The following is a 57,033-nucleotide window of genomic DNA, read 5'->3' on the forward strand; positions in this document are numbered from 1 at the left end:
ACGCTGAAAGCCGCTGTTGATGATGAGGTGGCGGCGATCATGCTTGAGGTCATCCAAGGAGAAGGCGGCGTCAACCCGGTCAGTCCTGAGTTTGCGCAAGCCATTTCGGATATTTGCCAAGAGAAAGGCATTCTCCTCATTGTGGATGAAGTGCAGACTGGAATCGGGCGGACTGGTACACGCTATGCGTATGAGCAGACTGTTTTGAAACCGGATATCATGTCACTTGCAAAAGGATTGGGCGGAGGATTCCCAATCGGGGCGATGCTCGGAACCCCGGCTTTATTCGACGCGTTCGGTCCCGGCTCGCATGCGACGACGTTCGGCGGCAATCCACTTGGCGTGGCGGTGGCTCAGACGGTGATCGACCATGTATTCCAAGACGATTTCTTGAAGCAGGTAAATGAACTCTCTTCGTATTTGGTCGAGCAATTGAAGTCCGTTCTGCCGGAAGATCGCTTTACGGTCAGAGGCTCCGGTCTTCTTGTCGGTGTCGCTTGTCAAGAAGAAGTCGCATCGTATATTTCAAAAGCGGAAGAAGCCGGCCTGTTAGTCGTGCAGGCAGGGCCGCATGTCATTCGTCTCCTGCCGCCGCTCACCGTGACGAAAGAGGAGATCGACAAAGCTGTGGAACTGTTGGCATCTGTCCTCGGTATCCCGGTATCTTAAAAAAAGGAAAGGTTTGAATTAAGGCGTTCAGTGAAGCGCTATTCAAAATTGACCTACATCTGATTAGTAAAAGGCTCGCTTTCCTCAGCGGGCCTTTTAAGTATTTCGTTTTTGGCAACGAAATTAATTCAACTTTGGTAAGATTATCCGTAACTTTTATCGACCTACCCCGTCAAATGGGGTGACAATGTATGCAAAGGAGAGGACAACATGAAGAAAATGGGTACGATTGCGATGGCGGCCTTATTGACAGGTAGCTTGATGGGAGGGTACTCTGCCATGGCGCAAGATGTAACGTTGCAAGCTGTTGAAGAACAGCAGGAGGATGCGACAAATTATATCCAGTATGCAGGAGTCATTACGGATATTGAAAAAGGGAAAAGTGAAATTCGGGCGACAGTGGAAAATGAAGAGGGAATGATCATGATTTTCCGGGTCAATGACAATTCTTTAGTGTTCAACAGCGGAACGACGAAGCCGCTGACCAAAGCGGAATTGGCGGTAGGGGATGCTGTGGAAGGGTATTACGACAAGAATAAACCGATGATCCTGATCTACCCGGCGACTGTGACACCTGAAATCCTGATTGTAAAAGATGAGGAAGTTTTTGGCGAAGTGAAGATCGGCAAGTTTGACAAGGAATTCCTCAGCCTAGATGGAGAATTGAAATTGAATATCGGCGAGAAGACGGAATTGGTCAATCAAAAAGGGGAACCCATCGAGAAAAAGGATCTGCACGGCAAAAACTTGGAACTGGTCGTCTTTTATGACGCCACCACCCGGAGCATCCCACCTCAAACTACACCGAAAAAAATCATGACGTTGAACTATGTCACAGAAGAGCTGGCAAAAGTTGAGCAACTGATTGCAGAGGATCACTACATGAAAGACGGGGTCAAAATGATACCGTTGCGGAAAATCGCCGAACAGCTCGGCTACCATGTCCAATCCCTTCCGCAAGAGAATGGGGCATTGGTGACGAAACAGAATCTTTCCTTCAAAATCATCCGGGGCGAAGAATCCTACGGCCTGAACAAAAGCATTGTGAAATTCCAGCAGGCCCCTGAACTAAAAGGTATGAAAACATTCGTATCCGAAGACTTTTTGGAACAATTGCTGCAAAACTGACGTGGTTGAAGAAAGAGCGTGAAACAATGGGAACGCCTCGGCACGGGGCGGATGTTTCATGCTCTTTTTGTTTTGGAGTAACGTCTAACAGCCCCTTTGGATTGACGGTGGTTGCACATCGAGAGCGAATGGTGGCTAGTTTCGTCGTTTCATTGGAAATGACTGGTGGTTCCCTAACTCCCTGAAGTTGGTTGGACAACATGGAGTAGTTCGCTTACATAAATAGTTTTCAATGGATTAAAAGTTATATACAATCAATAAATTTTTATACAAGAATTTCTTTCAAAGAAAAAGGTATTGATGGTAATATGGAAATAATTGATATTCAACAAACGGGTTATCTTGTTTTAGGAATTATAATAAACTCAACTAAAGATAGAGGGTAGAAAAATGGATAATGAAACAGCCAAAAATATTAGAGAAAGTTTAACGGCTGATTGTACGAAGTGCTTTGGACTTTGCTGCACAGCGCTTACTATTATAGCGTCGAGTGACTTTCCAATTAACAAGCCAGCAGGTACACCTTGTATTCATTTACAATCCGATTATGGTTGTCAGATTCACGGTAACTTGCGGGAGAAAGGTTTTAAGGGCTGTACAGTGTTTGACTGTTTAGGTGCTGGACAAGTCGTTTCTCAAGTTACTTTTAAAGGTCAAAATTGGCGAGACATTCCTGAAATCGGAGATAAAATGTTCCAAGTGTTTCCAATCATGGAGCAAATACATGAAATGATCGCATACACGTCAGAAGCCTTGTCGTATGATATTCCCCATGTTTTGTTCAATAAATTGAGTTTGCAGTTAAAAGAATTGCAGAACTTAACCAAACTCGATGCCGAACAATTATTATCTCTTGATCTAGTAATCTACAGATTTCCATTAAATGAATTGCTTTCGGAAACCAGTAAGTATATCCGAGAAAGCTTAATTGCAAAGTTACCTGGCACTAAAAATGCCAAGAATTATAATCATGAAAGAGCGGATTGGATTGGAAAAAAATTAAAAGGTAAAGATTTAAGGGCAATAGATTTAAGAGGAGCCTATTTGATTGCTACAGATATGAGGAATGCGGATTTGAGAGGTGTTGATTTTATTGGTGCAGATTTGCGTGATGTCGATTTAAGGGGAGCGAACTTATCTACGGGCATGTTTTTAACTCAAATGCAAATCAATTCGGCTAAAGGTGATGCAAAGACAACATTACCCTCTCATATACAGCGCCCCTCTCATTGGATTAACTGATTTTGTTCATGGCTGTATATTGAAAGAGTTTTTGAAGATTATTTCCATCCGATTCAATTATCTGAAATTTTTGAAATAAAGAAAACTACTTATAACATTAAAAGCACAGATTTAATATGTGCCTTTTTTCTTAATGTTTATATTGCCTATGTCTCAAAACGATTAGGATATATAAAATGAACTTAAGAAACGTGCACAACCAAACCGTTGCTTTCCGTACCAAATTTCGTTTGCGACTTATTATTAATTTGAACCAACTTAACTTAAAAATCCTTGGTATATCAACAAACATATTGACGTTTAGAGAATTATTATGACAGTTTCTCACGGCCAGGTCTCCGCTCCCGACTGTCTAACCAATTCCCCCATCTTTTCCGTTCCACCTCACTTGCTTCCACCCTTTTAATCTACCAAAATTTTTAGTAGAAAGTACTATACATCTCCCATTCTATCCTGTACGTTATAGAAAGATCATCATAGAACAAAACAATGAGGGAGATATTGCAATGAAAAAACTGTTGTTGCCGCTTTTGGCGATATTCTTCACGTTTGCTAGCTTCGTTCCCGTGTCGGCAGCTCCGCTCTTCCAGGACGTCCCTGACCATTATGCTTCAAAAGCAGAGCTTGAATTTCTTGCCGGACTTGGAATCATCGAGTTAAATCCATCGAAAGCTTTCGGAGTCAATCAAGCAATTACCCGATTAGAAGCTTCAGAAATGTTAGTGCGCGCCTTACAGTTGGACACAGCTGATCGGCCTGATCCGAGTATGAAAGATGTCCAATCGGGAGATCGAGGATATGCTGTTATCGCAACTGTCGTCGATGAACGGATCATGGCGGGGAATATGGAAGGCGAATTCCGCCCGAATGATAAGTTGACTCGCGCTCAAATGGCGGCTATTCTCGTCAAAGCATTCGACTTGAAAGGGACGACTGCCTATACGTTCCGTGACGTAGATCCGACCCATTGGGCTGCCGATTCTATCAAGACGCTGTTTGTCAATCAAGTGACAACGGGTTATCCGGATAATACGTATAAACCGGGCGCTTCCATTACGCGCGGCCATTTTGCGACGTTCCTGGCGCGAATTCTGAATCCGGCATTCAAGCAGACAATCTCCTGCTATAAACCGGATAATACGAAAACGTATACAGTGAATGTCGCCGTTACAACGCTTTGGAAAGAGCCGAACAAAACCCGTGCAGTGGACAAGTCATCCATCGCCGCGCCCGTCGATGTGACCAAGTGGACAAAAACAATGTCTATTCCTCAAAAACAGTGGCTCGTCGGTAAAATTGAGACGCAAGCTCTTTATGGACAAGAAGTCGCTATTCTCAAGAGCAGCGGTGACTGGTACCAGGTGGCCGTGAAAGACCAGTATTCACCGAAAAACAAAACGGGGTATCCAGGCTGGGTGCCGAAATCGCATATTACCGAAATGTATCCGAATTACAAAGATTGTCAAATTGCAATGGTCAGCGTCCCAAAAGCAGGGCTTTATGAAACAGCAGGCACTTCGAAAAAGTTCATGGATATCAGTTTCAACACCATTTTACCTGTATTGAAAGAGGAAGGCGCATGGCTCCAGGTGCAGACCCCGGCCAATGGTGTGAAATTTATCCGTAAGCAAGACGCGAAACTATTGAAAAACGCGACAGCCATTGCTAAACCAACCCAAAAGGACATTGTCAATACAGCGAAACTTTTCACTGGCTTGCCGTATCTATGGGCGGGGACATCCGGATTCGGCTTGGATTGCTCCGGTTTCACGTACACTGTGTATCGACAGCATGGCATCTCGATTCCACGAGATTCTTCCGTCCAAGCGACAAATGGAACTGCTGTGGCGAAGAACAAGATGCAGCCTGGTGATTTGATGTTCTTTTCGCATAATAAAGGAAAAGGCCAAGTGCACCATGTGAGCATGTACATCGGAAATGGACAAATGATCCACTCTCCTAATCCCAAAAAAAGTGTGGAAATCATTTCGATCAACACGGAGCCCTATAAGTCGGAATTTTCCGGGGCACGACGATATTTAAAATGAAAAAGAGGTCCGGACGGAAAACTGTTCGGGCCGTTTTCTTCATTATACGAAATAAGATAATTAGCATATACATAGGAAAAAGTCGGTTAGGAGCGATTGATTTGGAGAATATCGAAAATTATAGTGCGGGGAAATTCATCAATATCATTATTTTACTCGTTTTTCTACTCATGCTCGTTTTCGGATCAAATCATACAATAACCGAGAAAGAGGTGCAGACTTCAGGTTGAATGCAAGCCGAGCCGTTTGAGCTTGGCAATAATTAAAACCTACTAATCAAATAAGCATTGACTAATTTAAATTGTCTGATACAATCGAAATTAGTAATCGGAAAGAGAGGCGAGTGGATGCTTACATTCGAGTCATGGGAAAAGAACAGTCAACCAGCTTTTCCTGCAGATTCAGAAACCAAGGGAGCCCTGGAAGTCCTGAAATGGGCCTATCAGACGTATGGAGAGCGATTGGTCTATGCCTGCAGCTTCGGAATAGAAGGAATTGTGCTGATTGAACTGATTTCCAGAATTAAACCCGATGCGCAAATTGTGTTTCTTGACACAGACTATCATTTCAAAGAGACATTGGAAACGATTGAAAAAGTGAAAAAACGTTATCCTTTCCTCCGAACCCAATTGCAAAAACCAGAAATTACGGTGGAAGAACAAACCCGATTATATGGCGAGGATTTATTCAAAACAAATCCGAATAAGTGTTGCGAACTGCGGAAGATCATCCCACTTCAAAAAGCGATTGCCCCTTCCATTGCGTGGATTTCGGGTCTGCGAAGGGAACAATCCGACACTCGGAAAAACACAGAGTATTTGAATCTGGACAACCGATTTCAAAAAGTGAAGGTCTGTCCGCTGATCCACTGGACTTGGAAAGATGTGTGGCGATTCGTTTCCAAACATGATCTTGATTATAATGTGCTTCATGACCAAGGGTATCCGAGTATCGGATGTGCGCCGTGCACGAACCGTGCCTTTTCAGAGGAAGATTTGCGATCTGGACGATGGAGCGGCTCTGGTAAAACCGAGTGTGGCCTTCATACGAGTTAATTTTTTAGCTTTAAACCAAGTAATTTTATGTGTATTATAAACTATTATTGGAGGATGATGTTATGACTACGATTTCAGCCCATGGGGGACAGTTGATCAACCGGTACCAACCTGCGCAGGATATTAGCGCTGTTGAAAAGAGCCTTGAAATTGACGCGATGGCGTTAAGCGATTTGGAACTGATCGCTATCGGTGCATACAGCCCGCTGACGGGATTTTTGTCCGAGGCGAATTATAACAAGGTCGTCCACAATATGAGACTGGCCGATGGTACGGTGTGGAGCTTGCCGATCACTCTTCCTGTACAGGATGCATCTGCATTTTCTGTAGGGGATACGGTTTTATTGACCCACGGTGGATCGACGTATGGCACTTTGACGATTACGGATATCTTCGAACCGGATCAGGAAACCGAGGCGCAAAACGTCTACAAGACAACGGACCGGGCTCATCCGGGCGTTGCGAAAGTGGTAGAGCGGGGTTCCATTTACTTGGGGGGACCGATTACGTTGATCAAGCGGATTGAGCAAACTCGTTTCACGGACTTCTATTTTGATCCCGCGGACACGAGACAGCTTTTTGCGGAAAAAGGCTGGAAGCGGATTGTCGGTTTCCAAACGCGCAATCCGGTCCATCGTGCTCATGAATACATCCAGAAAACGGCGTTAGAGATTGTCGACGCGTTATTGTTGAACCCGCTCGTCGGTGAGACGAAATCGGATGATATTCCGGCAGACGTGCGTATGGAAAGTTATCAAGTATTGCTGCGCGATTATTATCCAAAAGATCGTGTCCAACTCGCCGTATTCCCGGCTGCCATGCGCTATGCGGGGCCAAGGGAAGCCATTTTCCACGCTATCGTCCGGAAAAATTATGGCTGCACGCACTTCATTGTAGGGCGCGATCATGCCGGAGTAGGAAATTATTATGGCACATATGAAGCGCAGGAAATCTTTTCGAATTTCACGGCAGAGGAAATTGGCATTGCGCTATTATTCTTCGAACATAGTTTTTATTGCAAGGCGTGCGGCAATATGGCGACGCCGAAGACTTGCCCGCATTCAAGTGAGGAGCATGTCATCCTGTCCGGAACGAAAGTGCGGGAGATGCTGAAGAATGGGCAAGTGCCGCCTCCAGAGTTCAGTAGAAAAGAAGTGGTGGAAGTATTAATCAATGGATTGCGGGAAAAAGAACCTGTCAGCTAAGGAGGAACAGAGATGTCCAACAATATCGTATGGCATGAACAATCATTGTCGAAAGAGGAAAGACGACATAAGAATCAGCATCATAGCGCGGTGTTCTACTTCACTGGCTTATCGGGTTCCGGCAAATCGACCATTGCTAATGCAGCTGCCCGACGCCTCTTTGACCTGGGCGTCAAAGTGTATGTCCTTGACGGAGACAATGTACGGCATGGGTTGAATAAAGACCTCGGTTTTTCGGATGAAGCGCGGAAAGAGAATATCCGCCGGATCGGGGAAGTGTCAAAGTTGTTCATCGACAGCGGGCAAGTCGTGTTCACGGCGTTCATTTCCCCGTTCCAGGAAGACCGGGATACGGTGCGGGCTTTGTTGGAGGAAGATGAATTCGTCGAAGTGTATATCAGTTCTCCGTTAGAAGTATGTGAAGAACGAGATCCAAAAGGATTGTATAAAAAAGCGCGGGCGGGTGAAATTCCTGGGTTCACCGGGATTTCCTCTCCGTACGAAGCGCCTGTCAATCCGGAAATCACGCTTCATACAGATAGCCATTCCGTGGAAGAGTGCGTCGATCAGCTCGTGGCTTATATAAAAGATCGAAACTGGCTGTAACGAAAGGAGGGACCCCGGATGGGCAAAATATGGCTTGTCGGAGCAGGACCTGGTGATCCGGATTTATTGACAATCAAAGGGATGAAAGCCATTCAGCAAGCGGATGTCATTTTGTATGACCGTTTGGTGAATGAAGAGCTGTTGAATTACGCGAAACGGGAAGCGGAACTCATATTTTGCGGGAAGCTTCCCGATCACCACTACGTCCAACAGGACTCCATCAATTTCCTGTTAGTCAAATACGCCAAAGAAGGGAAAAATGTCGTCCGTCTGAAAGGCGGGGATCCCTTTGTGTTCGGGCGGGGTGGCGAAGAAGCGTCATTTGCGGTCCGGCATCAAGTCGAATTTGAAGTGGTTCCGGGCATTACGTCCGGGATCGCTGCCCCTGCGTATGCAGGCATTCCTGTTACGCACCGGGAATACAGTGCCTCTTTTGCGATCGTGACCGGCCACCGGAAAGCAGGTGCAGAGGAAGAGGAGAAGTGGGCTGCGCTTGCGAAAGGAATCGATACGCTGGCCATTTATATGGGGGTGAAAAACTTGCCGTATATCCAAGAACAATTATTGAAACATGGCAAGCCACCCACAACCCCCGTCGCCCTCATACATTGGGGAACGACTTCTAACCAGCGGACGGTGACGGGCGACTTGGCAGAGATTGTAGAAGTTGCCCTACGGGAAGGTGTGACCAATCCGAGCATGATTGTCATCGGGGAAGTCGTCCGGCTGCGAGATGAACTACAATGGTTTGCGGAACAGGCGGATTCACAGGGTGCTTTACAAGGAGCGGCACAATGAAGGCCGTATTATATATTTGCCATGGCAGTCGGGTGAAGGCCGGTCAGACGGCTGCTTTGGATTTTATTGAAAAAACGATGTTGACCGTCGATGCGCCGATCCAGGAAGCCTGTTTCCTGGAGCTGGCGGAACCATCGATTGGGCAAGGGATTGCCCGTTGTATCGAGCAAGGGGCTACGGAAATCATTGCAGTACCTGTGCTTTTATTGCATGCGGGTCATGCCAAATATGATATTCCGCAAGCGTTGGAGCAAGCGATCGCTCCATACCCGGGCATCCCTCTTTATTACGGGGAGCCGTTCGGGGTCCATCCGCAGCTCGTGGAGGTATTGGTGGATCGGATGGTGGAAACCGCCGGGGGCATCCCGGATGATGCTTCTGTTCTCATCGTCGGTCGGGGAAGCAGTGATCCGATCGTCCAGGATTATTTTACGGAGATCCTACGTCTATTCAAGAAAAGGACCGGGTTGTCTGAAGTAGAAATCGGTTTTTTAGCCGCTTGCGGACCTTCTTTTGAAGATGCGTTGGATGGCATCCTCCAGAGGGGAACGAAACAAGTTTTCATTTTGCCTTATTTGCTGTTTACTGGTATTTTAATGAAGAGTATGGAGCGGACTGTGAAGCAGCTAGCTACTGATTCCACCGTCTCGCTTTGCTCTCCGCTCGGCTACGATCCGCTCATTAGCGGGATACTTCGGCAGCGGGTGGAAGAGGCAACTTGGAAAGGAGTCGGTTTGAATGTTTCCAATCATGGTCGACGTGTCGTCTGAAAAAGTAGTCATCGTCGGTGGGGGAGTCATCGCGTACCATAAGGTTGAAAATCTATTGCGTTTCCATATTACGCCGCATGTGGTGAGCCCGGAGTTTCATCCTTCCTTTGACAAGCTGGTCAAGGAAGGAAAGGTCATTCTACATAAAAAAGAAGCCGAGTGGTCCGATGTACAAGACGCGTTTCTGCTGATCCTTGTAACGAATGACGAAGCGGTGAACGACCGGCTGGCAGCTCAAGCGAAAGCAGCAGGTAAGCTCGTCGTCCATGCCTCCAACCCAGCGCTTGGGAATGCACAAGTCCCGGCAGTCGCCTTGCGGGGGAAGCTGGTCTTGAGCGTGTCCACAAGTGGAGCAAGCCCGACATTGGCCAAGCAGATCCGGAATGAGTTAGCTGACGTCTATGATGAACGCTACGAAGCTTATCTTGATTTTTTGCATGACATCCGCCAATTTGTTAAAGAGCATGCGGAGAGCCGTGCGGATCGGCAGAAGTGGCTGAAGAGAGCGGTTGAACCGATTTACCTGGAGCAGCCTGAGGAAAGGGAACGCTTTCGTCGGGAGCTTGCCGAAGAGTTTCAAGCTGTAAAATAAATAGAAATCCCCTCCAAATCGCTGATGGCGATGGAGGGGATTTTATTTTGCTCGATATGAAGCATAACGTTAGATCGTTAGGTCATTCATTACATTCGACTTATTAATCACGAAAAGATGAATCTTATGTAAAAATCTAAATTATTGACTGAATTATTAGTATACTGGAGAGGGAGAGAGGGGGATGGAATGAAGGTAAATATCGATCTGAATCCAAAATATGATGAAACCTCTGTGACGATCCATGCGAAGGAGTGGACGAGAGAGCTTGAAGAACTGGTAAAGAAATTGGATTATCAAGCACCCAAACGGATTATTGGTGTGGAAGGGGATAAGTCAATTTTGCTTTCACCCAGTGACATTGAATATATATTTGCTGAAAATCGTAAAGTGTTTGCTTCGACCAACAAGCAATCCATTGAGCTGACGATGAAACTATATGAAGCTGAAGAGTTATTAGAGAGTCATGGATTTTGTCGTTTATCTAAATCGGCACTTGGAAATCTGGACAAAATTGCCTATTTTGAATTAGCTTTCAATGGCAACCTCTGTGTGTATTTTCATTCTGGCAGTAAAGAGTATGTCTCCCGAAAGTATGTTCATGAGGTAAAAAGAAAACTAATTTTAGGAGTTGAAGATCATGATCGTTGAAGTGGCCAGAAGAAGTTTGATTGGCTTGGGATATACGGCTATTATCACGTTTTCTATACTAACAGCCATGATGTTTCAGGATGTTCAAGTCCCGATTTCCGAAATATGGAGAAATACGCTAGGCGGTATGGCAATGGGGATTTACTTTGGCGGTGCTTCTCTTATTTTTGAAATTGAAGAATGGAGCCCTTTGAAAAAGACTGCTTTTCACTATCTCATATCCATTATCATTTGGTTACCTCTCGGCATCTGGATGGGCTGGTTACCGCTTCAATTGGTCCCGATACTGATTGGAATTGGAACTTTCAGCGTTGTTTATCTACTATTTTGGTATGGATCCTATTTGTATTTTAAACGGATGGAAAATGAAATGAATCATTCAGTAAAAAAATAAAAAGGTAGATCTGGAAAATAACGATACGGTAAAATGCAAATTACTTCATCGTTACAGAAGAAAGGTCCCAAATTCCATTTAGAGCCTATGAATGTTTCCAAAGTAAAAAAGTGACTAGCGTTTATACATCTGTATAAGTGCCAGTCACTATTTCACATCTTATCTAAATCGGAAAATGAAAAATCAGGACATAATTTAAAAACATACTATTCTTCATTTGTCTTTTCTTCCGGCCTTTCATTCCTAACCTGGTCCATTAAATAATTAACGAAGGCATCGTCCCGTACAAGCCAGGCTTCATAGTTTCTTTTCAGGAAACTTTCTCCTTTCTCAAAACTTGTAAAGGTCTGTTCTAAATTTTTATTATTTTGTTCAATCGCCCAGTTTTGATCGTTTACAGGATAGAGAAAAAAGAGTTCTTCCATCCGATTTTTGTACAGCGTGCCGAAAGAAGAACGTTTCAAGTTATACCGGTTCCGTCTCGCATCTTCCCGTAAGGGCTCCAAGTGAAACGTGTTGACCACAAACTGTTGATAGGCCTCATTAGTTAAAGAGCAACCAGACGCTTTGGCGTGCCCCCCTCCACCAAATTGTCCTGCCACTTCAGATACATCAACATGATCATGGATCGTTCGAAAGCTTACTCGTTTTCCGCCCATATTTAGGATCGCGATATAATCGAGATGCGGATACTCTTTTCCAAGTTCATTGCCCAGCTCTGAATGGTAAGATTCTGCATACACGATGCCGGCAAACTGGTCGCCCGTTTGCGTCTGGACGAGTTCTCTTCTTTTCCGGCGAATATAGCGTTCGATTTTATTCTCTTCCATATCGAGTATTTTCTTTTCAAATTCATCAAAGTGAAAATGTTCGTTGAAATGAAGCCGACTAATCATTTTTTCTTCAAATTCTTCAATGGTAAGGAGGAAAAAGAGGGCATTGAGCCGCTGCGCATGGTGATTGTCATTTTTCTCCCATTCCCATGTATCATACTGCCTTACGAGCTCGACAAATTCATCAAAGGCCTCGGATCGTTCCAAGAATGAATGTGTAACTAGATAATCATAGAACAAGGAAGTCGCTGAAGTTAATCTTCCTTCCTCATCCTCGACCACGACATGTCCCCACTCGTACTCATTGAAGTGCAGAGCCGTTTTATGGTGATCCAGCAGTTGCACCTTTCCACCAGCTTGAAAAAACGCCTCCAGTCGTTTCTCATTTGCCTCACTTACCGACAAATCCGTAATGAATAAAAAAGTATCCCGATCTTCATTCTCTAAAAACCATTCCACTTCCCGATCCAGACCGGAAACGGAATTGTAGCGCACTTTGACTTCCTTTCCAAAGGCCAGCTTCGCTAAAATACCGCACCCAACCCCATCCAAATCATTATGGGACAACAATTTGTACATATCCTTCACTCCTCGAAAAACAGTATAGTCCAATTGCGTAGGTGACAGTCCTCATACGAGCAAAAAACCAACACGTTAGCGGAATCAACCGCCTGCATTGTTGGTTTTATGACATATATAATGTAAACGAATGATTTGCACTCGGTGAGTCCAGTTGCTTGGAGTGGAAGGCGGCGACTCCAGCGAAGGCCGTCACGAAGAACGGCCTTTGTGCCAAAAAGCGCAGCGTTTGGCAACAGGAAGATGCCTTAATTTCTGCAAAATGCGCAGAAATACGGCCAATCGAACCCTACGCTGTTCGATTGGCTGAAGCCGTGCCCGCGGAAAGCGTCCGCCTGCTCCTGTCGCTGCGCTTTCGTCGCAAACGAAATTTGGAACGGAAAGCAACGGTTTGTTTGTGATGTCCCTTTGTTTAGTTCATTTTATATAGATGGATTTACAAGATCTTCTCCAAGAAGTCTTTTGCGCGTTTACTTTTCGGAGATGAAAAGAAGTCGGCAGGGGGAGCATCTTCCACTAATTGACCGTCGTCCAAAAAGAGGACGCGATCCGCGGCTTCCCGTGCAAAGCCCATTTCATGGGTGACGATAGCCATCGTCATACCGGATTGTGCGAGTGATTTGATGACTTCCAGTACTTCCTTTACCATTTCAGGGTCTAGGGCAGATGTCGGTTCGTCGAATAACATCATCTCAGGTGACATCGCCAACGCTCTTGCAATGGCTACCCGTTGCTTCTGGCCGCCGGATAACCGTCCGGGGGAAGCTTGTTCTTTTTCCGCCAATCCTACTTTTAGAAGCAGTTCACGTCCGATGTCTTCGGCTTCTTTTTTCGATATGCCTTTTACAGTTATCGGTGCGTACGTAATATTATCCAAAACCGTTTTATGGGGAAAGAGATTGAACTGCTGAAAAACCATGCCAACCCGTTCCCGTACTTTTGAAATATTCGTTTTTGGATTTGTAACTTCATCGTCACCAATCCAAATTTGTCCGCTTGTCGGCGTTTCCAGTAAGTTGATGCAGCGTAAAAACGTCGACTTTCCGGATCCGGAAGGGCCGATAATGGCAATCGTTTCCCCTTTTTTCATCGTCGTTGAAATGCCTTTCAATACTTCGGTTTTTCCGAAAGATTTATGGAGGTCTTGAATTTTAATCACTTCTACTCATCCTCTTTTCAATCAGTTTTCCGAGCATCGTCAGCACAACGACCATAATATAATAAACGAATCCCGCAAATAACAATGATTCAAAATAACGATAGGTGTTACCGCCGACGATATAGGATCGGCGCATAATATCCATGATTCCGATCACTGTGACAATTGCCGATTCTTTCGTCAAGGTAATAAACTCATTGACCAAAGCCGGCAATATATTTTTCACGGCTTGCGGTAAAATGATATCTTTCATCATTTTGCTATAAGGGATGCCAAGGGCCATGGATGCTTCTTGTTGTCCTCGATCAACGGCCAAAATCCCGGCACGGATAATTTCCGAAATATAGGCCCCGGAATTAAGGCCGAATGCTAAAATGGCCGCAATATATGCTTCGACTTGAATACCGAGTAATTGGGGGACCCCATAATAGATGATTAATAGCTGTAAAATTAACGGGGTTCCACGGAAAATCGATGTATAGATATCTGCCAACCAGGTGAGTACTTTCACTTTTCCAATCTTACAGATTGCTAATAAAGTCCCCAGGAAAAAACCGATTAAGGCAGCGACACCGACGATTTTTAAGGTAACCCCGATTCCTTGTAAAATATAAGGAATCGAGGACGTAATTTGGGTAAAGTCCAAGCTCATAAGTCTTTATCCCTCTCTCTACGGATTGAAATTATTGGTCAAACCACTTACTGATCAAATCGTCCACTTTACCCGACTCTTTTAGTTCTTTTAAGGCTTCGTTGAATTCAGGTGTCAGCTCGCTATCTTTTTGGAAAGCGATGGATAATTGCAATTTATGTTCTTCTGGCAGTTCGAAACTGGTAAGGTCCTCATTTGCACCTAAGTAGCCACTTGAAACGACATTTTGGAGAACGATTGCATCCAAATGTCCAGATTTGATTTCCTGAACGAGGTCTGGAACACGATCCCGTGTTTCAACTGAGTAGCCGTACTGATCTTGCAGTGCTAGTGCACCCTTTTCTTGGATTGTTGCAGTTTGTGCTCCGACTTTCTTGCCTTTTAAATCTTCGGCAGTTTTAAATCCGCTGTCCTTTTTAAAAATGACTAAGTTTGTCGCTGTAAAATAAGGTTCTGTAAAATCAACAACTTGTTGCCGTTTTTCGTCGTTGCCATCCATCCCTGCAATGACAAAATCGATGCTTTTCGCTTGTAGAGCCGGAATGAGTCCGTTGAAATCCATGTCTTGGATATCCAACTCATAGCCAAGTTCATCTGCAAGCATTTTCGCCAAATCAATGTCAAAACCGATAATTTCATCACTTTTCGCAGTGTCAACATATTCGAAAGGAGGGTAGTCCGCGGACGTTGCGACTTTGAGCACTTTTTTCGCTTCTGTTCCTGAACTGTCATCGCCATTCGAATTTTCACCATTTGTTTCGTTATTCGTGCCGCAAGCTGCTAGCACACTCATCACAAGGACAAGCAGTAGGGTAATACCTGACCATTTTTTCATATTCATTCGCTCCCAATCTTTTTTGATTTTTATTGTCAGTCGTGATGTGCAAAAGCATTCATCGATTTCCAAACTCTTGTAAGGCTTCATCCAAAAACGCTAACCCTTTGTCAATCTGCTCTTTTGTGACCGTGAGAGGCGGAATCATCCGAATTACTTCGCCGGAATTCCCACAAAGGTAGAAGAGTACGCCTTTTTCCAAGCATAGATCGAGGACTTCCATGACAGCATTCCCGTCCGGTTCCCCTGTTTCGGGATCACAGAGTTCAATGCCAAGCATCAGTCCGACACCTCGGATATCCTTGATGACCGGATATTTAGCTTTTATCTCAAGCAGGCGTTCCTTCGCATAAGCACCCATCTTCGTGGCATTATCCAATAAGTTTTCCTCTTTCATCACTTCGAGTGAAGCGAGGGCGGCGGAGCAGGCGATCGGATTTCCTCCAAATGTTGTCCCGTGAGAGCCAAGCGGCCATTGGTCCATCAGTTCTTTCGAAGCGACAGTCGCACTCAGTGGAAGTCCGGCGGCAATCCCTTTCGCAATCGCCATGATGTCCGGTTTCACATCGAATGTCTGCGCAGCAAACCAATTGCCCGTGCGGCCGAATCCGGTTTGGACTTCATCAAAAATAAGAAGGATACCGTGTCGATCGCAAATTTCTCGGATTTTTTTCAGCCATGTTTTAGGCGGAATGATATAGCCGCCTTCACCGAGGACCGGCTCGATAATCATACAGGCGACTTCTTCTGGATCCACTTGATGGTTGAACAGTTTTTTGACGTCCTGTTCCAGTTTCTCCGGGAAGAAAATATCCGGATCCGCACCCTCCGGAAGATATTCCGGCATCGCGTAAGGTAGCTGATAAGCGAGCCACGAAGGTTGTAAATGTTTACGATATTTACTTTTGGACGTCGTCACACTCAATGCGCCGATGGAACGTCCATGGAAACAACCGGTAAACGAAACGACATAAGGACGCTTTGTTGTGTACTTCGCCAGTTTTAAGGCACCCTCAATGGCTTCGGTCCCGCTATTCGCGAAAAAGAAATTATCAAGCCCGGACGGTAAAACGTTTTGCAGCTCAGCTGCCAGCTTTAAAATGGATTCGTAAATGATGACACCCGATGGACCGTGAATTAGATGGTCTGCACTGTCCTTGATCGCTTGGACGACTTTCGGATGGCGATGACCGACATTTTCGACTGCAATGCCTGATGTAAAATCCAAATATCGCTTGCCGTCCACGCCGTAGTAGTAACAGCCTTCTGCCTTGACGACGGGGAGGTTCGGGTGGTCTTTCGCCATGCTCGGGGCAAGGAAATTGCCGATATGGTCCACCATATGATGCCAATCTTGTTGTGAATCTACTTTTTGTTGCATCCTGCATTCTCCTATTCAATATGGAAATATTTTTTTAATTTACGAACGACAGAAGGTTGACTGATGCCGAGAGCTTTTGCAATCTCCGTTGTCGTTCGATAGCGCAGCTGCGCCTCCCGTAGCACTTTCATTTCCACAGATTCTAACAGATGGGGCAACGATTGGCCCTCGAGTTGAAACCGCGATAAGTCTTTCTCGGTTTCCTTGCGATACTCCGGTGGCAAGTCTTGGACGGTGATGACCGTGGATGGGCTTTGGACCACAAGCCGTTCCATGACATTGATCAGTTCTCCGTGATTCCCGGGCCAATCGAGATGACATAAGTGAAAATAGACATCGTCTGATAGTTTTTTCACCGTTCGATAGGCTGTTGAAAATTTCTCAAGATACGTGGTGATCAACACACGGACATCTTCTTCTCGTTCCCGAAGCGGCTGTAACTGAATCGGAACAATGTTGAGCAAATAGTACAAATCTTGATGAAATGCCTTCTCGGAAACAGCTTCTGCCAATATGGTTTCGGAAGAGCTGATCAGTCGCACATCGAGTGGAAGGGACATCTTCGCTCCCACAGGTGTATATTTCCGCTCTTTCAAGATTTGCGACAACTTTGATTGTAGATGGAGGGGAAGTTTGTCTACACCTTTTAAAAAGAGCGTCCCTCCATAGGCAAGCGTCAACAATCCTGTTTCCGTTTGTTCGAATTCGCTGCCGAATAGTTCCCGTTCAAACATCGCTTCAGGCATCGTTTCAAAGTCAATTTCGATGAAAGGACCATTTTTTCGGCCGCTTTCCTTATGGATGACTTTTGCCATCGTTGACTTTCCCGTTCCTTGTTCGCCGCAAATGACGATCGACACATCGAGAGGGGCCGCATTCCGGGCCGTTTCGTAAGCGACCCGCGTCGACCTGCTTTCAATCGTCAGCCCGTCAATTGACAGTTTTTCTTTTCGGAGCAAAGAAAGTTCCCCTTTTGCCAGCAACATTTCCTGTTCCAGTTCCTTCATATAATCATGGATGACAAGGAGTTCGGATAGTTCATACGAATAGCTAAGGACAAACTCGACTTCTCCCGCTTCATTATAGAAAGGCATGCCTGTAATCAGCACTTTTTGACCGGTTGTCGTCGTTTGGATAACGACCACCTTCTTTTTCTGCTGAAGAACGAGTGGTGTGATGGCCGGAGAAAAGATCCCTCTTTTCTCCAGGTCATATACGGACTTCCCAAGCAGTTCCTCGGCGTTGATGTCATAATGCCGACCACTAATATGCGACGCCTTTACGATATAACCTGCGGCATTCGTCACGATGATATCCTCTTCGTATGTATCAATAATTTCTTCTTTTGAATTTGGATGTAAGAAAAAGCCTGTCATTGAATCACCTCCCAAACGCTTTTATTCAAAATTGAATTATTATTTGAAGTTAAATAAAGGATACTAGGTTTTCTGAAGATTTATGATTCTCGAAGGGATAATTTGCTGAATCAATGATATGAATGAGTATAACATGTATATTCATACATGTATAGGTATTTATATGTGAATAATGACGAATCTTGAAAAACCTGAAAAGGGGAATTCCTCGGGAAGGAAGTGGGGAAGCCATTACCCGGTAAATCAAGTCCTGGCAATGAAAATTCCAGTGAGCAAAAGATACACTGAAACAGTAGTATTGAAAGAAATCAAAGAGTACCTGCAAACAAGTGGTTTGCAGGTACCCATTTTTTAATCAATTTGAGTTGAGGCAAGTTATAAACTCAATGACTGCATTGGTCTGACTTAATCATGGAAATTTGTTCCTGATGTCACTTCTTTCACATAACCGGTTCGGATGACGAAGTCGCCGAAATGCTCCTTTTCCTCCCGCTCTTTTGCATAGTGGGTGAGGATCGGCTGCAACTCTTTCAGTATTTCTTCTTCTCCGATGTTTTCCCGATATATTTTGCTGAGTCGATTACCGGAAAATCCGCCGCCTAAATACAGATTATATTTTCCCGGACCTTTTCCAATGAAACCGATCTCCGCCAACGCAGGACGTGCGCAGCTATTCGGGCAACCGGTCATCCGGATGGTAATCTCTTCATCCCGCAGGCCGGTTTCATCCAGTAACACTTCCAGCTTATCGATCAGGGAAGGGAGATAGCGTTCCGCTTCTGCCATGGCTAATCCGCAAGTCGGGAAAGCTACGCAGGCCAGTGAATTCCGTCTGAGCGCAGAATGCTGCTTGCCATCCGTCAAATTATATTGCTCGATCAGCTTCGAGATGGCTGCTTTCTTTTGACTTGTCACGCCCGCGATCACTAAGTTCTGATTCGGGCTTAACCGGAAATCACCGGTATGGATCTTCGCGATTTCACGTAACCCCGTCATGAGCGGATAGCCATCAAAATCCTTCACCCGTCCATTCTGGATGAAAAGGGTGTACTGCCATCTGCCATTTGATCCCTTCACCCAGCCATACCGGTCGCCGTTATGGTCGAAGTGATACGCACGCGCTTCCTCCAAGGCCCAGCCCAGTCGCTCCGTCAGCTCGCCAACGAGCCAATCTAGCCCGCGTGCATCAATCGTATATTTAAACCGGGCATATTTCCGGACGGAACGGTTTCCGTAATCCCGCTGGATCGTTATCAGTTTCTCGGCCACTTCCACAACTTGTTCACTGCGGCAAAATCCGATAACTCTAGCCAATTGAGGGTACGTATCCGTATCACCATGGGTCATTCCCATCCCTCCGCCGACCGCGACGTTGAATCCTTGTAGCTTCCCATCTTCTACAACGGCGATCAACCCGATATCTTGGGAAAATACATCCACATCATTCGCGGGGGGTACGGCAATACCGATCTTGAATTTCCGGGGTAAGTAAAGCGCCCCGTACATCGGTTCCACGACTTCGGCTTCTTCTGTACTATCCACGACTTTCTCATCATCCAGCCAAATTTCATGATACGCATTCGTTTTCGGCAGCAGATCATCGCTTAATCGCTGCGCCCATTGATAAACTTCTGTGTGCACATCAGACAAGTCGGGATTTGGACTGCACATAACATTACGGTTGACATCTCCGCACGCTGCCATCGTATCGAGGAGGATTGCATTGATTTCCTGTATATTTTTTTTCATATTCCATTTTAAAATGCCGTGCATTTGAAATGCTTGACGCGTCGTTAATTTCAAAGTTCCATTGCCGTATTTATGAGCCAATTCATCCAATACGAGCCATTGTTTTGCCGTTGCCACACCGGCGGGGGTCCGTACACGTACCATGAATTGGTATGCTGGCTCCAGTTTCTGCCGTTGCCGTTCATTCCGCAAGTCGCGATCGTCTTGCAAATAGCTGCCATGGAATTTCATTAACCGGTTATCGTCATCGGGGATACCCGCACTGATATCATTCTTCATCGTGTCGGCAAGAGTCCCTCGTAAGAAATTGCTTTTTTCTTTAATGGTTTCCACATCACTCGGTGGTCCATCTTGTATATGAATAGGTATCGTTTTAGTCATGGTTTTACATTTTCCCCTTTCAAGTTGGACTTAGTACACATCGCGTTGATAACGTTTTTGCTGTTGTAACTTGGTCAGATAGGCTTCGGCCATTTCCGTGCTCATGCTGCCTTCTTGCTCCAGAATCGAGATCAACGCTGCATGGACGTCCTTCGCCATATGCTGTTCGTCTCCGCAAATATAGAGGACCGCACCTTCTTCTATCCATTGATAGAGCTCATGGCTATGGGCCTGCATCCGATGTTGGACATAGACTTTCTCATCCGTATCCCGGGAGAACGCCACATCCAGATTTGTTAAGACGCCTTCTTTCAACCACCGTTGCCATTCGGTTTGATACAGGAAGTCTGTCACGTAATGTTGATCGCCGAAAAACAGCCATGACTTTCCGGCAGCGCCGGTTTCCTCCCGTTCTTCCATGAACGACCGGAATGGGGCGACTCCTGTACCTGGGCCAATCATGATGATCGGTGTATCCGGGTTTTCAGGAAGCTTGAAATTCGGGTTTTTATGGATATAGACGGGCAATGTACTTCCCGGTTCCGCCCGTTCCGCCAACTGAACCGAGCATACTCCGTTCCGATTGCGTCCGTGAGACTCATAGCGGACAACGCCAACTGTCACATGCACTTCTTCCGGATTGGCTTGCAGACTACTGGCAATCGAATACAGTCGGGGTGGCAGTTTGCGTAAAAGTTGGGTGAATTCGTTGGCCGAAGCATTCCAAGGCCCGAAATCACGTAAGACATCGAGCAGGTCCCGTCCTTCCAGATAATTTCTCAACTCTCTGACGTTTTCCGGTTTCAATAAATTTTGCAAACTGTCCGAAGCGGTAAATTGTGCTGCCTGTTCCAAAAGCGGCTTGGTCAGAACGGTAATTTCATAGTGGTTAAGCAGTGCTTCCCGTAGAGAGCGGCGTTCACCTTGCTTATTGATTGGGATGGATTCGTTCGGATTCCATCCGGCTTCTTGGATCATGGCTTCGACCAATTGCACATCGTTTTCCGGATAAATGCCTAAACTGTCGCCTGGTTCATATTCTAATCCCGATCCTTCCAGGGATATTTCCAAATGACGTGTCTCTTTATTGGAACCGCGGCCGTTCAAATTGATGTTTTCGTAAACTTCCGCTTGGAAAGGACGGGTCCGTGAATAGGTGGATTGGCCAGAATCGGCAGAAATGGCAATGGATAAATCTTGTGGTGAACGGACAGAGGTCCCTGTGATTTCGTTTAAAGCGCCTATTACATTTTCAAACCATTCGGCGGCCGGTTCATCATAGTCCAAATCGCAATCCACACGGGGGGCCAGTCGGGTAGCACCCAATTCCTCCAGCCGGCTATCAAACTCCTTGCCAGTTTGGCAGAAAAATTCATACGAGCTGTCTCCCAATGAAAGGACGGAATAGCGCAACTGCTCCAGTTTTGGAGCCCGTTTGCCATGCAGAAATTCATGGAATTGAATGGCGGTGTCCGGTGGATCGCCTTCCCCTTGTGTACTGACGACAAGGAGCAAATGTTCCAGTTTTTTCAGCGCATTTGGTTTGAAGTCGTTCATGGAAGTGAGTGTCACATTAAACTCTTGCTCTTTTAGTTTGTGTGATAGTTCCTCGGCAATCCCTTGGCTATTGCCAGTCTGGGATCCGAAGAGGACTGTAACTTCCTTCACAGCGACAATCTGTTCCACCTTGGCTTCCGGCTGCTCCAATACCGCAGTGCCAGTGGATGCCGCAGAACTGTTCAAAGCGGTCAGATACCCGCTTAACCAGAATTGTTGCGCTTCCGTGATGTTTGGGAGAAGACGGTTGAGGAGCTCTACCTGTTCTTCATCGAAAGGACTGTTTTTCACTTGTAATACCAACGGAATCAACCTCACAAATTGTATTTTGATTGCCTGTATGCAAGCGGCCAAATCACCAGTTTCGGGATTGGGAGATGCATAGAGTTAATTGAATTTTATTATTATTAATCCTATTAGTCAAGTAGGTTTTATAAGAATCATAATTTTGTTCTATTTATTGGGTCGTATTCCTACAGTGTAAGAGGCATAGAAAAAGAGGGAGGGAAGATATGATCATCGATGGGGTATTTTCGGGAGGAGGATTGAAGGGCTTTGCATTGGTAGGGGCCGTCCAGGAATTAGAAGAGAAAGGCTACCGTTTTCAGCGCCTTGCTGGAACGAGTGCCGGGGCTATCCTGGCGAGTTTTCTGGCAGCGGGGTATACCGGAAAGGAAATTGAATCGATGCTGACAGAGATGGACTTCCAATCATTGCTGGATCCGCGAAAAACGGTCATTCCTTTGCCGTTTATGAAGTGGATTGCGCTCTATTGGCGGATGGGACTGTATCAGGGCAGAGAATTGGAAATGTGGTTCCTTGAACAGCTTGCCCGAAAAGGGGTTTATACGTTTGCTGACTTGCCGCCCGGTACCTTGAAGTTGGTCGCTTCAGATTTGACGAATGGCAAGCTCCTCGTCTTGCCCGATGATTTGGAGCAGTACGGGATTGACAGCGGAAATTTCTCCATTGCCCGCGCCTTGCGGATGAGTTGCGGAATACCGTATTTTTTTGAACCGATTCGCTTGCAGGCGGAAGGTGAGACGATTGTCGTCGATGGGGGGGTCCTGAGCAATTTTCCGATGTGGATTTTTGATGATGAGGAAGGGGGCAGGGAACGGCCGCTGCTCGGCATTAAGCTGAGCCGGCGGAAAGAGGAGATGCAAGGGAGGACGATCGACAACGCCTTGCATCTATTCGAAGCCCTCTTTTCAGCCATGAAAAATGCCCATGATGAAAAATATATTGACCGTGAGTTGGAAAAAGACGTTGTTTTCATTCCAGTAGATGATATCAGTTCCACGCAATTCGACTTGGATGAAGGGCAGAAGGACAGTCTGCTGGAAACCGGCCGCCTACGCACCCGGCAATTCCTGAATACATGGAACGCCGGCAGCCCGATCCGTGTCATTCGCGGTGGCAAGATCGGATAAGGTGCCAGGCACGGAAACATTCACGTTAGTTCAAACAAACGTGAATGTTTGAACTTTCACGTTTGTTTGGGTGCCTGGCACCAATTTCAAGCGGCGGGCTGGTTTGCTATGGGCTGCCGCTTGAGTGCTTTTTGCAAGCGTGGAATCAAGACCAAGGATAGGATCGTCACGCCGATATCTAACGGTAAATATGCTCCCATCCAAGACCACGCCATGAGATAGCTGAATCCTTCGGGTGCCGCCACCCAGTATTTGAATGCGAAATACATATAATTCGTTCCGATTACGTAGTTGACAAGGATGGCCAACGAGCCGGCACCGATGTAAGTAAACCAATTCATTCTTTCCCGTTCGAAAAACTTTCCGACGATATACGCGACGAAGATAAAGGAGATGACATAGCCGAATGTCGGACTGAAAATGCTCCCAGGTCCTCCTTTGAACTGCGCGAAAATCGGCGCGCCCGCCAAGCCGATGAATAAATAGGCGGCCATCGAAAACGCCCCCAATCTGCTTCCAATCAAGCCGCCTGCCACAATGGCAAACAACAATTGCAGTGTGATCGGCACGCCGCCGATTGTCAATAAAGGTGCCACATTCGCCCCCACTCCCATCAATGCTGCAAATAATGCGCATATGACGATGTCTTTCGTTTTCATTTCTTCCCCTCCCAATTGGTAATTGTAGTTGTACAAAATATATGTTAACATAAATTTTAAATAAGTTAACACATATTTTATAGGAGGTTTTGCGATGGCTGTTTTATTTGTAACAGGAACCGACACCGATGTAGGGAAAACAGTGGTGACTACATTATTGACAAGCTTTCTGGACAAGCATGGGTATTCCAATTTCCCTTTCAAGCCGATTCAATCGGGAGCGGTGGAGCAGGACGGCAGTTGGGTGGCGCCTGATCCGGAAATGTACCGATTGGTCAGGGGGGATATACAGGCCGGTGATGCTTGTCTTTATTTATTGAAAAAGGCATGCTCCCCTCATCTGGCGGCAGATCTGGAAGGGGTGAATATTGATTTTTCATTGATTCGGACAAGAATTGAGGAGTTGGAAACGGCCAATGGCACGGTCATCGTGGAAGGGGCGGGCGGGTTGTTCGTGCCGCTTACGACAGGCGGTTATTGTGTGGTCGATTGGATGGAAGAGCTGGCGGTTCCGGCCATCATTGTGGCAAAAGCCGGAGTCGGAACGATCAATCATACCGTTTTGACGATTGAAGCGTTGCGCAAGCGAAACCTCCCGATTGCAGGGGTTATTTTTAACTTTTTACATAATGAAGAAGAAACAGTTGTGAAAGACAATATGAAAATGGTGCGGCGGTTGGCCGGCGTGCCAATCATCGGCTCTGTGCCATATTGCGAGAATATCCGGGAGGCGCTGGCCGACGTGGAAGAGCGGAAACAGTTCCATGCGGATTGGGATATTGAATTGATTAGGAGGGCGATGAAGAGTGAATCCACAACAACTGCTTGAGAAGAGTAAGAAATATATGTGGCTGCCGTTTACGCAAATGTCGGATTACGAACGAGATCCGTTGATCATTGAAAGCGGCGAGGGGGTCGTTGTGAAAGATATTTTCGGGAATGAATATTTGGACGGTTATTCGTCTCTATGGTTGAATGTCCATGGTCATCGCAAGACAGAAATCGATGAAGCAATTCGGAAGCAACTTGACTCGATCGCCCATTCGACTTTACTTGGCGCGGCTAATGTACCATCCGTTTTGCTTGCTGAACGATTGATCGGCATTGCGCCGGAAGGGTTGACGCGGGTATTTTATTCAGATAGCGGCGCGACGGCGGTAGAAATTGCGGTGAAGATGGCTTATCAATATTGGCAAAACAGAGGGCGGACGGAGAAGACGAAATTTGTGACGTTAAGCAACGGCTACCACGGCGATACGGTCGGGACGATGAGTGTCGGATCTATCGAACTGTATCATAAAGTGTATACATCTTTGCTGTTTGACGCGCTAGTCGTACCATTCCCTGCCGTTAATCGCCATCCTTCGGGCGACGAGCAGACGGTCTGCGAGGAGAGTTTGCGGTCGCTCCGGGATTTATTTGAGAAGCGGCACGGTGAAATTGCGGGAATGACGGTGGAGCCAATTGTACAAGGGGCCGGTGGGATGAACATCATGCCGCGGGGGTATTTAAAAGGGGTCGAAGCCCTCTGTCGTGAATTTGATATTTTATTCATCGTCGACGAAGTGGCGACAGGGTTCGGGCGCACGGGGAAAATGTTCGCTGTCGAACATGAGGGTGTGCGGCCGGATTTGATGACAGTGGCTAAAGGGTTGACTGGCGGGTATTTGCCCGTGGCGGCCACACTTGCGACCGAACGAGTGTATGATGCGTTTTACGGGAAATATGAAGATATGAAAACGTTCTTCCACGGCCATTCCTTTACGGGCAATCAACTCGGCTGCGCTGCGGCACTCGCGAATTTGGATATTTTTGAACGGGAACAGTTGGTGCAGCAAGCGAGTGATAAAGCGAAACTGCTCGCTGAATTGTTGAAAGATCTGCGGGGGCTCGCCCATATCGGCGACATCCGACAGTTCGGCCTCATGTGTGGGATTGAATTGGTACGGGATTGGAAGACGAAAGAGCCGTTTCCGTTCGAATGGCGGGTCGGCTACCGCTCGACATTGAAAATGCGGGAACTCGGCATGCTCACCCGACCGCTCGGTGACGTCGTCGTGTTCATGCCCCCGCTTGCCACAACGGAAGCGCAATTGAGGGAAATGGTACGGATTTTAAAAGAAGGCATCGCCTGGGCAACCACGACATACGCGGAAGGGAGAGTGGGGGTGTAAAGAAGTAGTGAGCGCTGATAACTAGGCGCAAGTGCTGATAAGTTTCTCCAAGCGCTGATAACTAAGTCCAAGTGCTGATAAGTTTCTCCAAGTGCTGATAACTAAGTACAAGCGCTGATAAGTTTCCGCGAGTGCTGATAACTAGGTACAAGCGCTGATAAGTTTCCGCAAGTGCTGATAACTTTGTGAAACCGCTGATATCTCCGCCCAACCGCCGATACCTTTTCCAATCAAAAACAGGCTGTCCCGTTGCATGCGGGACAGCCTGTTTCATTTGGTGGTGATCATATACTCTTTCATCAACGCGTATAAGGGCAGTTCGTATAATTGTTTTCCATGGATTTTAAAGACTCCGTTATCCACTAGCTTTTGAATGATCTCTTCTCGTTTCATATCCATTTTTGTTTCTTCGACATTCATCATGTTGCATATTTCCTCCTTGATGTGCAGGGGAGAGCGGGGTGGGGGGACCCCGATTCATACTTTACCCGAAATGGAGGGGTGCTAAACATGTGAAAAGAAACTTATCTTTATTCAGCGTAAGACTCTTCTGTTCAGCTGGTATTCAAACTGCCGCTGAATAAAGATAAAGCCTCCGACGCACAGGACGTGCTAGTGCCGACAATGCCACAGGACGTGGCGTTTTTGTCGGCCGGCGGATGTCACGGATTTTTAAGGGGAGCTTTTCGAGCGAGCTCGAAAAAATCCGGACGCAATCACGCCAAGGCGTGATTGATAGCACTCTATTTCACCCGGATAATAAACCGGCTTTTCGGCAAAGTCGGCATGCGAACGTGGCTGACGGTTAAATCCTGGCCGTCGATGACTTCGTAATCAAGTTCCTCCACCAGGAAGCGGAAGCTCGCTTTCATAATTTCCACGGTCGCTTTTTCGCCGGGGCATCGATGGCCGGTTTTCGGATCTCCGCCGCCCTGTGGCACGAAATCATATAAATCTTCCTTCCTGTCCGCAAACCGCTCCGGCAGGAAAGTATCCGGGTCTTCCCAGAGTTCCGGATCATGATTCGTCCCGTATAGATCGAGCAGCACCGTCTCTCCTTTGGCGAATCGGTAGCCGTTCCATTTAAAGTCATAGCGGGTTTTGGCTCCAAGCATCGGGGCGAATGGATAGTATCGGCGCACTTCTTGCGCGAACATTTCGAGGAAATCCTCCTCGCGTTCCTTCAGTCTGTCCTTGTATACCGGAAAATCATGCAACGCCAAGGCACCAAAGATGATGAAGCGGGCGACTGCCACAACTGGGCGAAGGACGTTGATCAATTCGACCGCTGCACTCTGCGCATCCAGCAGGCGGCCGTCCGCGTCCCGGTGAGTCGCGACCGCTTGGATCGCTTTTCCCTCCTCGCTCTCGATGGCTCCGGCACGGTATTTCTCGATTATCTGCTTAATCCATTGCTCGGCCCGTTTCCTCGCTTTCTTTCCTTCCTGGTAGCGTGGACCGACCCCTCCAAACGCATCGACCATCGCGCCGAACTCGTAGGCGCGCATTCCGACATCGGCATCCTTTAGCGGTACGCCCGCCCATAAGCAAGCGACTCGACAGAGGATCTCCTCCGTTTCGTCGAATAACACGACTTCGCGGCCTTTCTGCTCCTCCGCCCACACCCGCCATTGTGCCATTGTCAGCGAACGGAGTTCTGCAAGTTTCTCCTCCGTCATGAGGGACAGGAATAATTCCTTGCGAATAGCGTGAAGTTCCCCGTCCATTGTTTGGACACCACCCACGCCGAATAGTGATTTCTGAATCCGTTTCGGAATGGCGCCATGGCGTTGAAAGCGATTTTCATCATAAAACAACTGAACCGCTTCTTTTCCTGTCATGCAAATCATCGGCTTTCCCATTAGACGTGTTTCGAATAGCGGTGCTCCGAAGGATTCTGTGCGGTTGCGGATGAACGAATAGCCTTCCGTCAATAAATCCAAAGAGTGGTCCAGCCCAGGTTCAATCGGTCTTTGCATAGTCGGTTCTACCTTCTTTCTTCAAATTTTTATCCATTTCTGCTTTTTTCACTCTTCCCTGTTTCCACTGCTCTCACACGTTCCGACAGGATCTCTCAAACTAGTGGAACGTTTACCTAAATCTTTGTTGGGTAAATAGAGTGAGTAGAACAATAGCAATAACTTGCTATTTTTATCGAAAGACTTAGGCGGAAAGGGGATTCGTATTTTGCAGAAGAAAATCTTATTTATCTCAGATCATGGCGATCCACTCGCTCCCCTGGGTAGTGAACAAGCAGGCGGGCAGAACAACTACGTCAAACAATTGGCGGAAGCGCTTTGTGAACATGGGAACCAGGTAGATGTCATCACCCATTGGGCAAACCCTGACGACCCGCAAATCGAATATTTTGGCGGCAATTGCCGGGTGATCCGGATTGCTGCCGGCAATCGGAACTACGTCTCCAAGAATAAGATGTTCGGCATGTTGCCGCAATTTTATAATGAAATGAAACGACTCATTCCAGTCGATTCTTATGATTTGATTCATACCCATTATTGGCTTTCGGGTGTACTGGGCCTTTATATGAAAAAAGAGTTCAATCTTCCATGGATCCATACCAATCATTCATTAGGAAAAGCGAAGGAGTTGGCGACCGGCGTGGCGGAGAAGACCCGCCTATCCGCAGAAAAGCTCATTCTTGGGTCGGTGGATCGCATTGTGGCGACTACGGAATCCGAGAAGGAATTGATCCATGGCTTTGTCCCGGAACCAGCGCCGATCGATGTCATATCCATTGGAGTGGATCCCGTCTTTTATCCGGATGAAACGGCGGCTTTGGAATCGGCACCCTATTTTGCTTTCGCCGGAAGATTGGAGAAGACCAAAGGAATTTACGTATTGGTCGATGCGTTCCGAAGATTGGTAGATTCCCATGGCGTCCCTTCTTCGACTAAACTGATCATAGCAGGGGGGGACCCGACCAATGTCGACGCCTCCGCGAAATTGCCGAAGAAGAAAACGTTGCGAAAAGCGATCGCCGGGTTGGAGCATCGTATCGATTTCATCGGCTCCCAGACACAGAGGCAATTGGCGAATTTGTTCAATGGGGCGATTAGCACCATTGTGCCTTCATATTATGAATCGTTCGGCATGGTAGCAGCGGAGTCGCAAGCATGCGGATGTCCGGTCATCGCTTCGAAAGTCGGCGGATTACGGGATGTGGTGAAAGACCGGGTGACCGGCATCCATGTGAAGAAGGAGGATGTAGCCCAATTGGCAGAGTCGATGGAAAGTCTGCTTGTCAATCAGGAGTACGCAGAGGAGCTTGGAGAAAAAGCGTTCCTTCATGCGAATCAAGCATTCCGATGGTCAACATTGTCTGAAAAAATGGATAATTTGTATGAGGTGATCCTAGATGAAAAGCAAAACGCATATGTTGGCGACCGATCTCGATGGTACGTTAGTGGGTGACGAAGAGGCGCTCCGATCCTTGCTGAAATATTACGAGGAACAGCCCTATGAAATTTCATTCACCTATGTGACTGGCCGCCATCTGGCATCTGCCTTATCTTTAATAGAAACGGAGGGGTTGCCGGCACCAGATATTCTAATTGCCGATGTGGGGACGTCGATCTATGTAGGCGAGCATTTCATCGAAGATGCCGAGTGGGCCGCACGCATGAAGGCGAATTGGCATCCGGTCCAAATTGCAGAAGTCGCCGCCCGATTCCCACAATTGCAAAGGCAATCCTTGCCGAATGAAAAACGGGTCTCCTACACGATGCAATCGGGGGGAGAATCGATGATTTACGAACTGGAAGAAGCGCTCATCGAAGAGAGGCTGCCGCATAAATTAATCGTCAGCTCCAACCGGGATGTCGACATCCTGCCGCTCAACAGCGGGAAAGGGGAAGCGCTCCAATATATCATTCGCACGTACGCCCATGACGATGTGCAAGTCCTCATCGCCGGCGACTCTGGGAACGATCTCGACATGCTCAGCCTCGAGTATCCATCCGTCATTGTCGGGAATGCCCAAGAAGAGCTCGCCATCCTTCAACCCGACCCACTACTCTTCCGCGCCAACGCCCACTGCGCCGGCGGCATTCAAGAGGCCTGGATCCACTTCTATGAAAACTAGTTCAGGTTTCGAAACACAAAAAACAGCCCGTGGGCTGTTTTTTGTATTATGGCACACCTCCAGACAAGTTATCTTATGAAGGCAGTTTTCTGTCATCTCGACAGCCCGAATATTAACTGGATAGGTTCGTCACATGATGCCTCCCCTTCGGAATCGTAAAAGGGGAACCTGAAACCGGATCCTGAATCACTTCGCAATCCAGATTAAAGATGTCTTTCATCGCAATGTCCGTAATGACTTCCGTCGGTTTGCCTTCGTACATAAGCTTTCCTTGGTGGAGAGCGAAAATATAATCTGCATAACGTGCGGACAAGTTGATGTCATGAAGAACCATGACAATTGTAGTTCCATGCTTTCGATTCAGATCTGTGAGCAGGTCCAAAATTTCAACTTGATAGGTAATGTCCAAATAAGTTGTAGGTTCATCAAGAAATAAGATATCTGTTTGTTGGGCCAACGCCATTGCAATCCAAACGCGTTGTCTTTGGCCTCCCGACAGCTCATCAATGTTCCGATTGGCCAGTTCAGTGATATTCATTATTTCCATCGCTTCCCCAACGGCTTCATAATCGTGCTTTGTCCAACCACTAAATAAGGCTTGGTGCGGAAATCTTCCGCGTCCAACGAGATCCGCTACAGAAATGCCTTCCGGGACAATGGGGGATTGGGGGAGCAGACCTAAAATACGCGCCAATTGTTTGGGGGGAATTTTCCCGATTGGCTTTCCGTCCAATGTCACGCTACCTGATGTCGGTTTAATCAGTCTTGCTAAAGTCTTTAGAAGCGTAGACTTTCCACAGGCGTTGGCTCCAATGATAACGCTGATTTCGTTGCTGGGAATGGCGAGACTGATTCCTTGAAGTATTGTTTTATGATCATATCCTGCTACTAGTTGTTCGGCCTGTAAGCTATGTACGGGTTTCATTATAATTCCCCCTTTCGGTTCATTCGGATTAGCAAGAAAATCAGGTAGGGCGCTCCGATGATTCCCGTAATGATGCCTACAGGATATCGAACGTCGAAAGCGAATTGCCCGATCAGATCGGCTGCCAATACTAAGTTAATTCCAACGAGACCTGCGGGGAAGATACTGGAGAAACCGGTTCCGACAAGTCGTTTTGCGATTGGTCCAGACAGGAAGGAAACAAATGCGATAGGTCCCGTGGTAGCAGTCGCAAGGGAAAGCATGCATACGGAACTGAAAATAAGCACAATTCTTGTCTTGTCCGTTGCAACGCCTAGAGAAGTGGCCGACTGTTCACCTAGCTCCAGGATGCTTAGGTGTTTTCCTAGAACCATAATGATCGGGGCAAAAATGACAACCGACAAAATGAGCGGCGGAAGCTGGTGCAATTGGGCGCCGTTCAGACTTCCGCTGAGCCATCGGAATGCTGCGGGAAGGTCTTGTTCAGCCCCGATCAGCAAGAGATAAGAAATCAAGGCATTCAGCATAGCTTGTATCCCTATTCCGACTAGAATTAATCTCCCGATAGAAAACGATTTACCTCTGGATAAAATGTAAATGAACAGAACAGTTGCCAACCCAGCAATGACAGAGACAAGGGAAACGACAGCTCCGCTTGTATGCAGTATGACGATGCAGAACACAGCCGCGGCACTCGAACCCGTAGTAATGCCGATGACATTTGGATTTGCGAGCGGGTTACGCAACATTGTCTGAAAAATATGCCCGGCGATGCCGAAAGCGAATCCCGCAAATAACCCCGCTAACATTCTCGGCAGGCGTATTGTAGTCACTGCAAAAGAGACTCCTTGGAGTTGCTCCCCGCGAAGAACACGAATGATATCCGCCACAGGATAAATCGTATTCCCAAGTAGCAGCATGGCACCGCATAAAACGCATGCAAGGACCGCAAGGAGGCTAGTCACGACTATCCAGCGCAGCCGTCTTTTCCGTCTACCTGTTTGAATAAATTCTAAAGAATCCATGTTCATAATGACCGCACTTTCGATTTCATTGCTAATAGTATGAGTAATGGAGCTCCTATGAACGCCGTAACAACACCGACTTCAAGCTCGCCAGGACTGCCGAGCAATCTGCCGGCAACATCGGATACTGTCAAAATGATGGCTCCCGCAATGGCAGACATCGGGATGACAAAACGCAAGTCAGGCCCAAGAAGTAAGCGCATGACGTGTGTAGATAAGAGACCTACAAAGCCGATGGGGCCAGCCAGTGCCGTAACGGCACCGCATAAAAGAACAGCTCCCAAAGCGGCGATAAGCCGCAGAACGCCCGTCCGTACACCGAGCCCTGTCGCAACATCATCTCCAAGGGCCAGCGCATTCAATGCCGGAGCGGTAAGAATAGCGATCATCAGTCCAATTAGTAGAAAAGGGGAAAATGTCGTGATCGCATTCCAAGAGGCTGAGCCGATGCTTCCTACCTGCCAAAAGCGAAATTGATCCATTACATCAGAACGTGGAATCATGATGGCAAGGACAAGGGAGGAGAGTGCGGCACTTGTAGCAGCTCCCGCTAATACAAGCTTAATGGGGGTCGCCCCGCTGCGCCCTATAGAGCCGATGCCATAGACGAATAATGCAGTAATAATAGCTCCGGCTAACGCCAACCAGATGTATTGACTTGCTGTACTGATATTTAAAAAGGCAATTCCACAAACAACAAATAAGGCAGCTCCAGTGTTAACCCCCAGAATGCTTGGATCGGCAATCGGATTGCGGGTGACCGCCTGCATAAGCGCTCCCGAAACTCCTAGCGCAGCACCGCTGCATAAACTAAAAACAGTCCGGGAAATTCTTTTTCGAACTACATTCGCCTCATAAGAGTCAGCGTCATAATGAAACAATCCGTTGATGACTTCATCAAATCCCATCATTCGGGAGCCAAAAATGAGAGAAGCGATTACGCATAGGCTGAGTAAAACGATACAAATGAAAAGAATTGTCCCGAAGTGCTTCGGGACATGTATGTGTAGCTGTTTTCTTTTTGAAATGGATGAACTATTCATTGATTTTGTCAATCGCTTCTCCAATGAGGTTCAGATATTGATCCATCGTATAAGCGATGGAAAGCGGATTTGGATTTCCAGAAGCCGCTAAAGGCGTGCCGTTTCCAATGAACACAACGGAACCTCTCTGAATTGCAGGAATTTTGCCGAGTAAGGGATCAGCTTTTACGGCTTCATATAAATTTTCATCCCCATAACCAATAATAATATCGGCATCGTTCAGTATGTCTGCGTTTTCAGCACTCACGTTTAATGAGTAGCTAGAAGGGTCGGTAATTTCGTTTGTAACGCTTTCAGGATAATCCATGCCTAGTTCAATTAGAAATGCACCACGGGGATCCGCAGGAGTATAAAGATGCAGTTTGGACATATCTTTTGCTGAAAAGTTGACCCAGACCACTTTTTTACCCTGCATTTCTGGATGTTTGCTTGCTGCTTCTTGAATGAGTGTTTCTGTGTCTTTGATGAGTTGTTCGCCCTCAGTTTTCATGCCCATCCCTGCGGCATTCAGTAATACTTGCTCTCTCCATGTAGTCGACCAAGGGCTATCTGGATAAGCTACCACGGGAGCGATTTTACTCAGTACATCATAATCCTCCTGTGTAATACCGGAGTAAGCGGCAAGAATAACATCTGGATTTGCATCGGAAATAGCTTCAAAGTCAAGACCGTCAGTATCTTGGAAAATATTTGGTTGGTCTTCGCCAAGTTCCTTAAGCTTTTCAGCTGTCCAAGGCAAAAGCCCACTGTCGTCCTGAACCCCGTAATTCGCTGCCGAAAAACCTACAGGTACAACACCAAGAGCAAGGGCGACATCATGATTCGCCCATTGTACAGTTACAACTCGTTCAGGTTTGCTTTCAATTACAGTTTCGCCAAATGCGTGCTCTATTGTAATTGGATATTCAGAGTTTGAATCCCGGGAAACAGGGGAGTCTGTTTTCGGCGCATCATTCTCATTTGAAGTTGTACCGGGTGTTGAATTTGATTTTTGACCGGAACAGCCTACTACTAGAATCATAATGATGGCTGAAAGTATAAATGCCGGTATGGAGATTTTTCGCTTTGATATCATTTGTTTATCCTTCCTTTTTTATGTATTGAAATGCAATGAGTACCGATATTTTTTACCGGAAAACTTACTTTTTGGGCTGAGTGTAAAGTTTAGCAGTAATAGGGGACTGCTATTAGTAGATCTCCTTTCTAACTGATAATGATTATCATTATCTTCAATATATATTTCAGTTTTAGTGTTGTCAATATAAAATTATGATTCATTCAATCTGAATTTCCATCACGCTCCATAAAAATTCATCCCTACAGTAGGGGGCACGGTTATCTAGAAAAGCTTGTAATCAAATTCAGCATAGCTTATAATATCACTTAATGAGAACGATTATCATTATCGACGATTAAAAAATTGATTAGAGGGCGGTTCAACGATCTGGCCCATAAAGGAGCAAATATGGTTAATTCAGAGCAATTATATGATGTAACAATTATTGGCGGCGGTCCGGCGGGTCTATTTTCAGCATTTTATAGTGGGTTACGGGAAATGAAAACAAAAATTATCGAGTTCCAGCCCTATTTGGGAGGAAAAGTGCATGTGTATCCCGAGAAAATGATTTGGGATGTTGGTGGACTTGTACCGGTCACAGGGGAACAGCTCATTGAACAAATGATCAAGCAAGGCACGACATTCCAACCTGAACTTGTATTAGGTGAAAAAGTGACCGCTATTAATAAAGATGATCAGGGGAATTTTGTTGTGCAAACGTCTGCCAATGAAAAACACTTTTCGAAAACAGTGATCCTTGCAGTAGGAGGGGGGATTTTGAAGCCGTTGAAACTCCCGATTGAAGGAGCGGAGCGTTTCGAAGTTTCCAATTTGCATTATACGGTTAAATCGCTAGGCCGTTTCAAAGGGAAAACGGTGTTAATTTCCGGAGGGGGCAATTCGGCGGTCGACTGGGCAAACGCGCTCGAACCTATTGCTGAAAAAGTGTATTTAACTTACCGGAATGATGTGTTGAAAGGGCATGAGGCCGAAGTCTCCCGATTATTCAATAGTTCTGTGGAATGCTTCTTGAATACTTCCATTGAAAAACTCATCGCGGCGAATAACCACGAAACGATTGAGAAAGTGGAGTTGCTATGTGGTAAGGATGGACAGAAAGTACAACTGGCGGTGGATGAGGTTATTATTAACCATGGCTATGAACGTGACAAAGAGTTGATGAACAACAGTGGGTTCTATATTGAAATGGCAGATGAAAACAGAGTAGCAGGCAGCCCGATGAGTGAAACGTCTGTACCTGGACTTTATGCAGCAGGTGATGTTTTACAGCATGAAGGAAAGCTGCATTTGATTGCCGGAGCATTTCAGGATGCGGCGAATGCGGTGAATAAAGCCAAGCAATATATTTCTCCGGATGCGTATGGTTATGGAATGGTTTCTTCGCATAATGAAATCTTCAAAGAGAAAAACCGTGAATTAATGAAGCAGTTATACGCTGTGAAAAGCTAAGGAAGAAAGAAGAGAGGCTAATCAATGAATGATTAGCCTCCTGCTCAATTATGAAGTTTGTTGCAGGAACTTCCGGGTCCGCGGGTTTTGCGGGTGGTCGAGCACGTCGGAGGCCGTCCCTTGTTCGATGATTTTGCCGTCCGCCATGAAGATGACTTTATCCGCTACATCACGGGCGAATCCCATTTCATGCGTGACGATGATCATTGTCATTTGCCGCTCCGCCAAGTCTTTGATCACCTGTAGCACTTCCGCAACGAGTTCCGGATCGAGCGCGGACGTCGGTTCATCCAAGAGGATGGCATGCGATCGGACGGCGAGCGCCCGGGCAATCCCGATGCGCTGCTGCTGGCCGCCCGATAATGTGACAGGATAATTGTCCGCCTTATGGGAGAGCCCCACTTGCCCTAGCAGGTCGAGTGCGATCTGTTTTGCTTCCTCCGCATTGGCCTGTTTTGAAATGAGCAACGGCTCCATGACATTTTGCAGCGCGTTTTTATTTTTGAATAAATTATAGTTCTGGAACACCATGGCTGTCTGCTTTTGGAGCTTCCGCGCTTCCTCCCGGCTATACTTTTCGGCATTGAGCGTGGCATCTCCGATTTGGATCATACCGCTATCCGGTTTTTCCAGCAGATTCAAACAGCGCAGGAGGGTGGATTTCCCGGAACCGGATGGCCCGATGATCGCGACGGTTTCCCCTCGGTTAACTTCGATATCGATTCCATCCAGGACGACAAGATCCTTGAATTTCTTCTTCAAATTCTGCACATGGATCATAAGCACTTTCCTCCTACACTTCATACGGCTTATTCAACCGACGCTCCAACATCCCTTGCAAGAAGGTGTAAATAATCGTGAGCATCCAATAAATCAAAGCCACAGCCAAATAGGTTTCAAAATAATTCAGGGAGGCGGAAGCCATCATTTTCCCTTGGGCGAAAATTTCGGCGACCCCTAATGTGAAGGCCAAGGAAGTCTCCTTCACCAAGCCGATGAAAATATTCCCGGTTGCCGGCACCGCATTTCGTACCGCTTGGGGCAACACAATCCGAACCATCGCCTGGAACTTTGTCATCCCGATGGAATGACAAGCCTCCAGCTGCCCTTCATCAACCGAATTGATGGCAGCCCGAAAGATTTCAGCCAAATACGCTGCGTTTTTCATACTTAAGCCGATGATGGCGGCTGTCACCGCATTCAAGATGGACAGCGACGGAATGATCTGAGGCAATCCAAAGTAAATAAGGAATAGCAAAGCGAGCATCGGAATGGCCCGGAAAAACGAGAGGATGACGGCCGTCAATTGGTAGAGCACCGGCACCTTGTATTTGGTGATCAATGCCATGATCAATCCGATGAATATTGCAAAAATCATCGATACGACAGCTAGTCCCAATGTCAGCGGGATGTATTTAATTAAAGTCGGGAACACTTGCAACATGTATTGGATATCAAAATTCATAACGCTCGGCACCGCCTGCCTGTTTAATCAATTACTTATCTCGACTGTAATATCTTCTTCGAAATATTTATCAGAAATTTCCTTCAGTGAGCCATCTTCGCGTAATTCGTTGATAGCTTTGTTGATCTCTTCGATGAGTGCGTCATTTTCTTCCTTTTTCACGAATGGGAATGCAACTTGTTCAATCGTGATCGGCTCGCCGACCATTTTCAATGGCAGATCAATTTTCCCGAGTTCCGCAGAAAGGATATTCCGTCCGCTCACATACGCATCGACACGTCCAAATTCGACTTCATGAAGCGTGCCATCATGCGCCTCGTATGTCTTAATGTTCACTTCACCGGAAGTGTCGGCGTTTTCCAAATTTTTTGCATGGTTAGAGCCCAAGACTGCCGCTACCGTTTTCCCTTTCAGGTCTTCGACGGACTGGACGTCGTTATTATCTTCCCGTACTAAAATTTGCGATCCGTCATATGCGTAGGGACCAGTAAAATTGAATTTCTCTTGGCGTTCTGCATTGACAGCGACCTGATTGGCGACTGTATCGATTTTGCCGGTTTCCAGTTGGCCCATCAATCCGCTAAAATCGGAGAGTTGCCATTGGATTTCATATCCTAATTTTTCAGCGACCTTTTCCATAACTTCCACATCGAATCCTTGCAATGTATCGTTTTCTTTAAAAGAGAATGGATAGACTAGTCCAGTAGTTCCGACTTTCAATACTTTTTCTTCGGCTTCTGCTGAAGTGCTCGTTCCTTCGTCTTTCTTTCCACAAGCTGCGACCGCCAGCAGCAGAATGATTGAGAAGAGTGTAAGTAGGACTTTACGATGATGCTTTCTCATTTCCTTTTTCCTCCAATATTTTTATTTCTATAAGCAAAACTATTCAGTTAACTGGATGTAATTATAAACAATCAATGTATACCTGTCAACTAAGGATTTGGTAGAAAACATGAATGAGAGCGCTTTAATTGCATTTTTGGAGAAATTTTAAAAGAAAAAAGAAGAAAATATCCATTCTCCAAATTGTTCCACATTCTTTATTTCTTCGTAATGGTAAAATAGAACAAAATTGGATGTTGTGATAAAATAGAGTTGGGTGATCAAACATTGAGCAAGAGAAATAGAAATGGTTTGTCTGATGAGGAACTAGAGTATATTGATAGCTTACCGAAGCAAAATCCATATGGGTTGGTGGCGATGGTACTTGGCGGCCTTTCCTTCATATTCGGTCCGGTTTATGGGTTTATTCCCATCATATCAATCCTTTTTTGCCTTTTAAGCTATAGGACATTCGACAAAGAAAAAGAGGATAACCCTTGGACATTTTACATAGGTTTGATGTTGTCAATAATTGGCCTTGTTATGTTCATCCGGGGAGAAGTCCATCAATTAATCGTATGAGGGGGGATTCTGGTGGGAAAAAGCATAATCGTGCCGATTGACGGATCGGAAGCTGCATTGAAGGTGATTCCGTACGCTATCGAATTGGCGGAGTTATATGGAGATGAAATCCAACTGTTGAACATTCAACCGGCACTAAAAGAGTTGGGATATCCGGCCATCAAAAAAGCGGGCGAGGTACTGACGAATTCACAAGTGCCCTATTCCGCGAAAATCCGGATTGGTATTGCCGCAATGGAAATCGTGGCGGAGTCGAGGAGTCCGCAAGTCCGTTACGTCGTGATGGCGATCGGGAAGGGGAGGGAAGAAGCGATTGGCAGCGTCAGCAAGCATGTACTGAAACTAGCGACCTGTCCTGTTGTCCTTGTGCCCGAACATGCAGAGTGAGAGAAGAGAATAAAAATCCCGCGTTTCTCATCGGCTCATATGCCACGAAAAACGCGGGGTTTTGCATTACTTCCCAATAGAGTCAGAGAAGCTGACACAATTCCGGCCATTCAATTTCGCTTTATAAAGCGCCCGATCAGCGGCTTCTATGAAATCTGGTGTCATGTCGTCCGCTGTGGGGATTGTGGTGGCGACCCCTAAGCTGATGGTCACAAAATCCGCAATCTTGGAACCGATATGCGGAATCTGTAAACCCTCCACCGTTCTCCGGATTTGTTCCGCAATTTCCCTCGCGCCCGCTTGATCGGTTTCCGGCAAAAGAATGCTGAATTCTTCTCCGCCATACCGGAACACTTTCTGTCCCGTTGTTTTCAATACCTCATCAATCGCCGTTGCCACTTTCCGCAAGCAATCGTCCCCTAGCTGATGGCCGTATGTATCATTGTACGGTTTGAAATAATCAATATCGAGCATGATCAACGAGAGTGGGGTTCCGTGCGATATCGCATGATTCCATTTGTCCGCCAATTGTCCGTCAAACGCCCGTCGGTTCCCTACACCGACCAACCCGTCTTTCATCGACAATTCTTGTAGCAGTTCATTGGCATCCTGCAATTGTTGCTCGACCATTTTCCTTTCGGTAATATTGCGCGAGACGATGATCAATTGGGATTCCTCGTCCTTTTTGCCTTCCAAGGAGCGGATGGCAGATTCAAACCAGATATACTCTCCGTCTTTCCGCCGGATCCGATAGGTGGAAACGACATAGCCCGTTTCCAGCAACGTGGCATGTTTACGTTGGATCATGTTAATATCATCCGGGTGAATGAAATGATAGCCACTCATCCCGATCATCTCGGCATCATCGTAGTGCAAGATTTCTTTACCGGCAGCGGACACATACAAATAGTCCCCGCGCAAATCATGGATAGTGATCATATCGCTCGAATACTCCGTAATCAAGCGGAAACGTTCCTCACTCACAGCGATTGAATCGATATGGCTTTCAATCAAATCGCTCATACTATTGAAGTCCTTGCACAGCTGTTGCAGTTCTGTCGCACTCCTGCTGTAAGAGTCTCGATTTACGCGATAGGCATAATTCCCTTTCCCGATTTCCCTCGTTCCGACGAGTACATCTTGGATCGGCTCTTCAATTTGGCGGGCTACCCAAATCATCAAAGTGTACCCAGCAAAAACGACAAGGAGGATGACCATTGAGAACAACAAGGCCATTCGATAAAAGGGATTATAAATTTTATCCTTGGAAATTTCCCCGATGATCAACCACTGATTTTGCGGTACCCATCGATAATCCCCAAGCACGCTATCGCCATTCTGGTTCGTATAAAAATGCTTGGCCGGGGGCTCATCCTCCAATGCCCTACGAAAGATGGCAGAATCCAATTTTTCGCCAATCTGCCCTTGCCGTGATTCGGTGATCAGTGTCCCATCCCGGTTGACGAGATACGTCTCCTGGTTGTCATCATGGAATTGCGCCATGATCTCATTAATTGTTCGAATAGGCACGGATCCGAATATCAATCCTAGGAAGGTGCCTGAGTAATCATAGACAGGGGCTGAGAAAATGATGATTGGCTCGTTCGATTGACGACCGATGAGCATATCTGAAATGTACGCTTTCCCTTGTTTCGCTTTCAGATAATAATCCCGGTCGGATACATCCACCTCGCCGGCTCCTTTCGTACCAATGACGGTTTTTCCGGCTCGGTTGACATAAACGATACCACTGAATTCGGAGTGATTATCGTGAAACGCGCGCAGCGCTTCCTCCGTTTTATTCGTATCACCATCCCGTATGGATGGCAATTCGGAGATGAATCGGATATCCGCCAACCTATCAACGAACCAATCCCCGACGACGACTTGCTGAAGATCGATCATCTTGCTGATAACCTGGCGGGCATCCTCCCGTTTATGGGTTTTCCCTACCAAGAAAAACGGAATGGACGCAAGAAGGACCAATACCGCAATCATGCAAATGAACCAAAAACGCAGTCTTCCTTTTAAAGTGGAGATATCGAATCGTTGAAATAGACGCTCAATAGACATACTATTCACTTGCCTTCCGTGGAAAAATTGCATAAAAAAACCAACCGCGTGAAGACCGGTTGCAATTACGTAGTGCAGAAGTAGGATTTTTTGATTAATGATACCTACAGGTCGTCAATTTATATAACTTATTCTCTATGTTAAATGATAAGATTAGAAGTTTCAAACATAAATTGGCATTTGGAAAGAGGGAAGAATGATGCTTGGAGAAATAGGAAAGATTGCTAAACCGTTATTCTATTTTTGGACGTGGGGGAGGGGCGTGCCCATCCGGAATGATAAACGCAACCCAGATGTGTTCAAATGAAAAAAACCTGCCCAAGCAGCAAGAATAGCTGCTTGGCAGGTTTGATCACGACAAGCGTTCTTTAAAATCCTCGTATCCGAATTCCTTGATAACTTGAATGCCGTCGTCGACCGTGTTCAAGACGATCGACGGCAAGTTCATGCCGTTGAACGTATTGTTCTTCACCATGGAATAATGGGCCATATCGCAGAACACGAGCTTGTCTCCCGGTTTCAGCGGCTCGTCAAAGGAATAGTCCCCGATGACATCTCCGGCAAGGCAGGTCGTTCCGCCAAGGCGGATTGTATGCGCCTTTTCTCCGGGCTTGCCCGCGCCAATGATTTCCGGACGATACGGCATTTCCAAGACGTCCGGCATATGGCAAGTGGCGGATGTGTCCAGGATGGCGATCGGCATGCCATTATACATCGTGTCCATCACAGTTGCCACAAGGAATCCCGTATTCAGAGCAATCGCTTCACCAGGTTCCAAATACACTTCTAGGCCGTATTTGTCCTGCATGAATTGAATCGAGCGGATGAGCGTCTCCATGTCATAGTCGGATCTCGTAATATGATGCCCTCCGCCGAAATTGATCCACTTCATGTCCTTCAAATACTTGCCGAACTTCTCATCAATGACTTGAATTGTCCTCTCCAGTGTATCCGAGTTTTGCTCGCACATCGTATGGAAATGAAGTCCGCTGATGCCATCCAATTGGTCGGGTTCGAATTGGTCGAGCGTCACCCCGAAACGGGAGTAGGCGAAGCATGGGTTATACAAATCGACTTCGATTTCCGAATATTCCGGGTTGATGCGAATGCCGCAATCGATCTTTTTCGGATAGTTCCGAACCCGCTCTTTGAATTGCTTCCATTGGCGGAAGGAATTAAAGACGATATGATCGGAGTATTTCATGATGTCATGGAATTCGACTTCGGAAAAGGCAGGTGCATACGTATGCACCTCTTTGCCCATTTCCTCATAGCCGAGACGCGCCTCCAACAAACCGCTGGATGTGACGCCGTTTAAATACTTTCCGACGAGTGGATAGACGGAAAACATCGAAAATCCTTTTTGGGCAAGTAAAATCTTGCAGCCGGTTCGGTCTATGACGGATTTCAGTTTCTCCAAGTTCTGGATGAGCAATCCTTCGTCCACCACATAAGAGGGGGAGGGGATTGCGTGTACATCAAAATTCAATTCGATTATGCCCCCTTAGTCAATCAATACAGGATTGAAATCTTCTTGCCATGGCAGGCCGTATTCATTCAACGCTTCCATGAATGGATCCGGATCGAATTCCTCTACATTGTAAACGCCGGGTTTCTTCCATTTGCCCGTCAAGATCATCATCGCACCGATCATGGCCGGTACGCCAGTTGTATAGGAAATCGCTTGGGAGCCGACTTCGCGGTAACATTCTTGGTGGTCGCAAATGTTATAGACATAATACGTTTTCTCTTCGCCGTCTTTCACGCCTTGGAAAATACAGCCGATGTTCGTTTTTCCTTTTGTGCGCGGTCCGAGGGACGCAGGATCCGGCAGCACTGCTTTCAGAAACTGCAGCGGCACGATTTGCTGGCCTTCGAATTCGATCGGTTCGATGGACGTCATGCCGACATTTTCAAGAACGCGCAGATGCGTCAAATATTTTTCGGAGAACGTCATCCAGAAGCGGATCTTCTTGATGCCTTTGATGTTTTTTGCCAAGGACTCCAATTCTTCATGATACAGCAAGTACACATCTTTCGGACCGATTTCAGGCAGATCGTAGACGCGTTTCAATTCCAGCGGTTCCGTTTCGATGAACTCGCCATCTTCCCAGTAACGTCCGTTTGCCGTAATTTCACGGATGTTGATTTCCGGGTTGAAGTTTGTGGCGAATGGATAGCCGTGGTCTCCTGCATTGGCGTCGACGATATCGATTTGATGGATTTCATCGAAATAGTGTTTTTGCGCATAGGCGGAGAAGACGCCTGTTACGCCAGGGTCGAAGCCGCTGCCGAGTAATGCGGTGAGGCCTGCTTTCTCGAACTTCTCTTTATAAGCCCACTGCCATTTGTATTCGAATTTCGCCGTATCGAGCGGCTCGTAGTTGGCTGTATCCAAATAATGCACGCCTGTTTCAAGACAAGCGTCCATAATTGTCAAGTCTTGGTAAGGAAGCGCGACATTGATGACGATATCCGGCTTGAAATCATTGATCAGCGCCACTAATTCGGGCACGTTATCCGCATCGACTTGCGCCGTCTGGATTTTCGTCCGGCCGCCGTCCAATTTCTCTTTCAATGCATCACATTTGGATTTCGTCCGGCTCGCGATGCAAATTTCCTCGAACACATCCGGCACTTGAACACATTTGTGGACCACAACGCTAGCGACTCCGCCAGCTCCGATAATTAAAGCTTTACCCATTTAAAAACACCACCATTTTCATAATAGTTCTATCTTAGTTTTTTGATCCGATCGCCAACAGCAATTCCCTCAGCACTTTGCATGCAACTGCTGTCGAAACGCCGCTTTGATCATAAAACGGGGATAGTTCATTGACATCGCAACCGACGATATTCAATTCACTTACTTGAAGAATCGCTTGCAATAAATCCATGAAACAGACGCCGCCCGCTTCCGGTGTCCCGGTTCCTGGGAAGACGGACGGATCGAGCACGTCCAAGTCGATTGTCAGGTAGATCGGTTTTCCTTTCAATTTCCCAATGACATCGAGCAGGCCATTAAAATTAAAGCGATTTGTATAGACCCGATCTTTGCCCCATTCGAATTCACTCCGGTCGCCTGAGCGAATGCCGAATTGGTAGATTCGGTCGTCTCCGAGCAAGTCCCAAACTCGGTGGATGACCGTTGCATGCGATAATGTCTCGCCTAAATAGTCATCCCGCAAGTCGGCATGCGCATCGAATTGGATGACATGTACATCCGGATATTGCTTGGCGATGGCTCGCATCGTCCCCAATGTGACGAGATGCTCGCCGCCGATCATGCACGGAATTTTGCCGTCAGATAAGACGTTTGCCGTGAATTCTTCGATTTGGCTGAGTGCCCGTTCCGTATTGCCGAAGCTCAGTTCCAGGTCGCCGCCATCGAATATGGCGATATCCTCCAAATCTTTATCCTGATAGGGGCTGTACGTCTCGATTCCGAACGAATCGCCGCGCATCGCTTTGCTGGCGAAGCGGGTGCCGGGACGGAAGGAGGTCGTCGAGTCGAAGGGGGCGCCGAAAATGACGATGCCCGATTCTTCATATTCATTATCACAGCCGATGAAAGTTTCAATGTTTCGGTTCAACATCTTTCAATTGCTCCTTTACATAGTTTGGGAGAGCAAACGAACCAACGTGGATCTTCGGATTATAATATCGCGTTTTCAGACCCAGGCCGTTCCATGCAGAGGCATCCAGATCCTCGATCGGATCATACTTCTTCGAAGCGAAGCCGAATAGCCAATGGCCGGATGGATAGGTCGGAATATGCACTTGATAGACGTCGGAAATCGGGAAGAATCCCATAATCTTTTGATGGGCACGCTTCATGCCCCGCGCATCTTCCTCATAGAAAGGACTTTCATGCTGATTGACCAGTATCCCTTCATCCGTCAGTGCCTTATAACAATTCCCATAAAATTCTTTCGTAAACAGACCTTCCCCCGGACCGAATGGATCGGTTGAATCGACGATGATCAGGTCGTATTCACTCTCTTTCTTCCGGACGAATTTCAATCCATCTTCGTAATACAAGTTCACTCGGGGATCGGTCAATTTGGAAGCAGTTTGCGGCAAGTATTCCATGCACACCTCGACGACCATTTGATCGATTTCCACCATGTCGATGTTTTCGATGGTTGGGTACTTCACCAATTCCCGCACCGTTCCGCCATCTCCAGCACCGATGACGAGAACATTCTTAATATGCGGGTTTGTCGCCATCGCCACATGTGTGATCATTTCATGGTAGATGAACTCGTCTTTTTCCGTACACATGACGAGCCCGTCCAATGTTAAAACCCGACCGAATTCAGGCGTCTGTAAAATGTCGATCTTCTGGAAATCACTTTGGCCCGAATAGAGGTGTTTATCCACTTTGATGGAAAATTTCACATTGGGCGAGTGGTGTTCCGTGAACCATAAATTCATGCCTCGACCTCCTCTTTCAATACATTGATGAATTCGATACGGCTATCTTCGGTACCGGTGAGGAAACAACCTTTTTCTTTGCAATAATCGATATACGCAACGATTTCTTCGGTGATTCGTTCGCCGGGAGCGAGAATCGGGATGCCGGGCGGGTAGGCCATGACGAATTCGCTTGCAACATGACCGGCGCTTTCCGCAATCGGCAATGTCTTCTTTGACGCATAGAATGCCGTCTGGGGTGTCTCCGCAATAATCGGCTTAATGTATTCATGGTCGAATAAATTGCTTTTGTCCCGCGAGTACCGTCTTTTGATTTCACCCAAGGCGGCTACGAGGCGTTCCAAGTCGAGCTGGCGATCCCCGACCGAAATATAGGCCAGCAGATTGGCAAGATCCCCGAATTCAATCTGGATATCGTACTCGTCGCGTAAAATATCATATACTTCAACGCCGGCGAGTCCGATGTCAATCGTATGTACGGATAATTTGGTCACGTCGTAATCGTACACCGTATCGCCGTCGATCAATTCTTTAGAAAACGCGTAATAGCCGTCGATCTTATTGATTTCATCCCGAGTGTACTGAGCCATCTCTGTCACTTTGCGGAATGTCTCTTTTCCGTGAAGCGCCAGATTCCTCCGTGAAATGTCGAGGGAGGAGAGCAATAGATAAGAACCGCTCGTCGTTTGAGTCAAGTTGATGATTTGCCGGGTGTATCCTTCGCCAATCTCATTATTGATTAATAAAAACGAACTTTGCGTCAATGAACCCCCTGATTTGTGCATGCTAACGGACGCCATGTCCGCACCGACGGACATCGCGGAAGCAGGGAGGTCCTCCCCGAAATAGAAGTGGGTCCCATGGGCTTCATCGACAAGCACGAGCATGTCATGTTCATGCGCCAAATCGGTGATGGCCTGTAAATTGGAACAGATGCCGTAATAGGTAGGGTTGTTGATCAAAATTGCCTTGGCATCCGGATTTTCCAAGATTGCCTGCTTTACGTCATCCACGGACATGCCGAGCGGGATTCCGAGCTTGCTATTCACCCCAGGATTAACGTAGACCGGAACGGCGCCGCTCAATATGAGTGCATTGATGGCGCTGCGATGGACATTGCGCGGCATGATAATCTTTTCCCCCGCTTTGCAGGCGGTCATGACCATCGCTTGGACCGCGGAAGTCGTGCCATTCACCATAAAGAACGCATGCTTTGCCCCGAAAGCCTCGGCAGCCAATTGTTCCGCCTCCCGGATGACCGACACGGGATGGCATAAGTTGTCGAGCGGTTTCATCGAGTTGACATCGAAGGACAATGCTTTTTCGCCCAAAAAGTCGGCCAAGGCAGGATTTCCGCGGCCGCGCTTGTGGCCCGGCACATCGAACGGGACGACCCGCGCTGCTTTGTATTCATTCAAGGCTTCCATAATAGGGGCTCTATGTTGTATAAGAGTTCCCATCGTATCACCCCTTACTCAATTTTCATCATATATATTGGATCCGCTGAAAATCTCAATCATTTCTTTGCGTAAATTATTCGTAATGCGGAGTCTTTCCTTCGGCGGGATTTCATAGACGTCCGTATTGAACAAGTAATTCTGGAGATCAATATCTTTGATCAACAGCTTGGTGTGAAAGATGTTGGATTGATACACATTCACATCGATCGCATCGTATTTCTGTAATGTTTCGCTATCGATATAATCCTGGATCGATGTCATCTTATGATCCATAAATAGCTTTTTCCCTTGATCGTTCCTTGTGAATCCTCGAACCCGATAATCGGTTGTGATAATATCCGAATCGAAGCTCCCAATCAGATAATCGAGTGCTCTCAACGGCGATATTTCACCGCATGTTGAAACTTCGATATCCACCCGGAAGGTAGCGATCGAATTGTCTGGGTGATATTCAGGATACGTGTGGACGGTGACATGGCTTTTATCGAGATGACCGACGACGGAATCCCGGGTTTTCAGAATGTTCATCTCCCCGCGGTTGCATGATTCGTCGATCAGTCCGACTGGAATCGATTCCTCCGTGATCAAGATCGTCACGCTTGCACCTTGCGGATCATAATCCTGCTTGCTCACATTCAACACATGAGCTCCGATAATTTCCGTCACATTATATAGGATTTTCGTCAATCGTTCAGAGTTGTATTGCTCATCGATATAGGCAATATAATCCTTCTGCTCCCGCTCACTTTTTGCATAGCTCACATCATAGATGTTAAAGCTAAGTGTTTTGGTGAGGTTGTTAAAGCCGTACAATTTCAGCTTATTTTCCAACCCGACACTCACGCCTTTCACTTGAAGATAAGTGTTATCACTTCGAATCTAAAGCACAATTATAATCGCTTTATTTGACAATGTCGAACAAAACTTTTCCTCACGGATATATAGCGAATTGACGACTTTCTGCAAGGTTCGAAACTTCAAAAAAAGCAACCGTCCACCGTAGTCAGGTTCGACAGTTGCTCCAGGATTGAAAACCGAAATGGAAATTCTCCGACGCTATGCAGTCTTCCTTTATTATACATTGCATAGCGAACCTGAACAACTTTGAAGTTGCGGCTATGGAGTGAACCGGATCAACCGATCATCCCCCTGCGATGGATTGCCGCGGCCGTCGGTATTATTCGTAATGAAGTAAAGTGAACGGCCGTCCGAGTATACGTCCCGGACTCGGCCAAACCCTTGCATCCGGTCGACGATTTCTGCTTTGTCCGGATCGATGACCAAGATAGCTTGCCCTCGAAGTGCTGCTACATATAGTAGTCCTTTGTGGAAAGCCATGCCGGAAGGGGCCCATGTTTCAGTTGGACCGGAAGTGAGCAGTGGTGCCTCCAGTCCATCCCGCGTCTCGGTCCCTTCAATGAGCGGCCACCCATAATTATGGCCACGAACAATGACATTGATTTCATCATTAGCGGACTGCCCATGTTCAGAGGCGAATAATATCCCGTTTGTATCCCATGCCAGTCCTTGGGGATTCCGATGTCCTAAGCTAAATATATGGAAGGAACCGTCCGCTTGGAGCGCGAGGATTTTCCCGTTCCATTCATTCGGATCTTGTGCAGATTCCGGACGGGCCCCGTCCCCAATGGTCGCAAAAAGCGTTCCATCAGGGGAGAGGGCAAGGCGTCCGCCATGATGGACAGGGCCAGAGCGGATGTTATCAAGCAGTATGTCTTGTTCTCTCCACGAATCCCCGTCATAGGCCAATGTGACAATCCGGTTGATCGGACTGCCATTTGAATCATACGTATAGTAGGCATAAGCCAAACGGGATGAATGGAAATCCGGATGGAGCACAAATCCCAACAATCCGGCCTCTGCTACGTTGGACAGCGGCTGCGATAAATGGACGGAATCTCGTGTGATAGCGCTGCCGGGTTCCACTTTCACGATAGTTCCGGTACGTTCCGAAATGAAAAACTGCCCCTCGTCCGCCGCAATGGACCAAGGCGAATTCAAACCAGTTGCCACTGTTTCGAATGATGGCGGACCGCCAACCGGTTGCGTTTGTTTGGAACAGCCAAGTAGCATGAGAAGGAGGACAAGCGGAAAGAAGCGTTTCATCAGTTTCACTCCTATACAGATGGTATACCCTGAACGGCTAAATTTGAACAATATTTAAAGCAAGCTTAATTAACTGATTGCTATTACTTTTGTTTGAACACATGATTAAATTGATTGCCTACAGAAAACGGAACATCCGATATGTAATAATCCGATTCCATTTAGAAAAGTACATAGAGACACCCCACTCCTATACAAAAAGAATATCATTGGAGGCAATCCGGATGGAACGATTCGACCTTCGTTGAAAAAATAGAAGAAACAGGCAGACGTTCCGACCGGGTGCCTGCCTGTTAGAGATGGTTTTCTGCTAGGTATGCGATTTACCTTGGGGTGTTCCAGTTTTCCGGCAAGGTGTCTGATTTTCAGTGCAAGGTGTCCCGGTTCACTTCAAGGGAGTACGGATTTTCCGGCGAATCCTATCACCGAACCCGATCTTCACTCATCAACTCGGATACCGTTCCGACTACATATCCTTTCTTTTTAATTTCTCCAATCATCCGATCCAATCCTTCTGCCGTCGGCTTGGTCGGATGCATAAGAATCATTGTGCCGTTTTCCACTTTGGACAGAACCCGATTGACCATTTCCGTCGTGTCGGGATTGCGCCAATCGACCGTATCTGCTGTCCACAGAATGGTATACATACCGAGCTCCCGGGCGATTTCGATTGTCCGTTGATTGAAACTGCCGCTTGGCGGGGCGAACCAGGTCGGCGTCAGTCCGAGGACTTCCTCGATCACGTCGTTCGTCTTCTGCAGTTCCTCTCTCGTCTTCGCCTCCGAAGATTTTGCCAAATCAGGATGGCTGTACGCATGGCTGCCGATTTCATGGCCGTGTAACTGAATCAAGCGTGCCAAATCGGAATTTTTCTTCGTCCAGCTGCCATCCAGAAAGAACGTCGCTTTCGCTTCGTTCTTATCCAATACCCGGAGGATGGGTTCGATGAATTCATTCCCCCAGGCAACGTTAATCAGCAGGGAAATCATCGGCTTTTCCGGGTTGCCGCGGTAAATAGGGGAGGGCGGCAGGTCGCTTAAATGGACGGAGGGTGATACTTCTTTCCAGACGATCTGTTGTTCACTGAAACGGGTTCCCATCTTTTTTAAGCTTTTCTTCTGATCGACGGCTAGGCCGTTATAGCCGGAGATCGCTTTCCACACCCGGTCCATCTTTGCATCGATCGGTGGAATGTCGTGCTCTTGTGCATACGCCTTGATAGTCGTAGCCGTCGAATTTTCTTCATAAGATGTCGTGATGGAAGCGGAGGAGTCTCCCCGTGTAGTCCACGGCTGCAATCCGATCCATAGAGTGGCCATAACTAGTAAAGCGAAAAATCTCTGTTTCATGATGTCCTCCTCCAATGACATTTATTTGTATTCATTCCCTTAATCGGAATTTCAATACAAAAAGAAAGGATGCGGGTTTTGTACATTCAGCAAGTCCGCTGTTTTCCGAATCGGAAACTAACAGTGACAGGCAAGGGCAGTGTAGCCGTTTCGCCGAATGTGGCGAAGATCCAATTAGAAGTGAGCACGGAAAATTTGCACGAATGTGCAGCGCAGCAGGAAAACGCCGAAATTATGAATCGGGTATTGGATGCCTTGATTCGCGCCGGCATTCCACGGGATCAGATCCAAACGGCCTCGTATACGATATTTCCTCGGTATGATTTCGTGGAAGGGGAACAAATACTCAGGGGATACGAAGTAAACCACGCGATTACAGTTACAATCCCGGAAATCGACCGTGTCGGGGAAATAATCGATTTGGCAGTCCAAAACGGAGCGAACCGTGTTTCCAATATCCACTTCAGGGTGGAAAATGAAGAGCTGTATTACCGGCAGGCATTAATTCTTGCCATGGAGGATGCGCGCTCCAAAGCAAAGACATTGGGCGATGCAATGGGTGTTCAAGTGAATCCCATCCCTATAGAAGTCATCGAAGAAAGAATTTCGCAAGCGATCCCATTTCAAACCATGGCGCTGACGGCGCGAGAGGCCGCCACTCCAATCGAACCAGGTCAGTTGGAAATAACCGCTGTTGTGAACGCTCAATTTATCTATTAAAGGATGACATCAAATCTTGCCACCTGGCATACGTTGTTCTGAGGAGTGATGAGATTTGGAAAGACCGTCATTTCGGGGAAGTTTTCGACCATATGTCTCCCCTCTTGACCCTTGTCCGCCCATTCTTGTGAAGACGTTCGTCTTGCCGCCACAACTTTTCATGGATTTCCAGCCTCCGGGTCTTCCACAATTCTCACCAGAACAAGCATTGATTCACGGTTCGCTCTGGCCGGCCCTAGTGGATGGATTTTCACGGAAGGAGGGCATATCGTGAGTTCGTTTGAAGAGGAACGCGAGATGATGCTGCGTGTGCAGGAAGCCGATTTTGTCGTCGTCGAACTGACATTGTACACAAATACGCATCCTGATGATGAGGAAGGGCTAATGCAATGGAGGGAAGCGATCAAAGAAGCGGCCCGCGTCCGGCGTCAATACGAAAATCGATACGGCCCGCTATCCCTCTATTCGGTGCCGTCGGAACAGGCCCTGGAAGCAGGCTGGCGTTGGAATCAACCACCATGGCCGTGGCAACGGTAATAAGGGGGAAATGGTATGTGGGTGTATGAGAAAAAACTGCTCTACCCGGTCGAAGTAAGTACGTGTAATCCAAAGCTAGCTAGATTTCTCATGGAGCAGTATGGCGGGGCGGACGGGGAGTTGGCGGCAGCCCTACGGTACATGAATCAACGTTATACGGTTCCTGACAAAGTCATCGGAGTTCTCAATGACATTGCAACGGAAGAATTTTCCCACTTGGAAATGTTGGCGACCATGATTTATAAGCTGACGAAGGACGCAACTCCTGAACAGTTGGAAGAGGCGGGACTCGGCGCTCATTTTGTCAATCATGGGCATGCTCTTTTTTATGAAAATGCTGGTGGTGTCCCGTTTACCTCAACGTATATCCAGGCAAAGGGCGATCCGATCGCCGATTTGTACGAAGACATCGCGGCGGAAGAAAAAGCACGGGCGACCTATCAATGGCTTATCGACATTTCCGATGATCCATCTATCAACGATTCCTTACGATTCTTGCGGGAGCGGGAAAACGTCCACTCCATGCGCTTCCGGGAAGCGGTAGAAGTTCTGAAGGAAGAACGCGATCGCAAGAAAATATTTTGATGTTGGACCGTCTTCTAATTTGGAGACGGTTTTTAATTGTTAAAAGTTTTGAAACATAAAAAGGAGGAAAGATATAAAGGATAGACATTCGGCCAAAACCTTAGGCAACAAATGAAACCTTCCCGAATGTGAATCGTATAACAGAGTAGGAAAAAATCGATTTACCATTATAAATCTCATCTGTCACAGCGGAAGGAGGAAGACATATGGACAACCCAAAATTTATGTCTGATCAAGAATTCGATCGTATTTTCGATGAAAAGACAACGGAAATCAATGAGCAGCTCGAAAGGGAAGTGCTCATCGCGATGATTGGGGATGTCAATGCCGGGAAATCCTCGACGCTGAACCAGCTGATGGAGGCGGACGTCGCAGAAGTCGGAGCGAAGCCAGGTGAGACGGTGGAGGTAAAGAAGTACATATACAAGCAAAACATCGTCTTTGTCGATACACCGGGACTGGATGATATCCATAAAGAGCATTCCGCGGAGACGCTGAAGTTCTATAAACAGGCTGATTTGATTTTATTTTTCCTAAACGCTGCCGGCACGGTATTGTCGGATATGGAGCTCGTTTCGTTGAAAAAGATCGCCAAGGTGAATAAAGACATCATCCTCGTGCTGAATAAAATCGACGCGGCCGAAGATATCGGCGGCCTCGTGAAATATATCCAAGATCACACGAACTATGAGTATCCCGTCACTCCGATTTCTTCGCGTACAGGCGAGAACATCAGCATGTTGCAAAATGAGATTTTAAGATTGTTGGAAGGTAAAAAAAAGGACATTTTGATGGCCGCGAATATGGCGGGTAAGTCGTCTATCGCCAATAAGTGGATTCTCGGTGCAGGCGGATCAGCGGCCGCGATCGGCGCCCTCCCGATGCCCGGATCCGATTTCGTGCCGCTGACCGCACTGCAAGTCGGACTCTTGCTACGTCTTTCCACGCTGTATGGCAAGCCGATTTCCAAAGATCATGCGAAGGAATTGATTATCGCTACGGTCGTCGGCAATGTCGGAAAGACGATTTTCCGCCAAATCATCAAAGTCGTCCCTGGAGCAGGTATGGTAGCCGGGGCCAGCGTGGCGGGCGCGATGACGATTGCCCTTGGACATGCAGTCAAATATGCGCATGAGAACAATATCGAACTGACTCCGAACGCATTATTACCCCTTTACAAGAAATTTTTGAAGAAAGGGAAATGAAAAACGGAACAAGCCATTCTCGGCCTGTTCCGTTTTTATTTAAAACTCTTCAAACACGCCGATCTCTTTCCAATAGGCTTCCTCACTAATAGCGTCGCGGACCACTTTAGCAGGGACTTGTACTTGATTGACGGTTTCATCGTGGCGGAACGTTTGGGTGAGCTGTTCTTTGATGAAGACAGAGTCTTCGTCGGTTTCAATCGTCGTCCCGGTTATCGTGAGCGCGTGAAACGGCAAGGACGTCCGCTTGTCAAATTGCGTGGCCATGTACCGATTCGTCCTGTTGGCAACAAGGTCATCTTCCAAATTCTCATCGTTTATCCGCTCCACTAAGACAAGCACGTCTCCATAGTCATACAGTTGCAAAAAACTGTTATCCTCAACTCTTTTCAGATGGTCAATCGGGTGGGGAGCGGGCAAGTAAGTCTCCATAAGTGTCAAAGAAGGTACATCTCCCAGCCGGACCCATTTACCGATGTCTTCCTTGTACTCCCATACTCCCTTATTCGTAAAATAGAGTTCAGACGTCTGTTTCACCGGTTTGCCGTCCAATTCGGATTCCATAATCGTCTCCATGGACAAGGCGTTCGGCTTTTCATTTACGGTCAAATTGGCGTCAAGCGTGAATTCGACGGTGTCCGGATCGTACGAGAAGACGGTTCGATGGTCCAGTGTGCTTTTGGACGAATAGCCGGTAAATTCCACGGCGGCCATCTTGTCCAAGAAAGTCCCGATGTCCCGGGATCGGTTGGTCGTCACGTGGATTGCGGACCGATCTTTTGAAAATGAAGCGTTGAACCCTTCCAAGGTGGATAAAAATTCATCCGATACATAGTGTGCCGCATTGTGGCGAGTGTGTGGAAACTCGGTACCTACTCCTTCGCCATTCACATAAATCGCATCCGAGTTGAGCTTGAATTCGATTGTAAGAAATGAATTGGTCGCCTGCACATCACCTGAATTCCCGGCAGAAACATGAAATCCGGCCGCTTCGAATAGTGGCTGCACGGGCAGGAGGACTTGTCCGCCTTTTTCGAGTAACGGCTGCTCAGTTCCCTCGATTTTAACGCCGTCCACGAAAAACTCCAAAGGTTGATCTGCTGCTTTAGTTGAAACGCCAATGAACCCTGTTAATAGGATAGTAAAGAGGACGATTGCATATTTTCTCATGATTACCCCTCCGATCGATGAATAAAAAAGAAGACATACCAATATATACCCGCTAGAGAGCGATTAGAACCTAGCGGAAAAAAGGTTTTTCGCAGCAGATCGTTTGGAGGTGCGCGTATTTTCCGTTCTGCCAAAACAAAAGGCGTTCACCGCAATTGTGAACGCCTGTCCATATCTATCAGATTCTTTTTCCAGGGGGGATGCCGGCGGATGGGTTTTCCGTAGGGAATTCGATTTGGTTTTCGGGCTGCTGAAGATTAGCTCCCAAATTTGGATCGGTCCCTGCGCCATCTAAACTGGCTGCGCCGCCATTGCCGGAAATACGTTGACCATACTCGCCCTGATCTACGTACAGCAGCATGCTTCCTCCTTCGAGCAGCTTATAATAATTCTCCGCCTGAATCGGATCGAGACCCATATTTCCGAGTGCTCCGCGCACTGGTTCCTCTCCCGAAAACAACGAAGTGAACCGGTCCCACCAGGAACCACCGTCCGGCCGCTCGATTTCCACTCCTGTCCGAGCTTTCACCATCGTGATATCCGTGTCGCGCCTCGCCAGGACATACAGATTATCGTCACTATAACCTTTCAGCTTCAATTCATCAATTTTTGCAATCAAATCATTTTCATTATCAAACACACCGATAAAAGATGTCTCCGCCACGTTTTTCGCCTCCTGAATTCTTGTTGCACTTCCATACCCTTCCCGGACAACCATTCAAACAACGCCAGCCGGTCGAAATGTTCGTCCTTTCACGAAATGTCCGCTATGATGAAAAGGGAAAGGAATGGATTTACATGAATATCGGTTTAATCGGAACAGGTTCCATTGGAAACTTTCTCTTACAGAAAATCAATAAAGAGAAGCGGTTGCCTGGCTGCCAGATTACGGCAGTTTTTGATGAACGGGAAAAGGCGAAGATGACCTTGCCAAGACTGCTGAACACGTATCGCTTCACCGCTTTCCATGACGTGGAAGCATTTTTGAAGTCGGATGTCGATATTGTCGTCGAATGCGCCAATATTGAAGTTGTCCGCTCCTACGCTGCTCAAATCGTCCAGGAGAAAGATCTGCTCCTGATCAGCGTCGGCGCGTTGGCAGATATTACATTATACGAAGAACTTAAAGCCAATGCCAAAGCGCATGGCCATAAAATATATCTGCCTGCCGGCGCAATCGGTGGATTGGATGCGATACGGGCAGCGCAAGTCGGGGGCGGATTACGAAGGGTCTCCTTGGAAACCCGGAAACCGGCAAACTCTTTATCGGATCAGCCATTCGCCGAAGAGACTGTCCTTTTTGAAGGCTCGGCCAAAGAGGCGATTCACCGATTCCCGCAAAATGCCAATGTCGCCATCATTCTCGCTTTAGCAGGCGTCGGAATTCATGACACTGATGTCCGGATCATTGCCGATCCCCAAGCAGAGCATAATATCCACATGATTCAAGCAATTGGGGATTTCGGAAAACTAACGGTTCAGCTCGAAAACCACCCATCGACGCATAATCCGAAAACGAGCCAATTGACGGGACTCAGTATTTTAGCCGCGTTGCAATCATTGGATTCGGAAATTCAGATAGGATAACTCAAAAAGCGGATGGCCTATAACAAGGCGATCCGCTTTTCATTCATCCATTTGTTCTTGGTTTCGCCGGATCGCAATCGGGGGAGGGGACTTCCGCCGTTTCCGCCAGCTTCGTCAAATAATAGCATTCTTCCCGCGCCATATGGTCAGCCATGAGCGGCGTCAACGTACCAAGCCCCTTTTTGGTGAGGCCCAACTCCTCCAACTCCCGCAAGAAAGCTTTGAATATGGTCATTTCCAAATGGACATCATTATGAAATTTAGACAGAGCTGGAAACTTGGTCGCATTCGTCCGTAAAAATCCGGTCAATTCAATCGCTTTCAGATAAAAGGCATCCCAATCTTTCATGAATTTGTGGCTCTTCTTTTTCAACGGTCTCTCAACCCGATCCAGATGATCGTTGATGGCCCCTGCATGGCCGGCTGCATCCAATAGCCAAAGCAAATCATGGTGGAGCGGGTGGACAGGTGGCGGCATTTCCTCTTTTTCCAAATAGGAGAACAAACGGATTGCCTCTTCCACTTCATTGACCATATGGTTTAGAAAAGTGGGGGTCAGGGAGATTTTAATGTTCCCGACGAGTTGTTCTCGGATGATTGAAAGTTTATAAGTACGGATCATTTCACTGGCAGATTTCGATTTTTGAAGAAGGAGTAGAAGAGCACGCCGATCTAGAGAACGCTTCGAGTCTGCCAGCAAAGAATCGAATTGTTGGATGAAGGCGTCCGCTTGCTCGATAAAAGTCTTCTGGCCCGGCGCCAATGAGTCATGGATAAAGCGTCCGTGATCGCCCAAAATTTGCAGCCAAAAATGAAGTTCATCCCGCGCCGTTTTTGTAAAATCCTTGCTCAAACCTACCACCTCCGGATTCCTCCTGACCACTATATGAGAAGTTATTCCGGAATATGAGGGACGTATGCTACACTAGACAGAACAATCACTCAATCGGGAGGAAAATCGGATGTACGAATTAAAAACAAA

The 57,033-nt window shown here is 46.9% G+C and carries 58 protein-coding genes (2 of these 58 running past the window's edge); 28 read left to right on the forward strand and 30 right to left on the reverse strand.

Features of this window, described 5'->3' with window-relative positions:
• The 13 genes from MKY41_RS20285 to MKY41_RS20345 form a co-directional block, all read left to right on the forward strand.
• Positions 1-669, forward strand: the 3' portion of a protein-coding gene (locus tag MKY41_RS20285; RefSeq protein WP_340746771.1) for an acetylornithine transaminase. Its footprint begins 474 nt before the window's first position; the window shows 669 of its 1,143 coding nt (coding positions 475-1,143); its start codon lies beyond the left edge, outside the window; its stop codon occupies positions 667-669.
• 210 nt (positions 670-879) lie between these two features.
• Positions 880-1,797 (forward strand): stalk domain-containing protein, encoded by a 918-nt coding sequence (locus MKY41_RS20290; RefSeq protein ID WP_340746772.1) that lies wholly within the window; start codon positions 880-882, stop codon positions 1,795-1,797.
• Positions 1,798-2,187: 390 nt separating this feature from the next.
• Complete coding sequence (locus MKY41_RS20295) at positions 2,188-3,039, forward strand: pentapeptide repeat-containing protein (RefSeq protein WP_340746773.1); 852 nt, start codon at positions 2,188-2,190, stop codon at positions 3,037-3,039.
• Positions 3,040-3,545: 506 nt separating this feature from the next.
• Positions 3,546-5,087, forward strand: coding sequence for an S-layer homology domain-containing protein (locus tag MKY41_RS20300; RefSeq protein WP_340746774.1), 1,542 nt, complete (start codon positions 3,546-3,548; stop codon positions 5,085-5,087).
• A gap of 101 nt (positions 5,088-5,188) precedes the next feature.
• A complete protein-coding gene (locus MKY41_RS20305; RefSeq protein ID WP_340746775.1) occupies positions 5,189-5,317 on the forward strand; it encodes a hypothetical protein in 129 nt (42 codons plus the stop codon).
• Between the two features lie 117 nt (positions 5,318-5,434).
• Positions 5,435-6,142: a phosphoadenylyl-sulfate reductase gene (locus tag MKY41_RS20310; RefSeq protein ID WP_340746776.1), complete on the forward strand. Its 708-nt coding sequence runs from the start codon at positions 5,435-5,437 to the stop codon at positions 6,140-6,142.
• A 62-nt stretch (positions 6,143-6,204) separates the two neighbouring features.
• Positions 6,205-7,347 carry a sulfate adenylyltransferase gene (gene sat, locus MKY41_RS20315; protein ID WP_340746777.1) on the forward strand — a complete coding sequence of 381 codons (1,143 nt, stop codon included), beginning with the start codon at positions 6,205-6,207 and terminating at the stop codon, positions 7,345-7,347.
• A 12-nt stretch (positions 7,348-7,359) separates the two neighbouring features.
• Positions 7,360-7,953, forward strand: coding sequence for an adenylyl-sulfate kinase (cysC, locus tag MKY41_RS20320; RefSeq protein ID WP_340746778.1), 594 nt, complete (start codon positions 7,360-7,362; stop codon positions 7,951-7,953).
• Between the two features lie 18 nt (positions 7,954-7,971).
• The gene (gene cobA, locus MKY41_RS20325; RefSeq protein WP_340746779.1) at positions 7,972-8,751 is read left to right on the forward strand and encodes a uroporphyrinogen-III C-methyltransferase; all 780 of its coding nucleotides are present in this window, start codon (positions 7,972-7,974) and stop codon (positions 8,749-8,751) included.
• A complete protein-coding gene (locus MKY41_RS20330) occupies positions 8,748-9,521 on the forward strand; it encodes a sirohydrochlorin chelatase (protein ID WP_340746780.1) in 774 nt (257 codons plus the stop codon). The genes cobA and MKY41_RS20330 overlap by 4 nt, the downstream gene beginning before the upstream one ends.
• Positions 9,490-10,113 carry an NAD(P)-dependent oxidoreductase gene (locus MKY41_RS20335; protein WP_340746781.1) on the forward strand — a complete coding sequence of 208 codons (624 nt, stop codon included), beginning with the start codon at positions 9,490-9,492 and terminating at the stop codon, positions 10,111-10,113. Before MKY41_RS20330 ends, MKY41_RS20335 begins: the two co-directional genes overlap by 32 nt.
• A gap of 189 nt (positions 10,114-10,302) precedes the next feature.
• Positions 10,303-10,764 carry a LytTR family DNA-binding domain-containing protein gene (locus MKY41_RS20340; protein WP_340746782.1) on the forward strand — a complete coding sequence of 154 codons (462 nt, stop codon included), beginning with the start codon at positions 10,303-10,305 and terminating at the stop codon, positions 10,762-10,764.
• Positions 10,754-11,158, forward strand: coding sequence for a DUF3021 domain-containing protein (locus MKY41_RS20345; protein WP_340746783.1), 405 nt, complete (start codon positions 10,754-10,756; stop codon positions 11,156-11,158). Before MKY41_RS20340 ends, MKY41_RS20345 begins: the two co-directional genes overlap by 11 nt.
• A 206-nt stretch (positions 11,159-11,364) precedes the next feature.
• On the opposite strand, the gene MKY41_RS20350 is transcribed toward MKY41_RS20345, so the two are convergent.
• The 8 genes from MKY41_RS20350 to MKY41_RS20385 form a co-directional block, all read right to left on the reverse strand.
• Positions 11,365-12,570 (reverse strand): DHH family phosphoesterase, encoded by a 1,206-nt coding sequence (locus tag MKY41_RS20350; protein ID WP_340746784.1) that lies wholly within the window; start codon positions 12,568-12,570, stop codon positions 11,365-11,367.
• Positions 12,571-13,006: 436 nt separating this feature from the next.
• Positions 13,007-13,729, reverse strand: coding sequence for an amino acid ABC transporter ATP-binding protein (locus tag MKY41_RS20355; RefSeq protein WP_340746785.1), 723 nt, complete (start codon positions 13,727-13,729; stop codon positions 13,007-13,009).
• Positions 13,722-14,381: an amino acid ABC transporter permease gene (locus MKY41_RS20360; protein ID WP_340746786.1), complete on the reverse strand. Its 660-nt coding sequence runs from the start codon at positions 14,379-14,381 to the stop codon at positions 13,722-13,724. The genes MKY41_RS20355 and MKY41_RS20360 overlap by 8 nt, the downstream gene beginning before the upstream one ends.
• Positions 14,382-14,412: 31 nt before the next feature.
• The gene (locus MKY41_RS20365) at positions 14,413-15,216 is read right to left on the reverse strand and encodes a transporter substrate-binding domain-containing protein (protein WP_340746787.1); all 804 of its coding nucleotides are present in this window, start codon (positions 15,214-15,216) and stop codon (positions 14,413-14,415) included.
• A 58-nt stretch (positions 15,217-15,274) separates the two neighbouring features.
• Positions 15,275-16,597: an aspartate aminotransferase family protein gene (locus MKY41_RS20370; RefSeq protein ID WP_340746788.1), complete on the reverse strand. Its 1,323-nt coding sequence runs from the start codon at positions 16,595-16,597 to the stop codon at positions 15,275-15,277.
• 11 nt (positions 16,598-16,608) lie between these two features.
• Positions 16,609-17,973, reverse strand: coding sequence for a sigma 54-interacting transcriptional regulator (locus MKY41_RS20375; RefSeq protein WP_340746789.1), 1,365 nt, complete (start codon positions 17,971-17,973; stop codon positions 16,609-16,611).
• Positions 17,974-18,378: 405 nt separating this feature from the next.
• Entirely contained in the window at positions 18,379-20,103 is a 1,725-nt protein-coding gene (gene cysI / locus MKY41_RS20380) for an assimilatory sulfite reductase (NADPH) hemoprotein subunit (RefSeq protein WP_340746790.1), read from the reverse strand.
• A 30-nt stretch (positions 20,104-20,133) separates the two neighbouring features.
• The gene (locus MKY41_RS20385) at positions 20,134-21,963 is read right to left on the reverse strand and encodes an assimilatory sulfite reductase (NADPH) flavoprotein subunit (protein WP_340746791.1); all 1,830 of its coding nucleotides are present in this window, start codon (positions 21,961-21,963) and stop codon (positions 20,134-20,136) included.
• 209 nt (positions 21,964-22,172) lie between these two features.
• Here MKY41_RS20385 and MKY41_RS20390 point away from each other — a divergent pair, with 209 nt between their 5' ends.
• Positions 22,173-23,093 (forward strand): patatin-like phospholipase family protein, encoded by a 921-nt coding sequence (locus tag MKY41_RS20390; protein WP_340746792.1) that lies wholly within the window; start codon positions 22,173-22,175, stop codon positions 23,091-23,093.
• 86 nt (positions 23,094-23,179) lie between these two features.
• Here MKY41_RS20390 and MKY41_RS20395 read toward each other — a convergent pair whose 3' ends face one another.
• Positions 23,180-23,752: a biotin transporter BioY gene (locus MKY41_RS20395; RefSeq protein WP_340746793.1), complete on the reverse strand. Its 573-nt coding sequence runs from the start codon at positions 23,750-23,752 to the stop codon at positions 23,180-23,182.
• A 94-nt stretch (positions 23,753-23,846) separates the two neighbouring features.
• On the opposite strand from MKY41_RS20395, the gene bioD reads away from it, so the two are divergent.
• A complete protein-coding gene (bioD, locus tag MKY41_RS20400; RefSeq protein ID WP_340746794.1) occupies positions 23,847-24,581 on the forward strand; it encodes a dethiobiotin synthase in 735 nt (244 codons plus the stop codon).
• A gap of 16 nt (positions 24,582-24,597) precedes the next feature.
• Positions 24,598-25,926 (forward strand): adenosylmethionine--8-amino-7-oxononanoate transaminase, encoded by a 1,329-nt coding sequence (bioA, locus tag MKY41_RS20405; RefSeq protein ID WP_340746850.1) that lies wholly within the window; start codon positions 24,598-24,600, stop codon positions 25,924-25,926.
• Positions 25,927-26,196: 270 nt separating this feature from the next.
• Here bioA and MKY41_RS20410 read toward each other — a convergent pair whose 3' ends face one another.
• Together MKY41_RS20410 and MKY41_RS20415 are read right to left on the reverse strand one after the other, a co-directional pair.
• Positions 26,197-26,349 carry a Fur-regulated basic protein FbpA gene (locus MKY41_RS20410; protein ID WP_340746795.1) on the reverse strand — a complete coding sequence of 51 codons (153 nt, stop codon included), beginning with the start codon at positions 26,347-26,349 and terminating at the stop codon, positions 26,197-26,199.
• Positions 26,350-26,669: 320 nt separating this feature from the next.
• A complete protein-coding gene (locus MKY41_RS20415; protein ID WP_340746796.1) occupies positions 26,670-27,905 on the reverse strand; it encodes a cytochrome P450 in 1,236 nt (411 codons plus the stop codon).
• Positions 27,906-28,113: 208 nt separating this feature from the next.
• Here MKY41_RS20415 and MKY41_RS20420 point away from each other — a divergent pair, with 208 nt between their 5' ends.
• Positions 28,114-29,358 carry a glycosyltransferase gene (locus tag MKY41_RS20420; protein WP_340746797.1) on the forward strand — a complete coding sequence of 415 codons (1,245 nt, stop codon included), beginning with the start codon at positions 28,114-28,116 and terminating at the stop codon, positions 29,356-29,358.
• The gene (locus MKY41_RS20425) at positions 29,303-30,028 is read left to right on the forward strand and encodes an HAD-IIB family hydrolase (RefSeq protein WP_340746798.1); all 726 of its coding nucleotides are present in this window, start codon (positions 29,303-29,305) and stop codon (positions 30,026-30,028) included. The genes MKY41_RS20420 and MKY41_RS20425 overlap by 56 nt, the downstream gene beginning before the upstream one ends.
• Before the next feature lie 112 nt (positions 30,029-30,140).
• On the opposite strand, the gene MKY41_RS20430 is transcribed toward MKY41_RS20425, so the two are convergent.
• Genes MKY41_RS20430 through MKY41_RS20445 form a run of 4 tightly spaced genes read right to left on the reverse strand, consistent with a single transcriptional unit; the run spans position 30,141 to position 34,096 of the window.
• On the reverse strand, positions 30,141-30,953 hold the full coding sequence (locus MKY41_RS20430) for an ABC transporter ATP-binding protein (protein ID WP_340746799.1): 813 nt from the start codon (positions 30,951-30,953) through the stop codon (positions 30,141-30,143).
• The gene (locus MKY41_RS20435; protein ID WP_340746800.1) at positions 30,953-31,984 is read right to left on the reverse strand and encodes a FecCD family ABC transporter permease; all 1,032 of its coding nucleotides are present in this window, start codon (positions 31,982-31,984) and stop codon (positions 30,953-30,955) included. The genes MKY41_RS20430 and MKY41_RS20435 overlap by 1 nt, the downstream gene beginning before the upstream one ends.
• Positions 31,981-33,021, reverse strand: a complete 1,041-nt coding sequence (locus tag MKY41_RS20440; protein WP_340746851.1) for a FecCD family ABC transporter permease — start codon at positions 33,019-33,021, stop codon at positions 31,981-31,983. Before MKY41_RS20440 ends, MKY41_RS20435 begins: the two co-directional genes overlap by 4 nt.
• Entirely contained in the window at positions 33,014-34,096 is a 1,083-nt protein-coding gene (locus tag MKY41_RS20445) for an iron-siderophore ABC transporter substrate-binding protein (protein WP_340746801.1), read from the reverse strand. Before MKY41_RS20445 ends, MKY41_RS20440 begins: the two co-directional genes overlap by 8 nt.
• A gap of 390 nt (positions 34,097-34,486) precedes the next feature.
• On the opposite strand from MKY41_RS20445, the gene MKY41_RS20450 reads away from it, so the two are divergent.
• The gene (locus MKY41_RS20450) at positions 34,487-35,548 is read left to right on the forward strand and encodes an NAD(P)/FAD-dependent oxidoreductase (RefSeq protein ID WP_340746802.1); all 1,062 of its coding nucleotides are present in this window, start codon (positions 34,487-34,489) and stop codon (positions 35,546-35,548) included.
• Between the two features lie 48 nt (positions 35,549-35,596).
• Here the strand turns inward: MKY41_RS20450 and MKY41_RS20455 are convergent, their stop codons facing one another.
• The 3 genes from MKY41_RS20455 to MKY41_RS20465 are packed head-to-tail and all read right to left on the reverse strand — an operon-like array spanning position 35,597 to position 37,856.
• Positions 35,597-36,328, reverse strand: coding sequence for an amino acid ABC transporter ATP-binding protein (locus MKY41_RS20455; protein ID WP_340746803.1), 732 nt, complete (start codon positions 36,326-36,328; stop codon positions 35,597-35,599).
• 13 nt (positions 36,329-36,341) lie between these two features.
• A complete protein-coding gene (locus tag MKY41_RS20460; RefSeq protein ID WP_340746804.1) occupies positions 36,342-37,013 on the reverse strand; it encodes an amino acid ABC transporter permease in 672 nt (223 codons plus the stop codon).
• Positions 37,014-37,040: 27 nt separating this feature from the next.
• Positions 37,041-37,856 (reverse strand): amino acid ABC transporter substrate-binding protein, encoded by an 816-nt coding sequence (locus MKY41_RS20465; protein ID WP_340746805.1) that lies wholly within the window; start codon positions 37,854-37,856, stop codon positions 37,041-37,043.
• Between the two features lie 267 nt (positions 37,857-38,123).
• Here MKY41_RS20465 and MKY41_RS20470 point away from each other — a divergent pair, with 267 nt between their 5' ends.
• Together MKY41_RS20470 and MKY41_RS20475 are read left to right on the forward strand one after the other, a co-directional pair.
• Positions 38,124-38,417: a cell division protein FtsK gene (locus MKY41_RS20470; RefSeq protein WP_340746806.1), complete on the forward strand. Its 294-nt coding sequence runs from the start codon at positions 38,124-38,126 to the stop codon at positions 38,415-38,417.
• Positions 38,418-38,429: 12 nt separating this feature from the next.
• The gene (locus MKY41_RS20475) at positions 38,430-38,804 is read left to right on the forward strand and encodes a universal stress protein (protein WP_340746807.1); all 375 of its coding nucleotides are present in this window, start codon (positions 38,430-38,432) and stop codon (positions 38,802-38,804) included.
• Positions 38,805-38,870: 66 nt separating this feature from the next.
• On the opposite strand, the gene MKY41_RS20480 is transcribed toward MKY41_RS20475, so the two are convergent.
• The 9 genes from MKY41_RS20480 to MKY41_RS20520 all read right to left on the reverse strand — a co-directional run bounded on the left by MKY41_RS20480 (position 38,871) and on the right by MKY41_RS20520 (position 50,247).
• Positions 38,871-40,877 (reverse strand): sensor domain-containing diguanylate cyclase, encoded by a 2,007-nt coding sequence (locus MKY41_RS20480; RefSeq protein ID WP_340746808.1) that lies wholly within the window; start codon positions 40,875-40,877, stop codon positions 38,871-38,873.
• Positions 40,878-41,229: 352 nt separating this feature from the next.
• On the reverse strand, positions 41,230-42,366 hold the full coding sequence (gene nspC, locus MKY41_RS20485) for a carboxynorspermidine decarboxylase (RefSeq protein WP_340746809.1): 1,137 nt from the start codon (positions 42,364-42,366) through the stop codon (positions 41,230-41,232).
• Between the two features lie 15 nt (positions 42,367-42,381).
• Positions 42,382-43,581, reverse strand: a complete 1,200-nt coding sequence (locus MKY41_RS20490; protein WP_340746810.1) for a saccharopine dehydrogenase family protein — start codon at positions 43,579-43,581, stop codon at positions 42,382-42,384.
• A 34-nt stretch (positions 43,582-43,615) separates the two neighbouring features.
• Entirely contained in the window at positions 43,616-44,473 is an 858-nt protein-coding gene (gene speB / locus MKY41_RS20495) for an agmatinase (protein ID WP_340746811.1), read from the reverse strand.
• Positions 44,454-45,314, reverse strand: coding sequence for a polyamine aminopropyltransferase (speE, locus tag MKY41_RS20500; protein WP_340746812.1), 861 nt, complete (start codon positions 45,312-45,314; stop codon positions 44,454-44,456). The genes speB and speE overlap by 20 nt, the downstream gene beginning before the upstream one ends.
• Entirely contained in the window at positions 45,311-46,774 is a 1,464-nt protein-coding gene (locus MKY41_RS20505; RefSeq protein ID WP_340746813.1) for an aminotransferase class I/II-fold pyridoxal phosphate-dependent enzyme, read from the reverse strand. Before MKY41_RS20505 ends, speE begins: the two co-directional genes overlap by 4 nt.
• 15 nt (positions 46,775-46,789) lie before the next feature.
• Positions 46,790-47,605: an adenosylmethionine decarboxylase gene (gene speD, locus MKY41_RS20510; RefSeq protein WP_197540004.1), complete on the reverse strand. Its 816-nt coding sequence runs from the start codon at positions 47,603-47,605 to the stop codon at positions 46,790-46,792.
• Positions 47,606-47,890: 285 nt separating this feature from the next.
• On the reverse strand, positions 47,891-48,898 hold the full coding sequence (locus MKY41_RS20515; RefSeq protein ID WP_340746814.1) for a PQQ-dependent sugar dehydrogenase: 1,008 nt from the start codon (positions 48,896-48,898) through the stop codon (positions 47,891-47,893).
• 422 nt (positions 48,899-49,320) lie between these two features.
• Complete coding sequence (locus MKY41_RS20520) at positions 49,321-50,247, reverse strand: polysaccharide deacetylase family protein (RefSeq protein WP_340746815.1); 927 nt, start codon at positions 50,245-50,247, stop codon at positions 49,321-49,323.
• A gap of 78 nt (positions 50,248-50,325) precedes the next feature.
• Here MKY41_RS20520 and MKY41_RS20525 point away from each other — a divergent pair, with 78 nt between their 5' ends.
• From MKY41_RS20525 to MKY41_RS20545, 5 genes are all read left to right on the forward strand, one after another.
• The gene (locus MKY41_RS20525; protein WP_340746816.1) at positions 50,326-50,967 is read left to right on the forward strand and encodes an SIMPL domain-containing protein; all 642 of its coding nucleotides are present in this window, start codon (positions 50,326-50,328) and stop codon (positions 50,965-50,967) included.
• Between the two features lie 55 nt (positions 50,968-51,022).
• Entirely contained in the window at positions 51,023-51,241 is a 219-nt protein-coding gene (locus MKY41_RS20530; RefSeq protein WP_340746817.1) for a spore coat associated protein CotJA, read from the forward strand.
• Positions 51,238-51,504 carry a spore coat protein CotJB gene (locus MKY41_RS20535; protein WP_340746818.1) on the forward strand — a complete coding sequence of 89 codons (267 nt, stop codon included), beginning with the start codon at positions 51,238-51,240 and terminating at the stop codon, positions 51,502-51,504. The genes MKY41_RS20530 and MKY41_RS20535 overlap by 4 nt, the downstream gene beginning before the upstream one ends.
• A 15-nt stretch (positions 51,505-51,519) precedes the next feature.
• Entirely contained in the window at positions 51,520-52,089 is a 570-nt protein-coding gene (locus tag MKY41_RS20540) for a manganese catalase family protein (RefSeq protein WP_340746819.1), read from the forward strand.
• Between the two features lie 206 nt (positions 52,090-52,295).
• On the forward strand, positions 52,296-53,294 hold the full coding sequence (locus MKY41_RS20545; RefSeq protein WP_340746820.1) for a YcjF family protein: 999 nt from the start codon (positions 52,296-52,298) through the stop codon (positions 53,292-53,294).
• A 39-nt stretch (positions 53,295-53,333) separates the two neighbouring features.
• On the opposite strand, the gene MKY41_RS20550 is transcribed toward MKY41_RS20545, so the two are convergent.
• Both MKY41_RS20550 and MKY41_RS20555 read right to left on the reverse strand, forming a co-directional pair.
• Entirely contained in the window at positions 53,334-54,464 is a 1,131-nt protein-coding gene (locus MKY41_RS20550) for a stalk domain-containing protein (protein ID WP_340746821.1), read from the reverse strand.
• A gap of 178 nt (positions 54,465-54,642) precedes the next feature.
• Positions 54,643-55,128, reverse strand: coding sequence for a general stress protein (locus tag MKY41_RS20555; protein WP_041075941.1), 486 nt, complete (start codon positions 55,126-55,128; stop codon positions 54,643-54,645).
• A 134-nt stretch (positions 55,129-55,262) separates the two neighbouring features.
• Here MKY41_RS20555 and nadX point away from each other — a divergent pair, with 134 nt between their 5' ends.
• Complete coding sequence (gene nadX, locus MKY41_RS20560; protein WP_041077103.1) at positions 55,263-56,051, forward strand: aspartate dehydrogenase; 789 nt, start codon at positions 55,263-55,265, stop codon at positions 56,049-56,051.
• Between the two features lie 43 nt (positions 56,052-56,094).
• On the opposite strand, the gene MKY41_RS20565 is transcribed toward nadX, so the two are convergent.
• Positions 56,095-56,904, reverse strand: a complete 810-nt coding sequence (locus MKY41_RS20565) for a DUF2935 domain-containing protein (protein ID WP_340746852.1) — start codon at positions 56,902-56,904, stop codon at positions 56,095-56,097.
• Positions 56,905-57,013: 109 nt separating this feature from the next.
• Here MKY41_RS20565 and MKY41_RS20570 point away from each other — a divergent pair, with 109 nt between their 5' ends.
• On the forward strand, positions 57,014-57,033 hold the 5' portion of the coding sequence (locus tag MKY41_RS20570) for a DUF1801 domain-containing protein (RefSeq protein WP_052484141.1). The gene runs 439 nt beyond the window's last position; the window shows 20 of its 459 coding nt (coding positions 1-20); it begins with the start codon at positions 57,014-57,016; its stop codon lies beyond the right edge, outside the window.

Origin of the sequence: Sporosarcina sp. FSL W7-1349 (genome assembly GCF_038003045.1) — a bacterium.
Classification (GTDB): Bacteria; Bacillota; Bacilli; order Bacillales_A; family Planococcaceae; genus Sporosarcina.

What these genes read in the sequence shown, in the direction of transcription:
- MKY41_RS20395 (WP_340746793.1), bottom strand. Translation starts at nt 23,752, where the DNA reads ATGAAAACGAAAGACATCGTCATATGCGCATTATTTGCAGCATTGATG.
- MKY41_RS20415 (WP_340746796.1), bottom strand. Translation starts at nt 27,905, where the DNA reads ATGCAAAGACCGATTGAACCTGGGCTGGACCACTCTTTGGATTTATTG.
- MKY41_RS20300 (WP_340746774.1), top strand. Translation starts at nt 3,546, where the DNA reads ATGAAAAAACTGTTGTTGCCGCTTTTGGCGATATTCTTCACGTTTGCT.
- MKY41_RS20410 (WP_340746795.1), bottom strand. Translation starts at nt 26,349, where the DNA reads ATGATGAATGTCGAAGAAACAAAAATGGATATGAAACGAGAAGAGATC.
- bioD (WP_340746794.1), top strand. Translation starts at nt 23,847, where the DNA reads ATGGCTGTTTTATTTGTAACAGGAACCGACACCGATGTAGGGAAAACA.
- MKY41_RS20365 (WP_340746787.1), bottom strand. Translation starts at nt 15,216, where the DNA reads ATGAAAAAATGGTCAGGTATTACCCTACTGCTTGTCCTTGTGATGAGT.
- MKY41_RS20310 (WP_340746776.1), top strand. Translation starts at nt 5,435, where the DNA reads ATGCTTACATTCGAGTCATGGGAAAAGAACAGTCAACCAGCTTTTCCT.
- MKY41_RS20440 (WP_340746851.1), bottom strand. Translation starts at nt 33,021, where the DNA reads ATGAATAGTTCATCCATTTCAAAAAGAAAACAGCTACACATACATGTC.
- MKY41_RS20545 (WP_340746820.1), top strand. Translation starts at nt 52,296, where the DNA reads ATGGACAACCCAAAATTTATGTCTGATCAAGAATTCGATCGTATTTTC.
- MKY41_RS20520 (WP_340746815.1), bottom strand. Translation starts at nt 50,247, where the DNA reads ATGAAACAGAGATTTTTCGCTTTACTAGTTATGGCCACTCTATGGATC.
- MKY41_RS20350 (WP_340746784.1), bottom strand. Translation starts at nt 12,570, where the DNA reads ATGTACAAATTGTTGTCCCATAATGATTTGGATGGGGTTGGGTGCGGT.
- MKY41_RS20490 (WP_340746810.1), bottom strand. Translation starts at nt 43,581, where the DNA reads ATGGGTAAAGCTTTAATTATCGGAGCTGGCGGAGTCGCTAGCGTTGTG.
- cysC (WP_340746778.1), top strand. Translation starts at nt 7,360, where the DNA reads ATGTCCAACAATATCGTATGGCATGAACAATCATTGTCGAAAGAGGAA.
- bioA (WP_340746850.1), top strand. Translation starts at nt 24,598, where the DNA reads ATGTGGCTGCCGTTTACGCAAATGTCGGATTACGAACGAGATCCGTTG.
- MKY41_RS20550 (WP_340746821.1), bottom strand. Translation starts at nt 54,464, where the DNA reads ATGAGAAAATATGCAATCGTCCTCTTTACTATCCTATTAACAGGGTTC.
- MKY41_RS20290 (WP_340746772.1), top strand. Translation starts at nt 880, where the DNA reads ATGAAGAAAATGGGTACGATTGCGATGGCGGCCTTATTGACAGGTAGC.
- MKY41_RS20430 (WP_340746799.1), bottom strand. Translation starts at nt 30,953, where the DNA reads ATGAAACCCGTACATAGCTTACAGGCCGAACAACTAGTAGCAGGATAT.
- MKY41_RS20460 (WP_340746804.1), bottom strand. Translation starts at nt 37,013, where the DNA reads ATGAATTTTGATATCCAATACATGTTGCAAGTGTTCCCGACTTTAATT.
- MKY41_RS20445 (WP_340746801.1), bottom strand. Translation starts at nt 34,096, where the DNA reads ATGATATCAAAGCGAAAAATCTCCATACCGGCATTTATACTTTCAGCC.
- speE (WP_340746812.1), bottom strand. Translation starts at nt 45,314, where the DNA reads ATGAATTTATGGTTCACGGAACACCACTCGCCCAATGTGAAATTTTCC.
- MKY41_RS20465 (WP_340746805.1), bottom strand. Translation starts at nt 37,856, where the DNA reads ATGAGAAAGCATCATCGTAAAGTCCTACTTACACTCTTCTCAATCATT.
- MKY41_RS20330 (WP_340746780.1), top strand. Translation starts at nt 8,748, where the DNA reads ATGAAGGCCGTATTATATATTTGCCATGGCAGTCGGGTGAAGGCCGGT.
- sat (WP_340746777.1), top strand. Translation starts at nt 6,205, where the DNA reads ATGACTACGATTTCAGCCCATGGGGGACAGTTGATCAACCGGTACCAA.
- cobA (WP_340746779.1), top strand. Translation starts at nt 7,972, where the DNA reads ATGGGCAAAATATGGCTTGTCGGAGCAGGACCTGGTGATCCGGATTTA.
- MKY41_RS20505 (WP_340746813.1), bottom strand. Translation starts at nt 46,774, where the DNA reads ATGGGAACTCTTATACAACATAGAGCCCCTATTATGGAAGCCTTGAAT.
- MKY41_RS20375 (WP_340746789.1), bottom strand. Translation starts at nt 17,973, where the DNA reads ATGACAGGCTTTTTCTTACATCCAAATTCAAAAGAAGAAATTATTGAT.
- MKY41_RS20370 (WP_340746788.1), bottom strand. Translation starts at nt 16,597, where the DNA reads ATGCAACAAAAAGTAGATTCACAACAAGATTGGCATCATATGGTGGAC.
- MKY41_RS20360 (WP_340746786.1), bottom strand. Translation starts at nt 14,381, where the DNA reads ATGAGCTTGGACTTTACCCAAATTACGTCCTCGATTCCTTATATTTTA.
- nadX (WP_041077103.1), top strand. Translation starts at nt 55,263, where the DNA reads ATGAATATCGGTTTAATCGGAACAGGTTCCATTGGAAACTTTCTCTTA.
- MKY41_RS20455 (WP_340746803.1), bottom strand. Translation starts at nt 36,328, where the DNA reads ATGATCCATGTGCAGAATTTGAAGAAGAAATTCAAGGATCTTGTCGTC.
- MKY41_RS20540 (WP_340746819.1), top strand. Translation starts at nt 51,520, where the DNA reads ATGTGGGTGTATGAGAAAAAACTGCTCTACCCGGTCGAAGTAAGTACG.
- MKY41_RS20390 (WP_340746792.1), top strand. Translation starts at nt 22,173, where the DNA reads ATGATCATCGATGGGGTATTTTCGGGAGGAGGATTGAAGGGCTTTGCA.
- MKY41_RS20450 (WP_340746802.1), top strand. Translation starts at nt 34,487, where the DNA reads ATGGTTAATTCAGAGCAATTATATGATGTAACAATTATTGGCGGCGGT.
- MKY41_RS20480 (WP_340746808.1), bottom strand. Translation starts at nt 40,877, where the DNA reads ATGTCTATTGAGCGTCTATTTCAACGATTCGATATCTCCACTTTAAAA.
- MKY41_RS20425 (WP_340746798.1), top strand. Translation starts at nt 29,303, where the DNA reads ATGAAAAGCAAAACGCATATGTTGGCGACCGATCTCGATGGTACGTTA.
- MKY41_RS20345 (WP_340746783.1), top strand. Translation starts at nt 10,754, where the DNA reads ATGATCGTTGAAGTGGCCAGAAGAAGTTTGATTGGCTTGGGATATACG.
- MKY41_RS20295 (WP_340746773.1), top strand. Translation starts at nt 2,188, where the DNA reads ATGGATAATGAAACAGCCAAAAATATTAGAGAAAGTTTAACGGCTGAT.
- speB (WP_340746811.1), bottom strand. Translation starts at nt 44,473, where the DNA reads ATGTTGAACCGAAACATTGAAACTTTCATCGGCTGTGATAATGAATAT.
- MKY41_RS20340 (WP_340746782.1), top strand. Translation starts at nt 10,303, where the DNA reads ATGAAGGTAAATATCGATCTGAATCCAAAATATGATGAAACCTCTGTG.
- MKY41_RS20435 (WP_340746800.1), bottom strand. Translation starts at nt 31,984, where the DNA reads ATGAACATGGATTCTTTAGAATTTATTCAAACAGGTAGACGGAAAAGA.
- MKY41_RS20515 (WP_340746814.1), bottom strand. Translation starts at nt 48,898, where the DNA reads ATGAAACGCTTCTTTCCGCTTGTCCTCCTTCTCATGCTACTTGGCTGT.
- MKY41_RS20335 (WP_340746781.1), top strand. Translation starts at nt 9,490, where the DNA reads ATGTTTCCAATCATGGTCGACGTGTCGTCTGAAAAAGTAGTCATCGTC.
- cysI (WP_340746790.1), bottom strand. Translation starts at nt 20,103, where the DNA reads ATGACTAAAACGATACCTATTCATATACAAGATGGACCACCGAGTGAT.